This window comes from Pseudoalteromonas sp. SR44-5 (assembly GCF_014163675.1).
GTDB classification, from domain to species: Bacteria; Pseudomonadota; Gammaproteobacteria; order Enterobacterales; family Alteromonadaceae; genus Pseudoalteromonas; species Pseudoalteromonas rhizosphaerae.
The window spans coordinates 125,016-182,686 of record NZ_JACJDT010000001.1 but is presented as its reverse complement, the minus strand read 5'-3'; the positions used below and the strand labels follow the sequence as shown (position 1 = coordinate 182,686).

General features: G+C 40.0%; 42 protein-coding genes (2 of these 42 cut by a window edge). 29 read left to right on the top strand and 13 right to left on the bottom strand.

The genetic code is table 11. The features are described 5' to 3' along the window. From H5154_RS00750 to H5154_RS00740, 3 genes are all read left to right on the top strand, one after another. Nucleotides 1-572: the end of a lysophospholipid acyltransferase family protein gene (locus tag H5154_RS00750; protein ID WP_182717076.1), read on the top strand. Its footprint begins 1,141 nt before the window's first position; the window shows 572 of its 1,713 coding nt (coding positions 1,142-1,713); its start codon lies beyond the left edge, outside the window; it ends in the stop codon at nt 570-572. A gap of 163 nt (nt 573-735) precedes the next feature. Continuing rightward, nucleotides 736-2,340: an ATP-binding protein gene (locus H5154_RS00745; RefSeq protein WP_182717075.1), complete on the top strand. Its 1,605-nt coding sequence runs from the start codon at nt 736-738 to the stop codon at nt 2,338-2,340. A gap of 19 nt (nt 2,341-2,359) precedes the next feature. Beyond that, nucleotides 2,360-3,067, top strand: coding sequence for a response regulator transcription factor (locus tag H5154_RS00740; RefSeq protein ID WP_182717074.1), 708 nt, complete (start codon nt 2,360-2,362; stop codon nt 3,065-3,067). A 123-nt stretch (nt 3,068-3,190) separates the two neighbouring features. Here the strand turns inward: H5154_RS00740 and H5154_RS00735 are convergent, their stop codons facing one another. The 3 genes from H5154_RS00735 to H5154_RS00725 all read right to left on the bottom strand — a co-directional run bounded on the left by H5154_RS00735 (nt 3,191) and on the right by H5154_RS00725 (nt 6,977). Then, nucleotides 3,191-3,862: a hypothetical protein gene (locus H5154_RS00735; RefSeq protein ID WP_182717073.1), complete on the bottom strand. Its 672-nt coding sequence runs from the start codon at nt 3,860-3,862 to the stop codon at nt 3,191-3,193. A gap of 227 nt (nt 3,863-4,089) precedes the next feature. Beyond that, nucleotides 4,090-5,277 (bottom strand): succinyl-diaminopimelate desuccinylase, encoded by a 1,188-nt coding sequence (dapE, locus tag H5154_RS00730; protein ID WP_182717072.1) that lies wholly within the window; start codon nt 5,275-5,277, stop codon nt 4,090-4,092. A gap of 281 nt (nt 5,278-5,558) precedes the next feature. Next, a complete protein-coding gene (locus H5154_RS00725) occupies nt 5,559-6,977 on the bottom strand; it encodes an MATE family efflux transporter (RefSeq protein ID WP_182717071.1) in 1,419 nt (472 codons plus the stop codon). A 238-nt stretch (nt 6,978-7,215) separates the two neighbouring features. Here H5154_RS00725 and H5154_RS00720 point away from each other — a divergent pair, with 238 nt between their 5' ends. Next, a complete protein-coding gene (locus H5154_RS00720) occupies nt 7,216-7,869 on the top strand; it encodes an OmpW family protein (RefSeq protein ID WP_149980817.1) in 654 nt (217 codons plus the stop codon). A gap of 47 nt (nt 7,870-7,916) precedes the next feature. Here the strand turns inward: H5154_RS00720 and H5154_RS00715 are convergent, their stop codons facing one another. Next, nucleotides 7,917-8,453 carry a thioesterase family protein gene (locus tag H5154_RS00715; protein WP_182717070.1) on the bottom strand — a complete coding sequence of 179 codons (537 nt, stop codon included), beginning with the start codon at nt 8,451-8,453 and terminating at the stop codon, nt 7,917-7,919. 108 nt (nt 8,454-8,561) lie between these two features. On the opposite strand from H5154_RS00715, the gene H5154_RS00710 reads away from it, so the two are divergent. Further along, nucleotides 8,562-9,053: a hypothetical protein gene (locus H5154_RS00710; RefSeq protein ID WP_404674458.1), complete on the top strand. Its 492-nt coding sequence runs from the start codon at nt 8,562-8,564 to the stop codon at nt 9,051-9,053. A gap of 27 nt (nt 9,054-9,080) precedes the next feature. Here H5154_RS00710 and tyrR read toward each other — a convergent pair whose 3' ends face one another. After that, nucleotides 9,081-10,637, bottom strand: a complete 1,557-nt coding sequence (gene tyrR / locus H5154_RS00705) for a transcriptional regulator TyrR (RefSeq protein ID WP_149980819.1) — start codon at nt 10,635-10,637, stop codon at nt 9,081-9,083. Nucleotides 10,638-10,889: 252 nt separating this feature from the next. Here tyrR and H5154_RS00700 point away from each other — a divergent pair, with 252 nt between their 5' ends. From H5154_RS00700 to H5154_RS00640, 13 genes are all read left to right on the top strand, one after another. Beyond that, nucleotides 10,890-13,115 (top strand): CapA family protein, encoded by a 2,226-nt coding sequence (locus H5154_RS00700; RefSeq protein WP_220493341.1) that lies wholly within the window; start codon nt 10,890-10,892, stop codon nt 13,113-13,115. Nucleotides 13,116-13,140: 25 nt separating this feature from the next. Then, nucleotides 13,141-15,132 (top strand): hypothetical protein, encoded by a 1,992-nt coding sequence (locus tag H5154_RS00695; protein WP_182717069.1) that lies wholly within the window; start codon nt 13,141-13,143, stop codon nt 15,130-15,132. Further along, on the top strand, nt 15,125-18,241 hold the full coding sequence (locus H5154_RS00690) for a poly-gamma-glutamate biosynthesis protein PgsC/CapC (RefSeq protein WP_182717068.1): 3,117 nt from the start codon (nt 15,125-15,127) through the stop codon (nt 18,239-18,241). Before H5154_RS00695 ends, H5154_RS00690 begins: the two co-directional genes overlap by 8 nt. Then, entirely contained in the window at nt 18,228-20,501 is a 2,274-nt protein-coding gene (locus H5154_RS00685; RefSeq protein WP_182717067.1) for a hypothetical protein, read from the top strand. Before H5154_RS00690 ends, H5154_RS00685 begins: the two co-directional genes overlap by 14 nt. Beyond that, complete coding sequence (locus H5154_RS00680) at nt 20,485-21,255, top strand: hypothetical protein (RefSeq protein WP_182717066.1); 771 nt, start codon at nt 20,485-20,487, stop codon at nt 21,253-21,255. The genes H5154_RS00685 and H5154_RS00680 overlap by 17 nt, the downstream gene beginning before the upstream one ends. Before the next feature lie 77 nt (nt 21,256-21,332). Then, nucleotides 21,333-25,580, top strand: a complete 4,248-nt coding sequence (locus tag H5154_RS00675; protein ID WP_220491208.1) for an autotransporter outer membrane beta-barrel domain-containing protein — start codon at nt 21,333-21,335, stop codon at nt 25,578-25,580. A 1-nt stretch (nt 25,581) separates the two neighbouring features. Then, entirely contained in the window at nt 25,582-29,694 is a 4,113-nt protein-coding gene (locus H5154_RS00670) for a poly-gamma-glutamate synthase PgsB (protein WP_182717064.1), read from the top strand. A 313-nt stretch (nt 29,695-30,007) separates the two neighbouring features. Next, on the top strand, nt 30,008-31,222 hold the full coding sequence (locus H5154_RS00665) for a hemolysin-type calcium-binding protein (protein WP_182717063.1): 1,215 nt from the start codon (nt 30,008-30,010) through the stop codon (nt 31,220-31,222). 417 nt (nt 31,223-31,639) lie between these two features. After that, the gene (locus H5154_RS00660) at nt 31,640-33,070 is read left to right on the top strand and encodes a peptide MFS transporter (RefSeq protein WP_149980828.1); all 1,431 of its coding nucleotides are present in this window, start codon (nt 31,640-31,642) and stop codon (nt 33,068-33,070) included. A 624-nt stretch (nt 33,071-33,694) separates the two neighbouring features. Next, nucleotides 33,695-34,741, top strand: coding sequence for a 4-hydroxyphenylpyruvate dioxygenase (hppD, locus tag H5154_RS00655; protein WP_145237345.1), 1,047 nt, complete (start codon nt 33,695-33,697; stop codon nt 34,739-34,741). Between the two features lie 153 nt (nt 34,742-34,894). Beyond that, the gene (gene fahA, locus H5154_RS00650; protein ID WP_182717062.1) at nt 34,895-36,208 is read left to right on the top strand and encodes a fumarylacetoacetase; all 1,314 of its coding nucleotides are present in this window, start codon (nt 34,895-34,897) and stop codon (nt 36,206-36,208) included. Nucleotides 36,209-36,350: 142 nt separating this feature from the next. After that, the gene (locus H5154_RS00645) at nt 36,351-37,508 is read left to right on the top strand and encodes a M23 family metallopeptidase (protein WP_182717061.1); all 1,158 of its coding nucleotides are present in this window, start codon (nt 36,351-36,353) and stop codon (nt 37,506-37,508) included. After that, nucleotides 37,498-37,989 (top strand): polymer-forming cytoskeletal protein, encoded by a 492-nt coding sequence (locus tag H5154_RS00640; protein WP_145237352.1) that lies wholly within the window; start codon nt 37,498-37,500, stop codon nt 37,987-37,989. The genes H5154_RS00645 and H5154_RS00640 overlap by 11 nt, the downstream gene beginning before the upstream one ends. 10 nt (nt 37,990-37,999) lie before the next feature. Here H5154_RS00640 and H5154_RS00635 read toward each other — a convergent pair whose 3' ends face one another. Then, nucleotides 38,000-38,473, bottom strand: a complete 474-nt coding sequence (locus H5154_RS00635) for a hotdog fold domain-containing protein (protein WP_182717060.1) — start codon at nt 38,471-38,473, stop codon at nt 38,000-38,002. A 164-nt stretch (nt 38,474-38,637) separates the two neighbouring features. Here H5154_RS00635 and H5154_RS00630 point away from each other — a divergent pair, with 164 nt between their 5' ends. The 3 genes from H5154_RS00630 to H5154_RS00620 are packed head-to-tail and all read left to right on the top strand — an operon-like array spanning nt 38,638 to nt 40,952. Beyond that, complete coding sequence (locus H5154_RS00630) at nt 38,638-39,831, top strand: multidrug effflux MFS transporter (RefSeq protein ID WP_182717059.1); 1,194 nt, start codon at nt 38,638-38,640, stop codon at nt 39,829-39,831. Between the two features lie 5 nt (nt 39,832-39,836). Next, complete coding sequence (locus tag H5154_RS00625; RefSeq protein WP_182717058.1) at nt 39,837-40,472, top strand: LysE family translocator; 636 nt, start codon at nt 39,837-39,839, stop codon at nt 40,470-40,472. Between the two features lie 15 nt (nt 40,473-40,487). Next, nucleotides 40,488-40,952, top strand: a complete 465-nt coding sequence (locus H5154_RS00620) for a methylglyoxal synthase (protein ID WP_145237363.1) — start codon at nt 40,488-40,490, stop codon at nt 40,950-40,952. A gap of 7 nt (nt 40,953-40,959) precedes the next feature. Here H5154_RS00620 and yegD read toward each other — a convergent pair whose 3' ends face one another. The 5 genes from yegD to H5154_RS00595 form a co-directional block, all read right to left on the bottom strand. Then, nucleotides 40,960-42,327, bottom strand: a complete 1,368-nt coding sequence (gene yegD / locus H5154_RS00615; protein ID WP_182717057.1) for a molecular chaperone — start codon at nt 42,325-42,327, stop codon at nt 40,960-40,962. A gap of 64 nt (nt 42,328-42,391) precedes the next feature. Beyond that, nucleotides 42,392-43,240, bottom strand: a complete 849-nt coding sequence (locus tag H5154_RS00610) for a DNA ligase (protein WP_182717056.1) — start codon at nt 43,238-43,240, stop codon at nt 42,392-42,394. 34 nt (nt 43,241-43,274) lie between these two features. Next, entirely contained in the window at nt 43,275-43,931 is a 657-nt protein-coding gene (locus H5154_RS00605; RefSeq protein WP_145237371.1) for an HAD family phosphatase, read from the bottom strand. A 60-nt stretch (nt 43,932-43,991) separates the two neighbouring features. Continuing rightward, on the bottom strand, nt 43,992-44,291 hold the full coding sequence (locus H5154_RS00600) for a hypothetical protein (protein WP_145237374.1): 300 nt from the start codon (nt 44,289-44,291) through the stop codon (nt 43,992-43,994). A gap of 115 nt (nt 44,292-44,406) precedes the next feature. Further along, nucleotides 44,407-46,689, bottom strand: a complete 2,283-nt coding sequence (locus H5154_RS00595) for a TonB-dependent receptor (protein ID WP_145237377.1) — start codon at nt 46,687-46,689, stop codon at nt 44,407-44,409. A gap of 497 nt (nt 46,690-47,186) precedes the next feature. On the opposite strand from H5154_RS00595, the gene H5154_RS00590 reads away from it, so the two are divergent. After that, nucleotides 47,187-47,735 (top strand): HdeD family acid-resistance protein, encoded by a 549-nt coding sequence (locus H5154_RS00590; RefSeq protein ID WP_182717055.1) that lies wholly within the window; start codon nt 47,187-47,189, stop codon nt 47,733-47,735. Nucleotides 47,736-47,812: 77 nt separating this feature from the next. Here H5154_RS00590 and H5154_RS00585 read toward each other — a convergent pair whose 3' ends face one another. Next, nucleotides 47,813-48,685 (bottom strand): mechanosensitive ion channel family protein, encoded by an 873-nt coding sequence (locus H5154_RS00585; protein ID WP_182717054.1) that lies wholly within the window; start codon nt 48,683-48,685, stop codon nt 47,813-47,815. A 180-nt stretch (nt 48,686-48,865) separates the two neighbouring features. Between H5154_RS00585 and H5154_RS00580 the strand changes: the two genes are divergently transcribed. The 6 genes from H5154_RS00580 to H5154_RS00555 all read left to right on the top strand — a co-directional run bounded on the left by H5154_RS00580 (nt 48,866) and on the right by H5154_RS00555 (nt 56,167). Then, nucleotides 48,866-49,075 carry a hypothetical protein gene (locus tag H5154_RS00580; protein ID WP_145237750.1) on the top strand — a complete coding sequence of 70 codons (210 nt, stop codon included), beginning with the start codon at nt 48,866-48,868 and terminating at the stop codon, nt 49,073-49,075. Nucleotides 49,076-49,327: 252 nt separating this feature from the next. Continuing rightward, nucleotides 49,328-51,460: a M3 family metallopeptidase gene (locus tag H5154_RS00575; protein WP_182717053.1), complete on the top strand. Its 2,133-nt coding sequence runs from the start codon at nt 49,328-49,330 to the stop codon at nt 51,458-51,460. Nucleotides 51,461-51,603: 143 nt separating this feature from the next. After that, a complete protein-coding gene (locus H5154_RS00570; protein WP_182717052.1) occupies nt 51,604-53,031 on the top strand; it encodes an amidohydrolase family protein in 1,428 nt (475 codons plus the stop codon). 91 nt (nt 53,032-53,122) lie between these two features. After that, nucleotides 53,123-53,968 carry a carboxylate/amino acid/amine transporter gene (locus tag H5154_RS00565; protein ID WP_182717051.1) on the top strand — a complete coding sequence of 282 codons (846 nt, stop codon included), beginning with the start codon at nt 53,123-53,125 and terminating at the stop codon, nt 53,966-53,968. Between the two features lie 69 nt (nt 53,969-54,037). Then, a complete protein-coding gene (locus tag H5154_RS00560) occupies nt 54,038-55,363 on the top strand; it encodes a glycerophosphodiester phosphodiesterase family protein (protein ID WP_182717050.1) in 1,326 nt (441 codons plus the stop codon). 69 nt (nt 55,364-55,432) lie between these two features. Continuing rightward, complete coding sequence (locus H5154_RS00555) at nt 55,433-56,167, top strand: dienelactone hydrolase family protein (protein ID WP_182717049.1); 735 nt, start codon at nt 55,433-55,435, stop codon at nt 56,165-56,167. Between the two features lie 8 nt (nt 56,168-56,175). Here H5154_RS00555 and H5154_RS00550 read toward each other — a convergent pair whose 3' ends face one another. Next, entirely contained in the window at nt 56,176-57,099 is a 924-nt protein-coding gene (locus H5154_RS00550) for a LysR family transcriptional regulator (RefSeq protein ID WP_182717048.1), read from the bottom strand. A 144-nt stretch (nt 57,100-57,243) separates the two neighbouring features. Between H5154_RS00550 and H5154_RS00545 the strand changes: the two genes are divergently transcribed. Beyond that, nucleotides 57,244-57,671, top strand: partial view of a type 1 glutamine amidotransferase domain-containing protein gene (locus H5154_RS00545; protein WP_182717047.1) — the 5' portion only. 256 nt of this gene lie beyond the right edge of the window; 428 of the gene's 684 nt are visible here — the first part of the coding sequence; its start codon is at nt 57,244-57,246; its stop codon lies off the right edge, out of view.

Genomic DNA, 57,671 nt, shown 5'->3' with positions numbered 1-57,671 from the left:
AAGGTTTATATACTGATAGCTTATTTTCTTACAGTGATGCAATGACTCCTTACTTTGCTGCAGGTATTGAACTGGGTCGCAGCTTTGTACAACCTAAATACTGGGGTCGTAAAAGTCTTGATTATTTATGGTATGGGATTGGCGCGTTTGTGAAAAATTATCCTCAGTATCGCTACCTCTACGGCGCAGTCAGTGTCTCGAACGCGTTGCCAGAACCTGCCAAAGCCATGTTAGTTCATTATTATCAGCATTATTACGGCGCTAAGCAGGTCATAGCTACACCTAATAATGAGTTCAAACTCACAGAGCAGCAACTCATACAGTGCGCAAATCTATTTAGCGGTAATGATGTCAAAGAAGACTTTGTTGAGCTCAAACATGTGCTCGCAAACATGGGTGCCCAAGTACCCACTTTATTTAAACAATACACCGAACTATGTGAGCCTGGCGGCGTACAGTTTTTAAGTTTTAGTGTTGATCCTGATTTCAATAATTGTATTGATGGCTTAGTGCTTGTTGATCTTGAAAAAGTAAAAGCAGGCAAAGCAAAAAGATATTTAGGAAAGAACTAAGAACGCAAAGGTGTATAAAATAACAGCGACCAGCCATCTAGCTTATTTACTAAACCTACTTTTGATCCGTAACGTGAATTTGCGCTCGCTGTATGCTATCAAAAGTAGTTTTTATGTGCAGATATGATAAAGTGGTTGTACACAAATTGTTGACAGAACAGCTATGAAAAGGTCCCTGCTATTTTTAGCTTTTATCATTATTTTTTCGGTAGTTAGCATTCAATTATTGGTGATACCTCATTTTGAAAGTAACGTCAGATACCCTACTGAAAAATGGGCTTTAGAGTTTTTAACATCAGGATCTACGGATCTTCTTGCACAACAATTACAATCCATACCTAAACACCAGAGAATGGCATACTTACAAACCATACAAGCTAATTTTGGCTTTGAACTTACTTTACAAGACTATCAACAAAATGATTTTTCAAGTGAGCAACAATCTTGGCTCGCAGAGGATAAAATTTGGGGTGATCCGCAAGCAGATTTAGCATATCGAAAAATAGATGACGAACAGCTATTAGTAATTGTAAAACCCAATACGGTTCCTAAGCATCTGATCAACGAAGCGCAACGTTGGATGATGGGCTCTTTTTACCTACTGAATAATATGCTGATGCAACACCCACAGCAGAGCTGGCCGTCGATAATTGATTCGCTCAGTGATGATTTTACATATCCCGTTGCACTGATGACATTGAGTGAGTTAACTTACACAGAGCAACAAATAGCCCAATTAAAAACAGGAGCTATTGTGACCATATCAACTGCGGATTCTGATTTTATTGGCTATCCCGCCGACATTGCCGTACAGCGCATCAAAAATAGCGATAAAGTAATTGTACTTGGCCCTTTTAGCCCTCAACTAAAGGGCAAAGTGGTGTACATGTTAAGTATCTTTTATTTTATATTCGGCTTTTTTCTGCTTATACCAATTATAATATGGTTAATTCCTGGCTGGCGCTCTATGTTATCGCTCAATAAAGTGGCGATATTACTTGGACAAGGTAAATTTGATGCTCGCGCTAAGCTAATTCGTTTTAGCCATCTAAACCACTTGTCCAAAACGTTTAATACCATGGCCGAAAAAATACAACGCCTTATCTCTTCTCATAAAACTCTGATCAATGCTGTATCACATGAATTGCGAACTCCCATCGCACGCATTGAATTCAATGTTGAATTACTTAGAAATAGTACAACCAATGACTATCAACTAGAGCGGATTGAATTATCTTTGAATGAACTAAATTCATTAGTGTCAGAAATGCTTACACATGCTCGATTTGAGCGCGAAATACCCACTCTTACATTTGCAACCGTTGAACTTAATCATTGGATAAAACATGAGTTAATCTGTTGGCAAGAAGCCAACCCTGATACTGAGATTGTTTTACTTGAACAAGGCGCTTGCCATGCAATGATTGATAAGTTTTATATGAGCCGTGCATTAAGTAATTTAATGCGCAATGCCATAGCGTATGGAAGAAACCATATTCAAGTAAGCTATGAACAAACCGCAAAAGGCTGGCTGATTTGTGTTGCTGATAACGGTGATGGTATTCCTTTACCCTGTGCTGAGAAGGTATTTGAACCATTCTATCGAGAAGATCAAAGTCGTAATTTGCAAGTCGGTGGAACCGGACTAGGCCTTGCAATCGTTAAACAAATTTTAGGCTGGCATGAAGGAACCGCGAGTGTTGAGCCATCCAGCTTAGGTGGTGCATGTTTCATACTAAATTGGCCTGCCAAACGCACACATCGATAATCCACATAGAGAACAAGAAATGAAAACAAAGATTTTAGTGGTAGAAGATGATTTACCGCTCGCTGAGTCAATTCAAGAGTATTTAACGATTGAAGGCTATCAGGTTGAAATAGAATCAAATGGCGAGCATGCGGTCTCCCGTATTCTTCAGTGGCAGCCAGCTCTGGTGCTGCTTGACGTTATGTTACCGAACAAGGATGGCTTAACGGTATGCCGCGAAGTAAGGCAGTCATACAGCGGCTATATTTTGATGTTTACTGCACGAGAAGAAGAAATTGATCAGGTTGTAGGGCTTGAAATTGGTGCCGACGATTATTTATTAAAGCCGGTGAAACCTCGCTTACTACTGGCAAAAATTAAAGCTTTTTTAAGACGTGGACATCCCACAGATCCACTCGCCATAAAGCCACAAACGAAAGAGTCTATAACGTTTGGGCAATTAATCATTAATACGCACAACCGAACTGTCTCTTTAGCAACGCAACATATCCAGCTCACAGACGGCGAATATGACCTACTGCTACTGCTTGCTAAAAATGCAGGAGTTATTCTGTCACGTAGTGACATTGTTGAAAAAATAAAAGGTTATCACTATGATGGAATTGAACGTGGTGTTGATAATCATATTAGCCAGTTACGCAAGAAGCTCGGTGATAATGCGCGTAACCCAATAAAAATTAAGACTATCCGTTCCAAAGGCTACTTATTTGTAGTTAGTGCGTGGTAGTTCTAGGTGGATATGGCGCTATATCTCCAACATGGGAGTAGCGCCTTTGAGAGACTTGAACTGTGGATAATACATCTATCTCAGCAACTATTTCACACTAACCAGAGGAGTTTTAATCTAAAGTTATTCTTCAGCCATTACTCGTTTACCATTACTATCGACAACTAATAAATATGAAGCGCCAAAATTACCCGCACATAAATCGATAGCCTGATTGGCAACTTTTAGGCCATTAGCACAATTACTCACCGCTAAGAACGCTGTGACACTGCCCTTTTTTGTAGTTAATACTTTTTTATCATCAATTGACACATCATACTCGCCGTTGGCAAATAAACGCACATTAAATACATCTGCAGTATTGTTTTGTTTTTTATCAATGACAGACAAAGCCCGCTTACCTGAAGATTGCCAAGCAATTACCCATAAATCGTCGTTATTACTCAAAGTTGTATTTATGCGTTCCTCTTTATTCGCATTGATACTATCTTTAACTCCCAAGTTAATCATGTTATTGATTACTTTATAACTGTAGTTATAGCGACTACCCACAGCATTGGCCTCTACATCGCCCGCAGCGATGTTATCACTATCGAATAAACCACTGTAGCCGGTGCTAATACTCCTTTTTTTGACATGAAAGTCAGCCATATAATCCAATGAATTTATGAAAGACATATTTGCTTGATGGGTTAATTTATCATCTAATTCATCCGTGCTTTCACCACATCCACTTAAAGCAGCTGCCACACCAAACAACAGTGCAATACTAAATCCTTTATTACTGGTGCTCATAACAATCTCCATAATGTTTAATTTTATCAACGCTAAAAACCGCACTAAACGCTGTTATTACTTTAATAATTTTTTATTAATCAATTACTAAGTATTTTATTTCGAATAGCGAAATTTACTGAAAAAATGTTAGCATATCCTTTACGAGACATCTCTCAGCGCTTGTCGGACATTGTCAGAAATTGTCTGTTTATAATGAACAGTTTAATGATGGCCTTGCGTTATAGTCAGCTGATACGGCTAAATACCTGCTCTAAAAGCTGTGTATATATTTTCTCAATTTTTAGTAAGTCATTAATAGGCACATGCTCGTTAACTTGGTGGATGGTATTATTTCGTACCCCGCATTCAATCACTTGGGTGTAGTCATTGGCAAAAAACCGCCCATCAGAAGTTCCGCCACTGGTACTTAATAAAGGATAACTGCCTGTCACATTAAAAATAGCTTGTTCAACTTGAGTCAATAAACAGCGACGCGTTTGATGACTCGTATAAAAAGGCTCACACGGACGCTCCCATTCCACACTCAGCAAAGCTTGTAAATCGTCTAACGCGAATTGAATCTCATTTTTTATATCACTGCTTTTATAACCATGGCTATAACGAATATTAAATGTCATTTCACATCGTGCTGGCACCATATTATCGACCACATTTGCAATATTAATCCCGGTTATTTGCAAGCTCGTATGTGAACTTGGCTCGTCACGCTGCCAAGTTATGCTAGTCAAGCGCTTGATTACTTCTGCACTAAGATGAGCTGCATTGATGGTGTTTTCTGGATAAGCAACATGCCCTGCTTTGCCGTTGATCACTAACCGCGCAGAGAGTGCACCTCGACGGCCATTTTTGATTGTATCACCAACATGCAAATGACTGGTTGGCTCGCCGACAATGCAGCCGTCAAGTTGGATGCCCTGTTGCGCTAAACGCTCGGCAATCAGTAGTGAACCATATTCCGCCTCCCCTTCTTCATCAGAGGTGATCAACCAGTAAAAAGTACCTTTTTTTGCAGCTACGTTAGCTAGTAATGCACGACTGGCACATAACATGGCGGCAACGCCCCCTTTCATATCAGCAGCGCCTCGGCCATAAATCGCGCCATCAATAATATCACCTGAAAATGGTTCTGCTCGCCACGCCCCTCCAGATGCGGGGACCACATCAATATGCCCCGAAAAAGCATAGCGTGGCCCATCACCAAAGCTTACTTTAGCTATTAAGTTAGTAACATTATTAAAGGTAAACTGTTCACAGTTAAAGCCAAAGTCTGTTAACTGCTTTGCTAACCAGTCTATTGCCCCGGCTTGCTGTGGTGTAACAGATTTAAATTGGATCAGCTTTTGAAGGTAACTGACCACAGTATCAGTGTGGATTGCATCATTCGTGGTGTGAGATTGGATAGCTAAAGTCATAATTAACACCCTTATTAAGAGAGAGTGTATTCATTACAACCTGAATTTATGACCGCTTTATGAAACACGGATTATACTAATCGTTTTAAGTTACTGACCATTTATAGCGACAGAAAAATACAGTGATAACAAGGCAGAGATTTTGACATGTAGTTGTTCTCGGCAATTGCTCCTGCATTGCTCTACCTCTTGCATCCATGCAGTCTTAAATGAAAAATTACTAACGCAGTTAGCGCTTTATTTAGCGCGCTAGAATGGTTAAATATTTAAGTCGATTGGTATTAGTGTGCACCTTCTTCGATGAATGCTTCTTGGCTAACTTTAGCGATATCTTTATCATCTTTGGTCAATTTTGTTTGTTGCCAACGACCACGACAAAACCACAAATACGATAGCGATGCGACGATCACATTGGTGACAGCAAACGAGTACCAAATGCCGTGATCGCCCAGATGTGTGTGTTTTGACAAAATATACGCCACCGGAAACTGTACTACGCATTGAGAAAACAGCGCCAACAACATCGCATTAAGCATGTTCCCTGATGCTCTAAATGCAGCCACCACACATAATTGCACGCCTATTCCGCCCCAAGTTAAGCACATAACACGAATAAACTGTGCGCCTTTGGCTATCACACCTTGATCATCGGGGATAAAAAATGCCACTAAGTAAGGTGCAAATATAAATGCAATCGCCCCAATAAAAGACAAACCACATAATCCCCAAAGTACCGCCAACTTAGTAATTTGCTCTGCTCGTTGCGGGTTACCTGCGCCCATGTTTTGTCCGACCAAGGTCGACACAGCCATCGAGAGTCCCATAGCCGGGATCATCACCATCTGTAATATATTTGAACCAACACCATAAGAAGCAATGGTTTGAGTGCCAAAACTAGCCACTAAAAAAGACATGATAATCAAACCAAATGCACGCGCTGACAACTCCACAGAGCCTGGTGCACCTAAATAAAACGCTTGTTTGATATAACTGTAATCAGGAATGAAACTTGATAATTTTAGCTTAATACCATGGCGACCACGCATAAAAATAACAATGCCAGCAATGGCTGCCAAACTTTGTGTCACCAATGTAGCCAGCGCTGCCCCCATCACCCCAAGACCTGTAAAGCTGCCATAACCAAAAATAAATAATGGATCGAGTACAAAGTTTAGCAACACGGTTACGGAAACAATGATCAATGGCACCTTGGTTTGGCCAATACCCCGCATTAAGGCTTGAAACATGGCATAAATAAATACAAATACCACCCCCACAAATGACACATGCATAAATTTTAAAGCATCGTTATAAACGGCATCTTCAACACCCAGTAAATGTAAAAAGTAAGGCGATAGCAAATAACCGATAACTCCTAAAAAAATGGCTGTCACAGTCACCATTAACACTGTTTGCGCGGCCACATGGTTTACTTTATCTTGTTGGCCAGCCCCCATATATTGCGCTGACAAAATTGCCCCCGCCATCGCAAGTCCAGAGCCAATCGCAATCACTAAAAAAGTCACCGGCATACTTACTGACACCGCTGCAACTTGTGCCGCCCCTAAGCGACCAACCCAAAACGCATCGGTTAATTGATAGGCAGATTGTAAAATGTTGATAAGAATAATAGGAACTGCAAGTTTTAACAGTGCTTTGCTAATAGAGCCAGACAGAAAAAGATGGTTGGTTTCGTTCATTGTATACCCTTGCTTTAAGCAGCAATTATAACTTATTTTCCTGACCTATTGATGAATAGCAATAAAAAAGAGTGCACTGTCAATCGATTTTAAACGTCAATTAAGTAAACCTTAATCTAAATCAAACAAACGCTGCGCCGTTTTATACCCTGTTATAAAGCTTGATCTAGAACAGTTTTATATTTTTTTTTTGGCTGATAATAGCGTCAATTCAAAAAAGTAGTTCTCGGAGAACAGCATGAAAAAACAACTTAGCGCAGCGTTACTCACCTCACTTTTAATCGCGTCTCCTTTCGCCAGTGCAAACTTAAGCGTTAATGTCGGTGCTATTAATGTTAACCCTGACAATAGCAGCTCAGCGATCAATGAAGATCCAAGTTTAGGCTTAAAAGGTAGCTCGGATACACAACTAGGTATTACAGTTGACTATGCATTTAACGATCAGTGGGTTCTAGAATTGGTTGCTGCAACACCCTTTTCTCATGAAGTTAATGGCGCAGGTGGTTTAGCTGGCAATAAAATAGCAGATATTAAGCAATTACCGCCGTCACTAATCGCTCAGTATCACTTTTTAGAAAGCACTTCAGCATTTCGTCCGTTCGTTGGTGTGGGTATTAACTACACAGTGTTTTTTGATGAGCAACCTTCAGCCGCACTAAAAACAGTACTGGGTACCGATAACGTTGAAGTCAAGCTTGATAATTCATTTGGTTTTGTAGCTCAAGCAGGCTTCAATTACATGCTAGATCAAAACTGGGGCGTACACGCAATGGTATCAATCATGGATATTGAAACCGATGCAACTGTGTATGCCGGTGGCAAGCAAGCCCTCACTTCAACAGTAAAAATTGACCCTGTAGTTGCCATGTTAGGGGTTAAATACGCTTTTTAAGCATGCTCTAAAAAGGCCTGATGGCCTTTTTATCTGTGTGTGTAAAATCAGCTGGGAAGATTTGTTATTTTTTTCTGCTCTAACATTTCTTTCCAGTGTATAATTTCCGCTGGTAATATAGGCACAACACCGTCGAAGTTTACCGCCTCTAGCATTTCTTCTACGCTGACGACACCTCGCTTGCGCTTAAACACACCTCTTACATAGGCGATCGCATGCAAGCCACGCTCGGAATGAAATTTTTGCTCAATATAAAAATACTTATGATCCCAACCCACTAAGCGCGTGCTAATGGTATAGCGTTGCATTGGCTTAATATCACGAATATAAGTAATGGCCGTGGCGTTAACGATAGGAAACCAACGTTTTTTCATAATCGTTTCAAGCAAGCCAACTCGCTCAGTCATCCAAGTGCGAGCTAAATCCATCATTGCTAAATAACGAGAGTTAGTAAGATGTAAATTAATATCACAATCACTTGGCAGCGCTTTGTAATCTATATCCACAGTGTCTAACAATGATTGATAATCACGGTTACGTTTGATTTTAAAAAATAATAATAAAAGACGAAAATATAAGTTCACAATAAAGGTCTTACCAGTTAACAATTTTGTGAGTGTAGCATAGCGTATTGCATTGGAGAATATTCTGCTCTACTCTGAAATTCTCTGATTATAAATAATAGTAGAAAAATGATGAAAAAATCAGTTTCTTATTTAAGTGTGGTATTAGCATTGATGAGTACCAGCGCGATGGCCGACTTTAACTATCCAGGCGAAGGAAACGTACGTTATCCAACTGGGGTTGAAAAGCCGTTTCAATTTGGGTTTGCTTGGCAGCAACAAAATAGCAAGTTTACTATAGGTAAAAAAAGCTATGATATGCAATTACCTGAATCCTATTCCATTGCTATTACTTTAGCAAAAGACGAGCAACAAGTGTGGGTGCAAGAATTTAATAATGGCTTTATTGAAGGATTCAGCTGGGAAATTGGCGAACACACAATCAAACTTGAAAAACGTCAATATAAAGGCGCGGTAAAAGGGGATTATGTTATCAGTTTAGATAACAAAGATTACTTTTTTGCCCGTAATAACATCAGTATCTTAATTAAGTTCACCGCTGAGGGTATCGATACTGTCGCTATTGACGGTGTAACCAAAGATATGGGTACTAAGCAATAGTACCCAACACTGTTGATTTGAGTCAGTTTACACTTTTACCGTTTTACGATTAATGCCGTAATCACGTAGCTTATTTGCAACTGCGGTATGACTTAACCCTAAACGCTTAGCCAACTGTCTCGAACTTGGGTAAGCAGGGTACAACTTACGTAATAATGTAGCCTCAAAACGCTTTACAGCTTGATCGAGCGAGCCCTCAAAATCAGACTCCAAGTACCCTAAATCATGGGTAAATGTAGGTAATTGTAAATGCTCAACACGCAGCTCGTTATCATCTAATAACGAGACCGCACGGTATATCGCATTTTCTAATTGGCGGACATTGCCCGGCCAAGGATAATCTTGTAAAAACGACAAACATTCTGCAGATAGTTCCGGAATTGCATGACCATTTTGCTGCGCATATTTTTGAATAAAATGTTCTGCAAGTGGCCCTACATCAGCTTTACGATCACGTAATGGAGCAATTTCTAAAGTCAGTACATTGATCCGATAATATAAATCTTCTCTAAACGTACCCTCTTGTACCATCGCGGGTAAATCTTTTTGCGTGGCGGCGATAATGCGTACATTTACTTTTACTTCGTTCTCATCGCCAACTTTGCGAAATGTCCCATCTTGTAAAAAGCGCAGTAACTTAGTTTGAAGTTGGGTAGACATTTCACCCACTTCATCTAAAAATACCGTGCCACCATCCGCTTGCTCTAATACGCCGCGTTTTGGCGCTGCATTTTCTTCATAACCGGCATAACCAAATAATTCAGACTCAGCAACATCATCAGGCAGTGAAGCGCACGATAAAGCGATAAAAGGTTTCACAGAACGATTAGATGCATAGTGACAAGCGCGTGCCAGTAACTCTTTGCCGGTACCGGTTTCACCAGTGATAAGTATCGGAGCTTCAAGTTGCGCCATTTTACGCGCTTCACGAACCACACGACGCATCGCAGTGCTAAAGTTGTGAATAGTTGCAAAGCTTTCTTGACCATAACGACGAAACGCACTTACCTGCTGACCTAAACGGCTTTGTGATTTGATGTTGATCACCGCACCGGCTAATACATCACCTTCGTTGCCTTGTGGTACTGCGATTGGCAAGATATCCGCGATAAAATCTTCACCAGCCACCTCAACCCGGGTTGTTTGTCCCAGTACTTCTTTGCCTTCTAACCAACGGGTAAAGTTAAAGCCTTTCAATAGATTATTAATATTTGAACCAATAACTTCTTTTTCAGTTAACTGTAAGTCTTTACATGCAGCATCGTTGCAAAGCCTTACCCAACCTTTGGCATCAATTGAGATCACACCATCTGGTAGCGCACGCAACAATGTGTTGAGCTCATTATGCTCACGCTCAGAAGGTAAAAAAGCGGTGGTACGTACATCCTGCACACCATCAATTAATCGAATTGAGGGCATGATTTTTTGAAACTGCTCAAATTCAATCGGTGGAAAACTCACATACATACGACAGTTAATTGAATCAACTTCAATACCTTTTAAATCAACGCGATAGTTGACTAAAATATTGAGTATTTCTTGAGCAATACCGATGCGGTCTGCACAATGGATATCTAAACGCATTTCACCCTCAAAAAGAGAAAACCTACTATGTCGCAAATAATACGCTAACTACCCATCGCTGGGTAGTCTATTGTAAAGATTTTTGGACAAATGATACTAACCATTATTGCAAAGACTTTTTATGGCAACTGACTATAATTTAGCATGAATGATATTAGAAAAATTCAAATACTTGGCTAATATCATTTCCACAAAAAATCCGTATAATGAAAACATATTAAAAAATGTAACTACAGTGATAACGAGGCTTGTTTGAAAATTAAAAAATATAAACTCTTTTCTATTCTCTGCTTAGCCCTAATTATCGCTGGCTGTAAGGTTGAAGACCCCTATGATACAGGCGAAACACAAGCCCAAAAGAGCGATGCACAACTGCGCGATGATTATTTAAAAAAAACGTTTAATGGTGTAATCACAATAACCGATCAGCAAGCTAATAGTGTGGCTGGCATCATGGTTGAGTTTGCAGGACAGCAGTATCAAACAAATGCCAGTGGGCAAATTAATTACTCAGGTATTACAACAGGTAACCATCGGTTAATGATCGCTGATGAAAGTTACTTCCCTGCTGTCGCTACAGTCAAAATTACTGCTGATAACGCTCAGCAACAGCTGACCCTAACAGCTAAGAGTAGTAACTCGGTTAGCCTGCTATTTGCTGGCGATACTATGTTTGCACGACGCTTTTTAGATCCCTCTTTGGCAACTATGACGGCTGCGATCCCTGATGTCGCAGGGGCACTTATTCGTCCAGCAACAGCCAGTGAAAATGCTCAAGCATTAACACATTTTGTCGCACCATTTTTTCAAGCTGCTGATTTTTCATCAGTAAACTTAGAGACACCGATAACAAGTAGTCCTGAAGCAGCACATCCAACAAAAGAGTTTAGCTTTTTTTCATTACCTGAGACGCTAGATGGGATCAAAGCCATTGGTATTGATTACGTCGCACTAGGAAATAATCATGTGTATGACTTTTTAGAAGATGGCCTCAATGATACTTTGCTTGAAGTAGATAGCGCTGGCCTTGCTCACAGTGGCGCAGGGAAAAACATAGCCAGTGCTTACCAAGCAAAGTTCATGGATGTGGGAACACTCACGTTAGGACTTTTTTCAGCGACCTCCATTACAGGTAAAGAACATGCAATTACCTATGTTACCGATGCCACAAAAGGCGGTGCCGCAGATTTAACAGAAACAGAATTAGTCTCCAACTATCTTAATGATGCAGTGCAAAATAGTGATTATGTAATTGCCCAAATGCATGGTGGTGATGAATACACTTATCAACCCAGCGGTTACATTAAAGGCAGGTTTAATTCTTTATCCAAACAACAAACCAATTTATTAATTGCTCATCATCCGCATATTGCCCAAGGCTTTGCAGTTTTTAATGGCGTACCTGCCATTTTAGGCTTAGGCAATTTTGTGTTTGACCAAGACCGCTTAGAAACGCTGCTTGGTGTTGCGGTGTTAGTAAATGTAGACAAAGATGCATCTCCTATGACGAAGCGCGCTTTTGCTTACCCTATTTATGTTGAAGGGTATCAGCCTAAATTTACCAATGGTTTTTTGAGTGATTATTTATTACGACGTCTGGCTGAGTTTTCTGATAATAACATTACCTTGATCCCACGAGATGGTTATGCCGATGTATTTTTCACCGCAGATCAAGCGACTGTTTCTCAGCACACGGAAACAGTTACAGTTACCCCAAATCAAAGCATTCTAGACTTACGCAACTTTGCTCCATCAACAAAAGCATTTTTATCTAAACTTGAAATCATTGACGGATCGCCAAGTGATGTCACTTTAGGGCGCGATTTAATGATTTTCGGTGACTTTGAAGATTGGGATAACGATGATGAACAACTAGAAGTTGCTCGTTGGGATCACACCGGCGACAGCGTAACGCCTTGCTTAAGTGGTGCTCGTTCAGGCGCGCAAGGCTTATGCTCTGCTCGCACCCAGTTTGATAACACGCCATCGCTGCTCCCATTTAGACAAACCATTCGTGCAATGGAATTACCTAATGATGATGGCTCAATTGATGTCTTCAAGGAGTTTAGTTTGTTTGGTTACAGTAAAGCTGAAAACGCCGGAAAACTAGACGCAAAAATAGTTTATACCACCGCTGAGGATGGCCTTGAATTTTCTACTCAATTGGTCGATATTGAACCGGCTGGTAACCATGACTGGCAAGCCTTAAACTATGACTTTTCACTGCCTTCTGACGACTTAACACTTGGCCCAGAACAGTTACCACCGCGCGGTATTAAAGTTACCTTGCGTCACTTTGCGCCAAATAGTGGCGAAGCAAGCTTGGCGTTGGATGATATGGCAATGATTTCATGGCAACAAAAAGTAAACTTCACTGATACGATGTGGCGCACGGATAAAATCCATGGATTTGACTTTTTACGTTTAAATGCAACGTCTTCTGTTACGTTTAAACTAACGTATAGCACCTTTAATTAATCTCTATTCTATTTTGGAGCTAATCGTGGCTTTTAAACAACAGTTTTTTTTACTTAAACGCCAGCGTTCTTTTTGGCTTACTATTTGCCTGTTTATCATTGTGGTGATCTCAAATTCATTATCACTGTTTAATTCATCAAATGCCTTTTTCTATAGCCGTTTAGCAAATCTTACACAAAGCCAGCAAAGCAATGTTGTGATCATTGAAAGTGAGCATTTAAGTCGCGAACATAATGAACTAGTACAACAACTATTAAGCTATCAACCAAAAGCAGTATTGGTTTTTGCTAATGAACAACTAACAGTAAATAAAACCTTGACGGACATGGCACAAAACACTGTTTTTTACCCACACCCTAAAAATGACTACTGCCTACCACATATAAACGATTGGTCTGGCTACAATGTTGAATTAGCCGCTATGGCTGACAGCTCATGTCTGGCAATTTGGCCGACACTGTTTAACGACCTTGATAGTAGCAAAAGTGTATTGCTTAACTTCGCTTTAGCCCCTTCTGCACTGCCAAAGTTTTCAGCTGAACGGCTGATGACAATGGACATTATGGCCAGCCAGTTACAAAACAAAATCATTATTCTCGGTCAACATAATGCTGGTTTAGGGGTAAAACTTAATGCGCCTAAATTAACCCAGACATCAAACTATTTATTACTTACTGCTTATATTGCCGATACACTTGATAAGCAAAGCAGCATATCGCTACTGACACTATGGCAAAGCACCCTACTGCTGCTTAGTATTTCTTTACTACTGCTGTTCGCTTTTCAAAAATTATCAATTAGTTACAGTATCGTAATTGCAGTGCTAACAAGTATATGTTGGTTTGGCTTAGGGTATTTTATTTTAGTGTTTCAGCATTTATTTTTACCCGTTGGCCAGATGACCATTTTTACCTTTATTACACTAGTGTGGGTAATATTGGTTAGAAAACTCAACGAAGACAGGGAGCTCACTAGCCTAATTGGGAATATTCAACAGAAAATGGCTGGGCGCTATTTACCAAAGTCATTTATTTCTCAAAGCTCGCCTTGGGATGCGATTATTCGCTTGGTAACTCAACAACTTGCTTTGAATAAATCGATATTTTTAGCGCGTAAAGAAGGCGATCACCGACTAACCGAAATAAGAGCCGTCAATTGCCATCTTAGTGATATTAAAGAAATGCGCCGCGATTATAAGCGCGCGCCATATTCAGATGCTTTAAAAGAATTTGGTGTTGTGCCAATTTTGCGCCCATTTTTTAATGAGCTAAGTGACGGTGAGCTGCAATATATCGTGCCATTGATCTATGCCGGTGATGTGCGTGGTTTTTGGGCAATGACAGTAATGCCTGATGCACAATTTAACAAACAAGCATTTGAGCGCAATGTAAATGCCTTTGCCGGACAAGTGGGTGAATTACTGTTCCATTATCGAATTATTGAATCACAAAATAATGCTAATGATAGCGCCCTATCTCAACTACTCACTTTGAAATTACAAGAACCGCTCAGCCAGCAAGTGAAAACGTCGATAGCGGAAATGGAACAAAAGCTAACGACCTTAGAGCATGTGTTTAATAATGTTCGCTCTGCGACTGTATTATTTAATTTATTTGGTCAAGTGGTGCAAATAAACAAATCGTTAGAAAAACTAGCTGCGCAGCATCAATTCTCTATTTTTGATATGACAGCATTGGATTTGCTCTGCTTAGTTACTGATTTAGATACTGAAACCGCGAAAGGTAAATTACGCTTTATCACCTTACAAAAAGGCGATATTTATCTTCAAGCTAAGCTTGATGAAAATACCTATATACTCAATGTTCGAGCAATGGATGCAAGTCATCTACAAAATGCATCTGGCGAGCCATTTCAGGTTTCAGGTATTTTATTTGAGTTTATTGATATTGCGTTTTTTATTGAGCAAATGCCCAACAGCAAACAACTGTGTGATTCATTATGCAAACAACAGCAATTTTACGCTCAAAACTTGATGGAGCCATCAACTAGTGGGTGATTTTATTTTACAATTGTTTCCAGCAGGTGGTGGCTTAGGTCAATCGGTGATCACCACTGTATGGATAGGCATTACTGTTGTTTGTTTGTTAAATTTACGATTTGGTTTTCCGCTTACTGGGCTTGTTGTGCCTGGTTATTTAGTGCCACTACTTATTGTTAGCCCAACCTCAGCCGCCGTTATCTTAATTGAAGCGGTAGTAGTGTATGGCTTAATGCTCTTTAGCGCTAAGTACGTAATGCAAAGATTTGGCTACGCCGAGATGTTTGGTCGTGACCGCTTTTTTGCCATTATCTTGATCAGTATTTTAGTGCGTGTAGTCATGGATACTTTGTTTTGGCCATTGATTGCTAACGTGCTCAGCGGTTGGGATATAACCTTTGATTATTCATCACAGCTTTATTCCCTGGGGTTAGTTATTATCGCCCTCACTGCCAACGTGATGTGGAATGGTGGCTTTAAGTACGGCATGAAAGTTACCATTGTTCAGCTACTAATTACTTTCTTATTAGTTCGTTTTGCACTCATGCCAATGACTAACTTTAGCATCGCCAATTTAGCAATTATGTATGAAGCGGTTGCCGCATCAATTATAGCGGCACCAAAAGCCTATATTATTTTGGTGATCACTGCGTTTATTGCGTCGCGTGCCAATATTAAATATGGCTGGGAATTTAATGGCATTATGCTACCCGCATTATTGGCGCTGCAGCTTATGCAGCCAACTAAATTGCTCACATCCTTTGCAGAAACAGCCATTATACTGATCATTGGTGCTTCGCTATTAAACTTTACGCGGTTACGTAATGCCAATATTGAAGGTGCAAGATTATTGCTATTTTTCTTCAATATCGGTTTTATCTATAAGTTATTTTTAAATTATTTTGTGGTGCACTACTACCCTGAAATAAAAGTTACCGATACCTTTGCTTTTGGTTATATGCTGTCTACGCTTTTAGCATTAAAAATATATCAAAAAAGCGCACTAGGCTTAGTGATCCGAGCCACCTTTCAAACTTCAATCCTAGGCGGTGCGTTAGCCATTGTGATCGGCTTTATTATCATGTTTATCCCTTCTTTATTTGTTACAACTGACATTAAAGAATTGCAAAGCACAAACAAAGTCAGCGCTCTTGGTCAACAGATCAGTGAATATAAAAGCTACCTTTATACGAGCAATAAAGGACAACTAGACATCAGCAGTTATCAAGCTAGTCAGGACAAAAATAACTTTAAACAAGCGATTTATGAAATTAATAAAGCCCCTAATTCAATAGAAAACTTACTGCTGAATAAACAGCGCTTAGCTAAACTTGATTTTCAATTGCAATTTGATGATAGTTATATTTACATTCGCGATGCTAGAAAAACCTCGCAACGCGGGTTATTTGTTATTTCTCGAAAACCAAGCGCAGATTTCATAGTCACGGTACCATTTCCCACTTCAGAAAGTTTAGCGAGCGACTCTGCGGGGCTTATATTTTCACACTTTGACAGTCGTGCCTTAGTATTTGGTACCAGTGCTACACCAACGACGGAATTAACTCATAATAATAAACAAAGTCCTTATTATTTAGCATTTATTGAAGCGCTGGGGCTTGAGCAACTATTTCAAGTACGGGAAGTTAACAATCGCACAAATCGTTTGTTAATCAAAACCCCTGTCGGCGCAACAAGTCAGTATTGGATTTACAATCAGTTACCAAGCTCACTCAGCCAACGTTTGATCCAACAGCTATTAGGACATCAAGAGACTTTTTTTGGTCAAGCAACCAATAGCTCTTTACCTGCAGCAAATTTTAATGGCCAGCTGTTTGAAGTGTTTTTAAATAGTGATAACTACACTACGTTATTAGCTAACATATCTCGTGATGAAAGTAATAACTATGACAACGCAATTAGCTATGCAACGCAGAGCCTGAATGAAGTGATTGAGCTATTTGCTGACAACATTACCGCTAAAGGCAGTGGCGCTTATAAACCATTAACGGCAAATCAAGCCGCCTTGTGGGAATTTGAAATATTACACCCTCTATACCGTTTAAAAACTAAGCTGACGGATCAAGATGTAGATGAGAATATAATCAATCAACTAAATCAAATTAATGCCACAGCCAGACTAATGGGCTATCAGCTAACATTACTCAATAACGCGCAAGGTCGCTTTTTACTTATCGCCCCTTTCGTTGATGGGGCTGCAATAGCCTATGGTCAAGGTTTCTATGTCATCAATCTGACATCAAGTACCCAACTTAATATTGAAGTACCGCGACCATTATTTGAAAGTAATACCTTAAAGTTTGCCACTGAACTATTTGTAAATAGCCGGGCAGAGCATTTACTGATCGCCGGTGCCCATCCTTATGCGCATCCACAAGCGAATGTATTATTACCCAATAATGTTGATTCATTATTTAATGTGGTTCATCAAAGCTATTTACGGTTTGCACAAAATAATGCCATTTTAAACTTACAAATTCGTAGTCACAGTGCACCATCATGGATCAGACCCACCGCCCTAGCTTTTGAATATACGCAATCAAATAACGCCCACCAGCATCTTTTACAAACACTTAATCACAGTTTGCAAGATTTGGCTGTTGATTACCAAGTTGTGCAAGGCCAAACCGCGACAAGAGGTTTAGAGCTTGGTACGTCGCCGCAATCTGGCTATCAAATATTTGCTCCCCACAGCGAACTAGCAACCCTGTGGCTTGCATCTGATTTTAAACAGCAATTTTCTGTTAACCAGCAAAGTCTTTTACAACGCTTGCTCGCGATTTCAGCGCAACCAACAATTAAAGTAATGAATATAACCACATTATCGCCTGCCAATTGGCAAGCTGTAAGTTCACAGCAGCAAAGTCATTTTTTAAAAACGATTGAGCATTATGCCAGCACGCAACGCTTGACGGCACTGGCACAACTATGTAAACCATTCGCTAACTGTGAATTACAAACAATTGAATTTGAAGGCCGCCAAGAGTATGCCCTCGCGATCAGACAAAAAGGTAAGCTGTTGGCAATTTTTAATCCGATAACAAACCGTCTCACTGACCAAAACCGTTTTAACACTATGATGATTGAGGGATCGTATGCAATTTATTAAACGACTCTTAAAAATACTCATATTGCTCCTAATACTTACTGGGCTTAGTTTTGCGCTGTTTAGTTTTTATCTGTGGATACAGTCAGCTGAACCTATAACTAGCCGTTCGGATGAAGAGACACGCTCTAACGTTCAATGGCTAAGCACTGAAAAACCATTGATTTTTTCGTTTTCTAGCACTAGAACACACTCGATCCGAGTATTATCAAATGCGATATTTTCTGAACCACAGGATTTAGATAAACCGATAAACTATGCCATTGAATACGCATTCTTAAATGAAAAAAAACAAGTAATTAGTAGTCATGTCTATCACCATGCGTCAAAACTAACACCTCCCGACAATGAGCAACAAATAAAGCAAATTATTGAAAATCGGCAAGCTTTACAGGTCTCATCTGGGCAATCTTTTTATATCAGCCCAGAACAATTAAAGAACGTTACCAGCGTATCATTAAAGTTAATTAGCGAAGATAGCCAAGTTATGGGAGTTGTAGTGCGAGTCCATGCTAAAACACATAACGATAATGATGATAAATACAGCGCGTGGCTCAAGTTACCATTAGAGCGAAGAGAGCGAAGCAGCGCATATCACAGTATTGGGGTTAATGCGTTATCAACCACAGAAATAAACAATGCAGTTACCTATTCATGGCTAAAACTTGCTCCACAAGGTATTCCTGGGATCGACTTTAAAGCCGACATTTTATATGAAACGCTGCCCTACAATGTTGTTACTTATGACTTTGCGCAGCAACAACTTAATTTAAATGACTATTACACCGATGCGACACTGTGTGCGAGCATTGAACTAAAACAGCCAGATTCGCTTATTTTCAGTCTGGACAAATCAGCTGAAATCAATTTAACTTGGTATGATTTAAGTCAGTTTATTGCACCACATACTGTGCTTTATCGCGCAAATACAGCGCAGCCACTGAGCTTTATTACCGAGCCATTAGATATTGGTTTAGTAACTATATGCAGCACCGAGCCACTGTTAAGTAATTGGTCTTTTAGCTCACTACAACCGTTAACGACCGCACAAGATGGTTACTATCAAATAAGTAACTTATTAAATGCTCGCTTCACACTTGAAGGAAGTAGCGATATTAACATCGATCTCAGATCATCTAGTCGAGGTCATGCTACTGTGATTGTTTATGATCAAGATAATCAGCCAATTGATACCTTTACTATTTCTTATGACGATGAATTATCTGAATTTGATCGAGTTATTCTAGATTCCACACAACGAGAAAAAATCCCTAAAGCAAATAGCTTTTATTTACGTCTTAACGAACGTGCAGCGGCATTGGTAATTACAACTGAGCAACCGACTCTTGTACGTGTCAAATCACGTAATAGCCAGTTTAACTATCAACGTACGGTATGCCATACGAAATGTATTGAAGATCCAAACTTTCATGATATTGCCGCTTGGTATGAGCAAAAAGCTGATAACCATTACGACTTTACTGAACAAGATAGTTACGTCAATATCCGAGTTTTCCAAGAGCCACCAGAGATCCTAATTAAAGACAGTTTCTATCAATCAAGAGAGCTGTTTAAACAATTACCGATCTCTAATGTCGCATTGGTCAATAGCCCAACAAAATATTTTACCCCAGTTACTGAGCCCAGCCCTTATAACTTTGCACCATTGCAAAATAAGCATCTGCTGCAAGCGGCGACTAATGCGCCAAGTACAGATCCAGGCAGTGTGGTTTATCAACTAAACAACAAAACAGCCAGAGAAGTAAATTTAGTAGACACTGACTTTGAACAACTAGCAAGTATTGAAAAAAATGCCCAACAAATTTATCAAAACTGGCAAGGGCAACGCCCGTGGCTTAAACAACGGTTGTATAAACTTACGGCAAATACGCCACTAAAATTAGCATATCCAACGCAACGCCCGTACAGTGTGGTATTAAAAGCGTACAGCCATTATGCTGAGCAGAGCATTATCCTCGATATTGCTCAACGTGCTAAATACCAAAGTGGCTTAACCCATGATTATAGTATTGCAAACAAGCGCTATGGACTTCAGCCGAGCCGCTTAAGTGATGCCTTTTTGATCCATCCAAAAGACAGTCAACTATTTGCTTACCCGGCAATTACTCAACAGCTCAATGCTGATGTTCGTGCGCTCAACAGTTTAACCATTACAAGCAATAAAACCGTCTGGATCGCAGTATTAGAAGAGTACGCTAACGAAGAAGTAAAAATAAGGTGGTGGAATGATGATGCAAGCTAAACGCTTACTTGCGATAATATTACTGTTATTAACTAGCGCAAGTTACGCTAGTTCGTCATCACAAAATGGTGCCTATGCGGTTACAAAAGCCCAACTAGCGCAATGGCTGAGCACGCAAACAAACTTGGCGCAAGGCAACGAACTAACATCAGCGTTAACTTTAGTAACGAAAGATGAACACGTTATAGCAGGAGAAATAAAATACCAGTCGAGTGGCAGTCAGTGTATTGCCTATGCTCCGCACCGCTATTTTGACAAACACAGCTACCCTATTGCGATGGCTCTATTTACTGAATGCCAGGTTTTCTTAGCCAATACCATACATCGCAATACACTTGCAGCTGATGGACAAAAAAGTGATCTAGGTAAATACCACTACAGTGTTACCAATGCGTTTATTCAAAGCTACGCCAACACAGTCGATCAGTTCGTTATTTATCAGATACACGGCTTTGATCCAAAAAAACGACACACTAAAAAAGCACGCAATAGTGATGTAATAATCAGTCATGGTGCCAAGCCAGCTACAGCTAAATTACAGCAAATAAGCCAGTGTTTAACTGACAAATTACAACTTGCCAGTTATGTATATCCGTTAGAAGTTACAGAGCTTGGCGGCACAAAAAATATTTTAAATAAAATTCTGCCAAGCAATGGCGAATTTTTCCATATTGAATTAAGTGATATATTACGCGCGAAACTTGTTCAACAGCCTACTTTGATGAGTCAATTTAAAATATGCATTACGCTATAACTGCTATTATTTTCAGCCTATTGCTTACTTTGAGCCCACACGGCTTAGCCAGTAATGACAATATTTTGAGTTCGCCTATGTGGCTAAATGTGACACCTAACGTGCATTTAGATAAATCTCAGCAAGCGATGTATTTTGAAGCTAAACAAAGTCGTTATCTTTGGCTGGCAAAAGGTCAATGGCTGGAGCTGGATAGTACAACATTTAATTCGTTTATTTACAGCTCGGGGACCAGTCACCTTGCCCAGCAGAGACTCAATGTGAGTCGCGATTTTATCTGTGAACAAGCCAAGTGTCAGTTACCGATTGCATCATATAACCGCATTTTAAAAATCACCAATCACCTTGATGAAGGTGTAACCTTAACGGCAATGGTCGGTGAAACAAACCGTCACCGTGATAGCTTCCGTCGCGCCGTAAAGCTACCACGAGCGGTAACTCGTTTACAATATGGTCAAAATATTGAGCATTATTATCACTTTAAAGCGGGCGAAAAAGTAAAACTGTACTTTCAACACGCTAAAAAATTAAAACTAACTGTGCGCAAAGATTTACTAAATAAAGATATTAACGGCAAAGTCTATACCTATGTAAATGAGCAACCGATCAGTGTGCTCGGTGTTATTGCCAGTCGCGCCAGCGAGTATAGTGACCAACACATTGGTTTGGCCAATACCGATTACTTAGCAATAGATAAAGGTGAATACCTAACTATACGTAGTGAAACAGACGCTTATATTAAACTTGAGCAAAATCACAGAGCAATTTTTGATGATCAAGCAATGGATAAGCAACAAGAACGTTTGTTTCAACCATATTGGGTTAATAATTTAGACAACACGCTGCGTGCTATCTACTCTCAACACGACTTATCACAGCTAAACAATTCACCTTATCAAAGTGGTGAATTACTTTCGCAACGTCGTTATCAAGATTTACTTAGCACAATTTCATCTCGCGATTTTCTTGTTCCGAAGTCGCAGGATAAAGCGTACTTTAATAGTCAATTTAAGCAGTTTGATAGCTTTAGCGGACTGCGGATGGTTGATGATACTGGCTACCCTGTACTATCAGAGCACTATGCGCAAATACATCAATTAGGCCAGCAACAGCATCAATTTTCTCTAAACAATAAACAGCGCGTGAGAACGACGATAACACTGCATGCGCGCAGCAGTGTCGATAGCCAATTGTTAGTTCGCAGTGGTAACTTAAAATGGCATTTAACCTTGCTAAAAAGCGAAAATTTTGCCGCTTTTGAGTTAAACGTGCCTTTAACAACAACTCAATTAAGCATTCAGAATCTTCAGCAACAGCGCCAACCAATTGAATACGTAATGCAAAGTGATCAATTACTAGATTTACCAAATAATGAATTGCTCTATGCACAAGCAGGTACGCTAAAAGAAAAAAGTAATCTTATTCATAACTTATTGGCCCAGCAAATTAGCCAAATCGGTGATGAGTTTACTGCCGCACTGCTCCCTTATAAACCACTGAAAACAAAAACTGCGGCAATAACTTCCACTGATACTATGCATTGGCAACATCAACTCGGTGAAGCTGAGTATTTAATGGCAGAGCATCCACTTCAGGCACTGCAATTAATTAAAAAATTAGTCAACGTGCCCAATACAGATATTGCAATTAAAGCGTGGCAATTGCGTCTCACTATTTTGATGGCGCAAGGGCGCGACGCTTTAGCCAAAAGCTACCTTGAAGGGCTCTACAAAAGCAGCCAAGAAGTGGCTATCAAATCCTATGCTGGCAATCAGTTGATACAACAATATCAAACATTAGAGCAAGACTATAAACTGCAAGGTTTATGTGCCAATGCTTTAGATTTATTAGCGCCATGTAGGAACATTTTGATTGCGCTTGCAATCAAACAACAAAAAAACTTACTCGCATTGTGGTTAAGTCATGACTTACCTAATCAAGCGGCATTGCAAACAAGCTTTGCAAAATTAAATTGGCGCGATTACAGCGAAGCAGATATTCAACAGCCCAGCTACGAACTTGATTACCCAGGCACGCAAACGCTTGCCAGCCCAACGGGGTTAATACAAGCACTGGTGGTTAATAAAAGCCAAGCGGTAACATTCAAAGCGCAAAGCCAACCACTCACAATTGCCCTAAGAGCGCGCAGTACCAGTGTTCAAAATGGTCAATATAAAATGAGCTGGTTGTTTGCACAACAGACATCGCAATCATCAAAATCAGCGCAACACACTGTACTGCCAATTTTTTCTGATATTAACTCGCAAACCCTATTACGCAATGATGCTCAACCGCTGTCGATCTCCAGTGACGCGTTGATCACATTACAAGCTGGTGAGTCAGTTCGCTTATATAGTGATCAACAAACATTTATTTCCTATAAAATACTCTCGCAGCCATTGACGACAACGTATAATTATCAAAATATGGCAACCCGCTATTTTTGGCAAACACCATTTATGGCGTTGCTATATGACACCGATATCAACATGCAGACGTTATTGAATAATACCTTATTTAAGTTAGCGGATAAAACGCTAACCACCAATGAGTACACGCAAGTTTTAGCGAAAGTAAATGCCCTGAGCTTACCTCCACAACTCGCGCAGTTATTTTCACGTATACAAAGTTATGGCCAGTGGGTTCCTCTACAAGACTATACTGACTTTGCTGGCACGCAACTCATTGCTGTGGATTCTCAAGATGAGAGTAGCTATAGCGACCAATTACTGCGTACCAGTAGCCAAGGCGGTTTTACGCAAGGATTAGTCTTACGCCCACATCATGATTTACATATTGACTTGAGCCAAACCCGCTCAGAACAAATTCGTTTAAACTTTCATTTTTCGGTCGCAGAGTTATCTGCAGCGGCTGACTTATCCCAAGGGAATGTCGCGAACGTTGCAATAAAATTAGCCACATCGGAAAAAGTTTGGTCAATACAACCTGATAAACCAACTGCATTTGGTTTTAATAAAACTGAGCTAACCGATAATGTGCTCTCGTTGCAATGGCTTAATCCTTATTTATCACAAATGATGACAATCAGCGCACAAGAGTACCGTAATGGTCGCTGGTATGACTTACCGCTTAGCAATAACTTGTTATTTTACACTGTTCTGCCAGAGCGGCATTTAATCGCACAATTACCAGCCGATCGCTTAGTTAAGCTCGAGCAAATGCTCCCAAGCAGTATTGTTGGTGAATTTGAACAACGCCTTGAACGCAGCTTTTTCCACCCAGCAGGTAAAATAGAAGTCAGCACCGACAGCATCAAGCACGTTCGCTTATATACTTGGCAATTGAGTGAAAGCAATCATAAAATATCTAATTTTGAAGCCGAGCAAAACAGCTTCGCAAACACCGTAATTTACCAACTGCCCGTTGCTCAGCGTGCCCTGCAAACTGAGGTCGCACAGTTTCATCCAGACGACTTAAGCTGGCAAGCATTTATTAATTATGACCGCCGAGGTATTTTTGAATCTAGCGAAAACGTCCCTATTCGTCATAGTATGGATGTTGGCGCTAGGTTTCGATTAAGTGACGATGAGAATTGGTATCGTCTTGATCTTACTTACTCTTTGAGCGAACAAGATAGCGAACTATTTTCGATTGATGGCTATCATTCTTGGCAAGATCATGACAGTCCTTGGTACGTCGACAGCGCCTTGCAAACCACATGGCAACCAAGTCAAGCAGACACTGACAGCCAATATGCATTTAATACCTATGTGCAGATTGGTCAGATCTGGCGCATTGATGAAAGTCATCGTCATCAATGGCAAATAAGTCCATTCTACAGCTACAGCAGTGCTAATATTGAAGACTTTTTATTTGATCCTAAACTCAATTCAGACATTTATAATTTTTATCGCGAAGATCACCCGCATGGTTGGCGAGGCGAATATCAATATCGCTATCAACCGTGGGTTGATAGTTACTTTAATTTTCTCGCCGGCAGCACGTCCAATGCCGATTGGACAAGCCTAGATATTTTGCGTTTTGGCGCATCTTGGCATCAATATTATCAAGGGCAAATCTTCCAAGCCGGATTAACCAGTTACTATAAGTTTGCTGATAAACATCGCCCTAATAGCACATGGCAATACATCACCAGTGTAGGTTGGCGAAAACAGCTGCCATTAGGTAACTTTTCACAAGGGTGGATCAAAGTACGTTGGGACCAAGATTGGTTTAGAAATGACCATAACATCAGTCTCGAGTTTTCGACTGGCAATATAGCTGACACCGGTTTTGGTGTTTTCTCTCACGACGAAATTATTTTTGAGTCACTGCAACTCAATCACTTTTTAGAGCAGAATTAATATGGCAAACACCAAGAAAGTTACTCCCTCTAGCGAATTAAAAGATCGCTTAGAACATCTATTGTTTGCTGATATTGCTAATTTTTGGCTGGACCTTTATCGCCAAAAATACCGTCAACTTGTTGATGAACTAGCGCAGTGGGAATTGCTGCAAAATATGCCCGATGGCGAAGATCAGGATATTTGGCTATTGCGCCAAGCAATTGCTTTTCTACGTCATCGCGTAGAACATAAACAGCAAAGTTTACAAAAGTTGGATGCCGGTTATCTGCTTTTTATTGAAAGACTCAGTCATGCAGAAATCAGCGCCGAACGTGAATTCCATATTTTAGATTACGCTCAGCAACTAGGCGCCACGTCTGAACAATTACGCCAAGATAAACTTGCCTTTAATCGTTGGTTTGACGAAGGTGCTGTGATCAACCGTTACCAAGATATAGTCGCTGATATTGAACAAACTCTTAAATTTTTAATTGGAAAGCTTGGCGACTTAAGTAATCGCTATTTAAAAAAATCTTCAAACGATATAGCAAAAGCGTGGCAAACTCTGGACTTAGAGAGCTTCTTTTTACAATTATTAACCAAGACCGATAATGAACATGTAAGAAATGCGCTATACCGTGCCTTAGCGAATCAAGTACAACTGATGCATAACTATGATGGCGATCCAGAGCTAAGTGCAAATTTAATTGAAACCTTAGTATTAGCATTAGAAGAGGTGAATACACCGCATTTAGCCCGTTTGGATATATTAGAAATTTTGATCCATCAACGGCCAACCTACATTCGTGCATTTATGCAGCAGCTGATCCAACAAACTGATCAGTGCCAACTTAATGCTGAAGAACGGTTATTTATTTTAGCTGCGTTACCAAAAATTTTAACCAGCCAGAACACATTGAGCCACTTATGTGAAAACCTGTTAATGCAGTTAGCCGAACACAGTTATCCACGAGTAAGGCAAAGTGTTATAGAGCAAGCTGGTAATTTTTCTGTCAGTTTTTTACAAAATTTATTAACCGAACGATTAAAAATAGAAACCGTTGATGCCGTGCGCTTTACGTTAGTTAAACAACTAAGTAGCCCTCGTATAGATACCGACAACTTTGCATTCAAACTCTGGTGGCAACTATTAAGTGGTAATGAAAGCTTTGCCATTAAACGTTTAACGTTAGAGCTCACTGCTCGTATGATGCTCAATCAACAATTAGAGACAAACCAACCAAATAGCGTTTTCACAACTTATATCAATTGTTTAAATGAACGATTGCAGAGCGAGCCGGTGCTGGCTATTCGCCGTTTTATCAGCCGTACCAGAGAGCAATTAGTTGCATTTGAGCATCAAAATTTAATGGCTGAGTTAGAGCAAGTATTACCAAACTCTGCAACCCTATCTCAGCTCGATAAAGAATTAGATGAAGAGTTACTTGGTCGCTTACTCAGTCGTAAAGCTCAGCAAAGCGAAGGCTACAATGTTAGTAAAAATAAATTAACATGGCAGATCCGCAGTGGTTATCGTTATGCGTTTAGGTTGTGGCGTTTTATACATGAATGGCGCAACCCAAGCACAGACAAACGCCAAAGCTTTAATCATAGCAAAGCCCGAAAACCATCTGCCTTTATGCATGTGCCTAGTTGCTCTGTAGCGGAGATAAGCACTACCAATGTTCCTGGCGAACCGTTATTTGATACTGATGAATACTCAGCGCGGCCACATTTACCGTTACCTGATTTCTTACTCTCGGTACTGAGCCAAGACAATTTAAAACAGCCAGCAAAGACCTATACGCCAGATGGTATTTTATTAGTTACCCCGCCAAAGTCATTATTTCAGCGAATTAGCAGTTATATTTGGCTAAGTATTAATATTGATAGTTTAGATACGCAACGTAAAGGTAACGAAATAGAGCAAAACAATTACCTGACAGCACTCAATAAGCATGGTTTTAGTTTTGAATTTAAAGCCTATGGTGAACAACTCGGTTGTACGTTTGATGTAGAGCCAAATATTAGTAAGCTTTATAATAAGCTAAGTTTTTCTCCACTACTGGTAAATATTTGGCTGAATTTTAAAGAGTATCTTTACTCAATCTATCAAAACAGTATTGGTCAGCTTATCTTTTTTGTAGTTGGTTTTATGGTTTATTTTTGGGGACGTCATATTCGCATAAGCCGACGTATAAAAACCGACCGTCAAGCAATTCCAGTCAGTATTGGTGGTTGGGGCACCCGAGGTAAATCTGGCACTGAACGCTTAAAAGCCGCGCTGTTCAGCAGTCTTGCGTTAAAAGTAATAACGAAAACAACGGGCTGCGAAGCAACCCTTATTTATGCTCGCTCCAATGGTGAACAATTTGAAGTGCCTTTATTCCGCCCATTTGATAAAGCCAGTATTTGGGAACAAAGTGATGTTTTACATTTTGCTAAAAATGTCAAAGCAGATGTCTTTTTATGGGAGTGCATGGGCTTAACACCTCGCTACGTCAAAATACTCAGGCAGTGGATGCAAGATAACTTTTCAACTATTACCAATGCCTATCCTGATCATGAAGATATATTAGGACCAACAGGTATTGATGTGGCTAAAGAAATGGCAAACTTTATCGCCCCCAAAAGTCAGGTTTTTACTAGCGAACAAACCATGTTCCCTATTTTAGATAAAGACGCTACACAAAAAAGCAGTACCTTAATTCAGGCACATTGGGGCGATGGTTATCAAATCACACCCGACATTAGAGCACTTTACCCATATGAAGAGCACCCGGATAATATTGCTTTAGTATGTAAGATGGCAGCCTACATTGGCCTGGAAAAAGACTTTGTATTTAAAGAAACAGCACAGCGTATAGTACCTGACATTGGTGTTTTACAACACTTTAGCCCTGTACCTTTTACACATTTTAGCATGTCATTCGTTAATAGTATGTCAGCCAATGAACGCTTAGCGACCATAGAGAACTGGCGACGCTTAGATTTATTTGGCCTAAGCAAGGATCCAAGTAAACAAACCATCGCCTTGATTAACAACCGAAATGACCGTGTAGCACGTTCAAAAGTGTTTGCCCAGATGCTCGTCGAAGATTTACCGTTTGATAAAATGGTTGTCATTGGTACCAATGTTGATGGCTTTTATAGCTATTACTTGCACGCTTTTGCTGAGCGCTTTGAACGAATAATTAGTAATAATGATTTACAGGAATTAGAATTGTTGTGCTCTCAGCTACACTGCATTAAAGAAGCAGATACAGTTGCCGAAATAATGAATAAAGCACTTGAAGGTAGCTACCAGGCAAAAGAATTTACCGCCTTGAATAATGCAGAGCAATTTACTGATTGGCTCAATGGACAGGCACAAACATTAAGTGAACAGCAGCGGATAAGTTTGCAAGATGTTTTTAATCACTATTTAAGCTATCAACAGATGCGGCCTTTGTTGAGTGATTTAAAAAAGAATCAACATAATTTACAAACAATATTATTGGAATTAGTCAAAAGTAAATGCATATTAATTACTAACTCCAAGGTCACCCCCGATCAATTAACGATCATGCTAACGGCACTTGCGAGGCCTCACTGTCACCAAGTCATCATTGGTATGCAAAACATTAAAGGAGCTGGCTTAGGCTATGTTTATGGCTGGCAACAATGGCAAAAGATTTACGATAGCATAAGTATGCTTTTAGATAACAATTGCTCAGCTGAACAGTTTAAAAAAACCTTAACGCGCTTATCACTGATCAGTACATTTAGTCAGCTTGAGCATGCTTATTTAAGCAGTGCGTTATTAGAGATAAAAAAAATGCATCATGCGCAAAATGAATACAGCCAAGCAGAGCTTGTGCATATTAATGAACGTTTGAATAAACATCAGCAACAGCTAGACAATAAAACCGACAGCCAGCAACAAGGCCCATTAAAAAGATTTGCCAGACAAGTGGCTGAATCATTTTTAGATGCTGGGGCTGCTGTTAAACGCAAAAAAATTGCCAACCAAGTTTATAAAGATATCGCAACCCAGCGTATTACTCTTGAAAAAGCTATTACGGTCTTAGGAAAGCTAAATCGCAATCAAAAGCCCGGCTGGTTAACATTTTCAAATAAAGATAATAGCTAAGTTAATCATACCGTAAAAACCTACAAAGCCTTAATTACTAATTAAGGCATACCGACCTAAACAAATGTATTAACTTAATTTTCAGCTAAAATTTTAGTTATAAAATAAGTAAAATATTTTCAAAGTAATTACATTCAGCAAGTCACTGTTTGCAAATGAATTATTTAAAAAAGACAAATAAAGCAGTGAATTATTGCGAAAACGCTCATGTTCAACATTTGACCGAACCCAATATTTATAGCAAAATAGTACCATGAATTGTTAATAAAAATGTTAACAAAAACAAAATGAATTACTTGGTAGGAAAAGTACTATGAAAAACTCATTGTTTAAGCTTGCAACATTACCTTTATTGATCGCTTCAGGCTTTGCAGCAGCATCAACGAACCTAGTAGCAAATGGTTCTTTTGAAAACACTGCAACAATTTCTGGAACATGGGGATTATTAAATCAAGTCTCAGGTTGGCAACGTTCAAACAATGCTAAGTTTGAAATCCAAACCAATAAGCTTGGCCTTATCAAACCTCAAGATGGCAGCCAGTATTTAGAGTTAGATTCGACAGCTAATTATAGCGTTTCGCAAACATTGAATACTGATGTTGATCATAACTATGAAGTAAGCTTTTATTATTCAGCACGTGTAAGTGGTGATGCAAATACTAATAAAGCAGAAGTATATTGGGATGGTGAGTTACTCGATACGTTAAATTCAACCACCAAAGACTGGCAAAAGTTTACGTACACTGTAAAAGCAAGTTCAGCAGCAACCGAACTTAAATTTATCGGCGCAGGTAAATCTGATTCATTAGGTGCGTTTATTGATGATGTTAAAGTAACTAGCCAATGTGCATCTGGCTTATACGGTATTAATAACTTCGGTACGAATGAAGAAGGATTTGTTTACTTTTTCAATACTGACACAAACACATACTCTAAAGTAACGGGTTTAAGTAACACGGCATCAAATATTGCATCACATAATGGTGTTTTATATTTCATGGAGCAATTAGATAGCTCGACTAAAATCTCGCAAATTTTATCACTTGACCTTGCTACGAATGAGCAGGCATTGGTTACATCTGCAACTTCGTACCCGATTTACCGCTCTGCAATGAACGCTGATGGCACAACATTACGTACCACAAGCAAAACATACATGTACGATTTTGACCTAGCTACAGGTGATAAAACAGTACTTGGTAAATTAACTTTCCCTGGTGATTCGTTCGCTGATGGTGATATTGCTTATTCAGCTGATAATAATGTTCTTTACGTTCTTACCGGTAAAGCACTTTATACTATTGACCAAGGTTCAATGGAGTTGTCTTTAATTGGTGAGCATGGTGTTGATCAAGCATCTGGTATCGCAATTGCTGCAGATGGCACAATTTATGTTTCAGGACGTGTAAAAGGCGAGAACGCTAAAATTTACCGATTAGATCAAAATACTGCGGCGGCAACATTCATTATGGATGGCCCTTCACATGTTAATGATTTAACGTTTGTTGATAGTAACTACTGTAACTAATTTACACTGTTAATAAGTCTTTATTTAAAGGCCGAGTAATTTATTACTCGGCCTTTAGTATTTGTTACACAATGCCACCTTATTTACCCGCTATACAAAAAATGAGCAAGTGTCATTTCATTACGCTTATTACCGCAAAGCCCCTTAGTGCCTTACGCTGACGCTTTAAAGCCATCAGTAATCTAACTATCGCAAGCACTTCCCCTGCACTGCCCGTGTATGTATACTTAGGCGCAATTGTAGCTAGGATAAGGGTGTGACTCTTACCCACTAAGCAATCTTAGTGAGCAAACCATTACCTTAGCTGCATTAAAAATAATATTCATGGCCACCCGTTCTATTTGTGTTGAAAGCACATGAACGACCAAAGCAAAAAATATAAGGCCGCAATAATTAACGTTGAGTTAGGAAGTAAATATGAGTTCATTACCTAAAGCAGGTGATTTTTTAGGGCATCCTAAAGGATTATTTCTGTTGTTCGGCACAGAAATGTGGGAGCGATTTGGTTATTACGGCATGCGTGCCATTTTAGTACTTTATCTTGTTGCTATTGTCCAAGACGGTGGTTTTGGTTGGAGTAATGCAGACGCACTAAGCCTTTATGGTACGTTCACAATGGCGGTTTATATCACTCCATTATTTGGTGGTTGGTTAGCTGATAACGTACTTGGTCAACGAAAAGCTATTATCATCGGCGGTCTACTAATGGCTGCTGGCCATTTTACTATGGGTATCCCCCACGATATGTTAGCCGGCCAACAAGAAAACGTATTTTATATCGGTCTTGCTTTATTATGTATGGGTAACGGTTTATTTAAACCTAACATCTCAACTATGGTTGGCGACTTGTATAAAGAGGGTGATCAACGTCGTGATGGCGCCTTCACAATCTTCTATATGGGTATCAACTTAGGTGGTGCGCTTGGTCCACTTGTTGCGGGTTTCGCAGCTGCATCTATGGGTTGGCAATATGGCTTCATTGTAGCAGGTGTTGGTATGCTTGTATCTGTGGCGATGCAAGTGGTTTTAAGTAATAAATACTTAGGTGATATTGGTGTTGTTCCTGCAGCTAAATTAGCGCAATCACAATCAACTTCAGATACCAAAGAGCCGCTAACTAAAGTAGAAACTGACCGTATCAAAGTTATTTTCACTATGAGTGTATTTAGTATCATATTTTGGATGGGTTTTGAGCAAGCCGGTGGCTTGATGAATTTATTCGCAAATGATTACACAGACCGTATGTTGTTCAACTTTGAAATTCCAGCCTCTTGGTTTCAATCATTAAACTCTATTTTCATTATCATTTGTGCTCCTATCGTTGCCATCGTTTGGCTAAAACTTGATAAACGTGAACCTAATTCACCCGTTAAGTTTGCCATTGCGTTGATATTTTTAGCGCTTGGTTTCATCACTATGATTTTAGCACTTATGACTCAAGGTCACGGTGAGCCGTTACAGATCAGCATGATGTGGTTAGTGTTATTTTACTTATTCCATACTCTGGGTGAATTATGTTTATCACCTATCGGCTTATCAATGGTGAGTAAACTAGCACCACTGCGTTTAGCATCAATGCTAATGGGTATTTGGTTCCTATGTACTGCGGTTGCAAATAAGATTGCAGGTTTCGTTGGTTCATTCTTAGGTGAAGGCGAAGAAGCGCTTGATAACGCATTAGGCATTTTTATTGGTTTAGGTGCCACTGCTGTTCTCTCTGCTGTGATCATGTACTTACTAAGCGATAAGCTTGTTAAGTGGATGCACGGTGCAGAAGGTCAACACGAGCCACAAACACAAGAACACATTTTAGCTGAAGAGCTTGAAGTAGTTGCTGAAAAACCGTAACTCTGTGTTTATTATCTCCCCACAAGCTATGACGCTTGTGGGGATTTTTGTTGCTCTATTTATATCACCATGATTAATTCCTGCCAACCAAACGTCGATTTAAGTTACGATATTAATAAGGCTGACTTCAAAGCGCGTAACAAAAGATTATAAATTACTTTTCAACAGCTTCATTAAACACATCTGATAGGCCACCACGCACGTTCAACGAAACGCTGTAGCACTGCTAGCAAAATGCCCCAGCCATTACTAGTGACCTTAGCTTAGCGCAGAAGAGTTAGTTTTTTAACAAATACGGCTCTAGCGTAAACAATTTATTACACCACGTATATTTAATAAGGGGTGAATAGTTCCTTTATTTGATTATTTACCCCCTTAAATAAGAATAAATTAATTCTATTTATCAATAAGTTAACAAAAGTTTAAGTTACTTAATACAAGACCTTTCAATACAAATCTCAAAACCAAGCATTAATGCTTATGCATTTTAAAATGATCGTCCCATTTAATTTACAAATAGCCTGCTAGCTAAATAGATGCGAACTCTTCCCCTTTGTCTAGTTATAGTTAATTATCTGCGCATCAGACACAACAAGACGCAGTGTTTATTGCGGGAGAATTATTATGAGTGAAGTAACTAACCCTTTAGGTTTGGTAGGTATCGAGTTTACTGAATACGCTACACCTGATGCAGATTATATGGATAAAGTATTTACCGATTTTGGTTTTTCAAAGCTCAAAACATTTAAAGGTAAAGACATTGTTTATTACAACCAAAACGATATTCACTTTTTACTAAATAATGAACGTGATGGTTTCTCTGCAGAGTTTGCAAAAAGTCATGGTCCTGCAATTTGTTCTATGGGTTGGCGTGTAGAGAATGCTCAACAGGCATTTGACACCGCAGTAGCCCGTGGTGCAAAACCCGCGACTGATTCAACTCATAAAGACCTACCATACCCGGCAATTTACGGTATTGGTGACAGCTTAATTTATTTTATTGAGCAATTTGGTGACAAAGGTTCAATCTATGAGCAAGACTTTGAAGACTTAAGCGAACAAAACATTGTTGATGATAAAGGCTTTATTCGCATCGACCATTTAACTAATAACGTTTATAAAGGCACTATGGAAACATGGGCTAACTTTTATAAAGACGTCTTTGGTTTTACTGAGGTTCGTTACTTTGATATCAAAGGCCAAAAAACAGCCTTGATCTCTTATGCTCTTAAATCACCGTGCGGCACCTTCTCGATTCCAATCAATGAAGGTAAAGGCAACGATAACAACCAAATCGATGAATACCTTGGTGAATACAATGGCCCAGGCGTGCAGCATTTAGCATTCTTAACAGATGACCTAGTAAGCTCACTAGATAAGCTTGATAAATCAACCATTGCCACGCTTGATATTATCCCTGAATACTACGATACAATTTTCGATCGTGTACCTTGGGTTGCAGAAGATAAAGAAAAGATCCGTGAACATCAGATCTTAGTCGATAGCCAAAGTGAAAATTGCTACTTGTTGCAAATTTTCTCGAAAAACTTATTTGGCCCAATCTTTATCGAGATGATCCAACGTGTTGATGACGGCGGTTTTGGTGAAGGTAACTTCCAAGCACTGTTTGAATCAATCGAGCGCGACCAAGAGCGCCGCGGCGTTTTATAAGCACCGTATTGTAAATTTAAAAAGCAGCGTACTTCGCTGCTTTTTGTCGTTTCATCAATATTATAAATGACAATCTGAATTTCACTGTTTAAATCGCGCTATTCATCACCATATCCACTGTAAAGCGCGACTGACTAAACCAAAGGAAATGTAATGAGTTTAATTAACGAAACCCATGATATAAATTTAACTAGCTGGGTTGCCTCAGCGAACGTTGCAAATTGTGACTTCCCAATTCAAAACCTACCATTTGCAGAAGTACGTCGTAAGAACTCTGACGAAGCTTTTCGTGGTGCCGTTGCCATTGGCGACCAAGTTATCGACCTTGCCAAAGTAAACGAGTTAGCTATTTTCTCAGGCGATGCACAAACAGCCATAGCAGCAGCAAGCCAAGCAACATTAAATGAATTTATGGGTCTTGGTCAGCAATATTGGTCAGCGCTACGTTTAGCATTATCTAAAGCATTACGCGAAGGCGCCGCTGAACAAGCTAAGTTAAGCGACGCATTAATTGCCCAAGCAGACATTGAGTTTGCATTGCCATGTCGTATTGGCGATTACACTGACTTTTACACATCTATCTATCATGCAACAGCAGTCGGTAGCTTATTCCGTCCTGACAACCCGTTACTGCCTAACTATAAATGGGTCCCCATTGGTTACCATGGCCGTTCTTCATCAATTGATGTGTCAGGTCAAACCTTTCATCGCCCAAATGGTCAAACTAAGGCGCCAGACGCTGAAGTACCATCGCTTGGTCCGTGTAAACGTTTAGATTATGAGTTAGAGCTAGGCATTTATTTAGGTAAAGGTAATGAATTAGGTGATGCCATTGCTATCGAAAACGCTGAAAACCATGTATTTGGTTTTTGTGTATTCAATGACTGGTCAGCACGTGACTTACAGGCATGGGAATACCAACCATTAGGTCCATTCCTTGCGAAAAACTTTGCTTCAACTGTATCACCGTGGATTGTAACCACCGAAGCATTAGCACCTTATAGAACATCATGGACTCGTGATGAAAATGACCCACAACCATTAGATTATTTAGAATCAAGCCAAAACCGTGAGCTTGGCGCCTTTGATATAAAAATGGACGTACAAATTGAGACCGCTAAAATGCGTGAACAAGGTGCTGCACCTTCATTAGTATCTAAATCAAGTTTCAAACATTCATACTGGACAGTGGCACAAATGGTGACTCATCACACAGTAAATGGTTGTAACTTTATGCCAGGTGATATGCTGGGCTCAGGTACGCAATCAGGTCCGACTCATGAAGAAGCCGGTTCATTACTTGAACTGTCTCGTGGTGGTAAAGAAAAAATCACCCTTAATAACGGTGAACAACGCAGCTTTTTAGAAGATGGCGACAACGTTATTATGCGTGGTTGGTGTGAAAAAGCCGGTTTTGCTCGTATCGGTTTTGGCTGCGTAGAAGGAACGGTTCTTCCTGCTAAGTAACTAAGTTGTAAACATTTATTAAATGTATTTATTATAAGGAGGCGACCAACGCCTCCTTTTTTAAGATTAATTACAATTTTTTACTGGCTTTTTCAGCTCAGATTGCTATCTTAATTCGGTTAATAGCCAGTGTTTATAAGCCATGTCAGCATTTATTAAGTCTTTTTATCACAAATTATTCCCAGCTAGACAGCTGTTGATCCGCCAAAATGGTGAGGTTAAACATGTGATATTAGCACCTTGGTTACAAATATCAGCCGTAGCTATTATTTTAATTGCTTTAATTTGGTTGGCTGTTTCGACCCTGCGAATATACTCTCAAACCAACAAGATTTCCGATATCGAACAAAGCCAATTATCAAAACAACAACAGTGGCAGCAACAAAGTAAAGAACAACAAGCACAATACGATAAACAGTTAGCCCAGCTTGCGGTGCTAGAGCAAAAGCATGCTTTATTGCAGAGCATGATCGATTCTTTACCTGAGTCGATGAGTAATCCCACACTGCCAGCAGCGCCGCCAGAAGGTGAACTCGGCGAACAACAAGAAGAGTTCCACGAACCATTAGTTGATGAAAACCCTAACAGCGCACACACTCTTTCACTCTCTGACTCTGTTAATATCGAGCAACGTTTTGCACTACTCGATAGCCAATACCAACACAGCTTTTTACAAATAGAGCAACAAATAGAACGCCGCCAGCACGATATTTTAGCGATGCTCAAAGGTGCAGGACTTGATACCGCCTTGGCGCGTCGTCTAGATGGTGATATGACAGAAACCGCGCAAGGTGGTCCGCTGGATTTATTTGATGAATCAAAGATCCCAGCTGAATTTTTAGTCATCGCAGATAAACTATTGGCGTTGAATAAGCTTGAAAATTTACTCAGTGAGTTACCGCAAACTCTGCCTGCAGCAAATTACTATATTTCGAGTAGTTTTGGCCTGCGTAAAGATCCAGTGAATAACCGTCATGCTTATCATAAAGGTGTTGATTTAGCAGGTTGGCATAAAACCGAAATATTCGCCCCCGCTGATGGCACTGTATTACGCGCAGGACGCAACGGTGGTTATGGTAATTTTATCGAACTGCAACATAAAAACGGCTTTGTAACTCGGTTTGGTCACTTAAATAAAATCAACGTTAAAAAAGGCCAAACGGTAACCAAAAATGATGTTATCGGATTAATGGGCAGCACTGGCAGAAGTACTGGCACTCACCTACACTATGAAGTATTACTTAACGACAAACATGTCAATCCAGTCAAAATAACAAAGGCGCTTTCTCGTGTTCGGTAAAAAAAAATCAACAGTAAGTAGTTCTGCAAATTCTCAACTAAAAAGAACTAGCCACACTCCTTCGATCATTTCTGAAGATGTTCGCTTAACGGGCAGCTTAGTGAGTCAAGGTGAAGTACAGCTTGATGGTCGCATAGATGGTGATGTTCGTGTTAACCATTTAGTTATTGGTAATACCGGTTGTGTTGAAGGCTCAGTGGTCGCTGAAAGCGTGATTGTAAAAGGTAAAGTAATCGGCTCGCTCAACGCCAGCAAAGTAGTTATTGAACGTTCAGCGCAAGTGCACGGGGATGTTTATCAAGATACTTTAAGTATTGATGCTGGTGCAATTATTGAAGGTAACTTAAAACAACGCCATGAAGCTGAAACGGTTGAATTAATTACCAATAACGCAGAATCAAAGCCGGAGCTTACATCTGCGCTCAGTGAAGGTGATAATGACTTGTCGTTTTTCAACAAACAAGCCGCAGAGAAAAAATAATCGCTTTATTTTACTTTTTCTTAGTAACGTACATCGTAATATCAGCAGTGAAGACCAATTCACTGCGAGTATTGTAAAGCTTCACTGGCACCACTAAATCCTCTTTATCTAGCCATTGTCTTGGCATTGCAATTTCTGCCACAGCTGTGACATCAGTATCAACCTTCGCTAAGTACTGCACCGTCATTCCTTTAGGGATCCAGCGATGAGTTTTATATGGCACGGTAGCATCAACCATCACACCGGCACATAACTCAGCTAAATTACATTGCGCAATAGCATGGATAGTCCCAATATGATTGTGCACACTCCGTCGGTTTTTAACCATTGCGCTGCAATGTCCGTCACGTAAATCTAAAACAGTGGGTTTCATGGAGCCAAAATAAGGGGCTTTAAAACACACGACTTTAGTAAATAACCAATTGCCAAATGGTAGACGCTTAAAACTATGCCATGCAGTTAAAACTGTAGATTTATTACTCATTATTATTTTCCATTGAATGTCGCTATTGCAAAATTAGCACATCAGACCAGTTAGCAAAAGTGCATTTATACTTATAATCTTACTAGCTATATTCTTATAGATGGGTCATATGCCCTTTCTTTTTTATCTTTGCAGACCTAAAATACGCGGCAAAAGGAGCACTCATGCCAACAACCGATCGCCGCAATCATCTTAGTGTTATTTTAATTCTCGCTCTTCTGGTTATATTCTGCCCATTAGCGATTGATATTTACTTACCCGCATTTCCTGATATAGCGCAAGCATTGGCTATTGATGAGCAGCAAGTGCAACTTACCGTCGCTATTTTTATGCTGACGGTTGGCTTAGGTCAGCTTATAGCAGGTCCTTTAGCCGACAAGTTTGGCCGCCGTCCAGTCGCACTATTTGGCATCACACTGTATGGATTTGCCGGGATGTTGGCTTTTTTAGCACCTAGTTTTAGCATTCTGATGCTTGCACGTGCACTGCAAGGTTTTGGGGCTTGTGCCACTTTTGTAGTTGCATTTGCGATTGTTCGTGATACCTACGGCAGTGCTAAAAGCGGCCAAATGATCACTTACCTAAATGGTATTGTGTGTTTTATTCCGGCGTTAGCACCTATTTTAGGCGCTTGGCTGACTGTGCAATTTGGCTGGCGGATAAACTTTTTATTTTTGGCGGGGTTTGCTTGTGTTGGACTAATGATCACTGCCATATATTTTAAAGAAACACGCCCTGCGGATAGCCACTATGAGGGCCACATACTCGATTTACGTCGTTTTATACCAATCATTAGCACGCCTATTTTTCTTTTTAATAGCCTAATTTGTATGGTGGCAATGTCGGCTATTTTAGCTTTTGTAACATTAGCACCGGGATGGATCATGACCGAGTTAGGTGGATCGGTCAGCGATTTTACTTTTTGGTTTACTCTCAATGCCATTGTTAGCATTGTAGCTAGCTTTATTGCACCATTGTATATCAAACGCCATAGTCAAAAAGCGTTACGCATAGGTATGAGTTTATTAATTTTCTCTGGTGTACTGATTTTAATTCTCGGCCAGTTTAAAAGTGCCTTTGCTTTTATGCTGCCAGTGTTGATTGCTGCGCTAGGCTTTGCACTTAGCTTAGGCTCAGCGGCTGGAATGGCATTGTCACATTTTGCTAAACAAGCAGGTACTGCATCTGCGTTAATCGGTTTAATGCAAATGAGCGGCGCTGGAGCATTGGTTATGCTCACCCAAGTGCTCCCTTTCAATGCGCCCGAGTTTATTGCTTTTCACTTATTATTATTGCTGCCACTGTGGGTTATACTGCTCAGTAATAAAGCACACGCTTATCACCCTAAAAACACATAAAAACAATGATCAATTTTGAATTTTTACTGTCATTTTTAGCCGCGAGTTTTTTAATCGCTGTTGCACCAGGTCCTTCCAATGCTTTTTTAATGGCGCAAACTTTTGCCAATGGCCGCGCAGCAGGCTTACAAAGCGCATTTGGTTTTGCTTTAGGCGGAGTGGCGCATACTTTATTTGCCGTTGTCGGTCTTACGGCTATCCTAAAAGCCTCAGAAGTGGCTTATACCAGCGTACAATACGCTGGTGCTGCCTACTTATGTTATTTAGGTGTTATGATGTTTAAAAGCACATTTATCCAGTCAGAGTGCAGTAGCGAAGATAAACCCCATGTAAGCACCAAGAAAAAAACTAATGTTATGTTTCAGGCTATGATGACTGAAGTGCTCAACCCTAAAGTAGCGTTATTTTTTATTGCGTTTATTCCGCAGTTTGTTGATCCAACCCTGTCATCATCAACTACATTTCAATTAGCTTTCTTTGGCTTACTGTATCCACTTTTTGCGTTTCCGATTGACTGCACGTATATTTACTTTGGCGATAAAATTGCAGGCTACTTTCGAGAGCACCCGCAAAGCCAAATTTGGATTGATCGTATAACAGGTGTAGTATTTGTAGTTCTTGCGGTTAATCTACTCATCTAAAAAAAAAGAGTCAACATGGAACAAAAACAGCAAACCCTTCCAGCGCAAAAAAATATTGCTTTAGTTGCACACGATGGTAAAAAAGCAGCCTTGCTAGCCTGGTGTAATAAACATCGCGATAACCTCAGTAAGCACACTTTATATGGCACAGGCACCACAGGTCATTTAATTGAGCGAAATACTGGACTTGAAGTTATCAAACTACTTAGTGGCCCTATGGGGGGCGATCAGCAGTTAGGCGCTAAAATTGCGGAGCATGAAATTCATGTGTTGATTTTCTTTTGGGACCCCCTTGCATCTCAACCTCATGATCCGGATGTTAAAGCGTTATTACGCTTAGCTGCGGTATGGAATATTCCAGTGGCGTGTAATGAAGTCAGCGCAGATATGATTTTAAGCTCGCCTTTGATGCATAACGAGCTTGAACGGTCATTGCCAGATTACGAGAAATACCTCGCAACCCGACAAGTCATACTATAAGCACCCTTTAACGATAAAGCATACTTGCCCATTTAGTGAGTCCGGCGGTTACACTACCAAAGTGATCGCCGTTTACCATTTTAATATCACCTAAGTGCTCAACTAATGCAGCTTTTATTAGTGGCGATTGCGCGCTGCCACCGGTAAGGTAAATCACATCAGGAACGGTCCCTGCATCTTTAATCGCTTGTTTTGCTAAACTTACTATTTGCATAATTGAATCATCAACCGCCACAGCTAAATCAGCTCGTGATAGCACTTTATGTAATTGCGGTGCTAAAAACCCTAATTCACAGTCATACTCAGTCACTGAAGAAAGCGCAATTTTTGCCGCCTCCCCTTGCTGTACCAGCTGATGACCTTGCTTATTTTGCTGCAAATCGATCAGTCGTTGAAATAACTCAGGTGCTTGTACTTCACGTAACTGCGTAAGTAATTCTCGGTGATGGCTTTGACTATAAAACTGGCTTTGTAAGTTCACATCGTTAATTTTACATGCTTGCCAAAATGCTTGATTAGGCAATGGTAAACCTGATTTAAACTGACTGCCTAAACCAAGCAATGGCATTAATGCGTGATAGCTTAAAGCAATGTCTAAATCATTACCGCCAACACGTTTACCTGTATGTGCTAAAAAGTCATGATCACGGTCACTACTATCACGAAAGCTAGGTCCCATTTGCACAAATGAGCAGTCACTGGTACCACCACCAATATCAATAACCAATACTTTTTGATCGTTATTTAAGTCACTTTCATAATCAATTCCCGCTGCGAGTGGTTCATATAAAAAAGCCACATCTTTAAAGCCAGCTCGTTTTGCTGCACGCTCTAAAATACCAATTGCTTGTTGGTTTGATTGCTCTCCACCCACGGCTTGGAAATTTACCGGGCGGCCAATAACCGTTTGTGTTAACTCTTTTTGTAGTGATTTTTCAGCACGCTGTTTGATTTTTAAAATCATTGCGGTGGCAATATCTTCAAAGAAGTTGATTTGTCCTTGCTTTAAGCCTATTGCCCCAAAAAACGATTTAGGGGATTTAACAAAATAGCCTTCTTCCGGAAATTGCACATATTCGTTAATTGCTTCACGGCCAATAAAAAGACTTTCATCACCGGGGGCTAGATCTAAGTCAGACTTGATCCGCACCATACTATTGAGCAGGGCTTGGCGCTGGGTTTTAAAATCAGTTTCATAACTTGTACCTGTTAGATGCTGAGCAACAAAATCGACAACTAAAGCACTGTGATGTGTGTATAAGGTTGAAGGGAGGTAAAACTTACCTTGCTCTAGGGGCACCAGCTCAACAGTATTTTGAGTATTCATTACACCCATTGCGCAATTAGAACTACCATAATCAAAACCAACTACCATTACTTCACCACAACTAACATCAAAAGGCCGCGCAATTTAGCATACTTACGGCTTTTTTTAAATGTTAATCAGGATCGCGTTGACGTAAAAAACTGGCAAACCGTGGTAAACCGTTTTTAGTAAAACCATGGTATCGGTATGTCACCGTCGCTCCTATTGCGGGTGGATTTTGGCGCTGTGCGTTACTAAAGCCTGTACCAATTGAAAACTCTTTTCCTTGTGGTGTAACTACTTTTAACGCCCCTAGCATGCCAGTAAATTTGCCTTTTCCTGGAAGATGAGCAATGACGACCGCTTCACTATCAAAATAAGGTTTTAACTTTAACAGCGCATCAGAACGGCCACTTTTATGCATTGCCGAGGCTAAATGCAGCATTACACCTTCACCACCTTGCTGAGTTACTTTATCAAAGTACGCAGATAATGCCTGCTCTGTAGTAAATTGATACTGCTGTACTGCTTGGATGTGAGGCTTATTTAATGTTTTTACTAAACGTAGATAATTTTCATAGCGTACTGCAAAGGAATTATGTTGATCTGGCATGTCAAATATCTGATAGGTGACTTTTTGCCAGTCACTATCCAACGGCTGTAAAGTGCGCACAATACCACTGAGGTCTGCAAAATCACCGCGCTTGGTCCACAACTCACCGTCTAACCTCAAATTAGGTAAATCAGCAATAAACCAGCCTGGCGCATGAATGACATTGCCATTACGGGTTATCAACTGTGTTCCTGTCCAAATCGCACGGACCCCATCAAACTTCTCACTAACGAGATAGTTTTCAATGGCAAGCGCTTGGTCTTGTTGGTAAACCTTGGCCAGTTGGGCATCTGCGGTGATCTGTGTATCAGTTGCTGAGCAAGTAAAAGTACTGATCAGCAACCATAATACTGTTAGTCCTTTAAGCATATCGGTCTCCTTGTTTATCACCAAGCAGACTAAACTATAGCTTAGTTTGTACCCATTGCCATAGCTGCTGTAAATTATCCATGCGAGAAACAGCTAAACTTAAATCGTGGCCTAGAGTATGTTTATTCGGTATTGCAACCACAGGTACGTTTGCATTAGTTGCTGCTGTAACGCCGGTGTGTGTATCTTCAACAGCAATTGCTTGCTCTGCTGAAATCCCTAATGTTGTCAGTGCAAGTAAATAAGGGTCTCCCGCCGGTTTTGGATTTTGCACGTCGTCTTTAGTCACTACGCAGTCAAACCATTCATAAAAGCCATAGCCTTTTAAGATAGGTAACGCCTCATGGCGTGAACTACCCGTCACTAATGCCATTTTAAGATCGCTTTGCTTCACTGCCTCTAATACCTCTTCGGCAAAAGGCATTAAAGGAGGTAAATTAGTGGTAACAAATTGCTCGAATGCATCATATTTAGCCTGCGCTAACCACTGCGGTGAAACCGATAAGTTATATTGCTCAACCACTTCAATTGCCGCATCTAAGGTCGGTTGACCTGAAAAACGTTGGCAAAAATCATCTTCTTCATAGCGCACGCCAAACGGTGCTAAAACATCATTCCAACAGTTAAAGTGGACACTTTCTGAATCAACTAAAGTGCCATCCATATCAAATAATACTGCTTTTAATGTCATCCTCATTCCTTTATTTTCAGCAACAAAAAAGGCGCTCATAGCACCTTTTTGGTTTAATACTTATGCTGTTAAACCTGCTGGCGGCTCTGCAAATGCTTCTTCACCCGTTTCAACATCTACCAACTCGTAGCCACGTTCTTTTCTAACAACTTTTAGTACAGGTTTTTCAAATGCTGTTTTTAAACGCTCTGCGTCATCTCGTAACGCATCTAAGGTGTTGCCAAAAGGCGCTGCGCCCGTTTCTGACCAATTCGTTACTTTACCATTTAGGTTATATTCAACCTCATGTATTTGATATTGCGCCGCTTCATCTTTAGTTGCTTCACAAAAAATCACTCGGTAGTTCCAAAATCCAGCCATTGTTCTTCTCTTGTTAAATTTAATTGTCGCTACTTTAGCAGTTATAAATCAGGTTTTACAATACAAAAGCCCGCAACATGTGCGGGCTTTTAATATTAGCAATTATAAAGTCTACTTAGAAAAAGTTAACTTTAAATTCAGCGCCAATAAAGCGAGGCTCATTAACAATTGCAGAGTTATTGCTAAAATCTACACCACCGATGAATACTTGCTCATTGGTTATATTACGTGCAAATGCCGCAACTTCGTATTCGTAGTTATTATCAAACCACTTATAACCCGCGCGTAAGCCACCTTCTAATAATGCTTCACCAGTAAACTCCACTGATTCATATAAAAAGAAATCAATTTCACTACGGTATGACCAATCTGTAAACGCATAAAACTCACCATCGCCAAGCTCTTTAGTATAGCGTAGAGTAAAGTTAGCAATCCACTCCGGCGCATGTGGCAGGCTATTACCGTCTAAACTATAACCTTGGTTTGTTAGCGGATCAGTAATCGTACAAGCAAAACAGCCTTGCGAATATAAATCATCATCTTGCAGCTCAGTATTGTTATAACTGAAGTTAAAAGTTGCATCAAATTCATCAGTCAATACCCATTGAGTATCAACTTCAAAACCGTAGCCAACAGTTTTATCAGCATTCAACAAACGAGCTGAATTTCCCGAGTCACCACCAACAGCTGTTAACTGTTGATCATCCATTTGATAATAGAAAACAGTAGCATTGACACGTCCACGACCGTCAAGCACGTCTGATTTAATACCCGTTTCAATTGAGTTAATTGTTTCAGAATCAGCAACCGTTACATCATCACTAAATAAGATACGACCTTGAACGCTCGGTGCACGAAAACCATTTGCAGCACGAACGAATAAGTTTATATCATCAGAATATTTATACGCAGCAGCTAAATCCCATGATACATGGCTATCTTCTGGTGCAACTGACTTAGTTAAATTAGCAACTGCCGACTCTGGAGATGCGTAACGTGACGCTGTAAAGTCACGTTTATCATCTGAGTAACGTAAACCAGCAGTGATTTCTAACTTCTCAGTTAATTGATATTCACTCGATGCAAATACAGCCCATGCTGTTGTGTCTTGATCTTGGCGAACATAGCCAGTTAAGAAGTTTGCACCTAACCCATCGTAACCGTAAGTCTCAATCACTTGCTCTTCATTATAATAAAAAGCACCAACTTGGTAATTAAAGTCACCAGCAAAATCACTTGCTAAACGTAGCTCTTGTGTATATTGATTGTGATCTGGAAGGGCATCAGCGGTTTCAGACGCTAAGAAAATAAAACCAGGTCCCATTTCTGGTGTTGGGCAACCAGGAACAAAAGTATTCCCACAACCAAAACCACCATCTACATCAGCACGAGAGAAAATTTCTGCACTTTCCCAGCCACTGATCGATGTCAACGTGTAATCAGCAAAACTGTACTCTAGCTTTAAGCTAGCACCTTGGCTATTTACATTCTGTGTAGCAAATTGCACAGTATCTTGATATATCACTTCAGGATCAAAGCCCGGGCGCGGGTTATTTGTGCCTGTTTCAATTGCATTTGCATGAAATACAATTGGCTTACCATTTAAGTCACGAGTGTGGTAATTCAATAATGCACTGAAATCATCTTTCTCATATAAGAATTGGATACGCGCGGCAGTTTCTTGATAACCTCCTGTTACGTCATCAATCTCATTGCCTGCTAAGCGATTATCAATATAATCATCGCGCTCTTGACGTAATAGAGAAACACGTGCTGATAAGTTATCAGTTAAGCCACCACTTACAGCCCCTTCGAAGTCAATTGAATTGAACGAACCATATGATAAGGCTGCATAACCTTCAAAATCTTGACTTGGGCGAGCTGAATCAATTTTAACTAAACCAGCTGGGGTATTACGACCGAATAAGGTGCCTTGTGGTCCACGGAGAACTTCTACGCGGCCCGTGTCAAATATAGGAAAACCTTTTAAAATAGGGCTTTCTTGAACAATTTCATCAACCACTAGGGATACTGGTTGTGATGAATTCAAATCGAAATCTGAATTACCAAGACCACGAACATAAAAACGTGGGAATGAGCGACCAAATGAAGATTCTACAGTTAAGCTTGGAATTTTTGCATTTAAAAAACGAATATCCATGCCGGCAGAACTGGCAGCATCAAGGCTATCACCTTGTAAAGCAGAAGCAGCGACAGGTACTTCCTGTGCGTTTTCTACACGCTTGCGCGCAGTGATTTGAATAACTTCTAATTGCTTGCTTTGCGCAGTTGGAGCTTGTTCATCAGCAGCAAGAGTTGTAAATGAAGTACCTGCTACGGCAGAGAACAACGTTGCATTGATTAGGGTTGCTAACGTAGATCTTTTCATTGCTTTCATGTCGGGGTTTAACCTTTTTAGTGCACTCTTATTCAACGGTTGATGTGTTGCGCCAAATTCACTCGGCGGGCTCGGCCAATTTTTCGCGCCTTAAGTTAAGCTGCGCGGACCTCTTTGTCGAGAGTGCAAAACGAAGTAAAGAGGCTGAACGAACGCTGAAGATTATAGCATTGTGTGACACTTTTGCTGCATTAATATGTACAATAATATAAACTTTTTACAACAAATAACGGCACAATAAGCGAACTTGAGAGATTTTATGCAATTATATTTATTTTATACGGACATTTGTCCTGTCAATAAAGTGGTTGTAAATGTAACAGGTATCACAAGTGGGAGCCGCTAAGTGACTATAATGATCATTGAGTAAACCTAGCATAGCCAAATTTAATTCTGCTATACAATGCTTCTGCTAAGTTAATAGATATATTTTATTGATAAATCATACCTTATGCTAATGTATATAAACACGACAGAGCTAATCATTAAGGATTAAGATGGATCTAACCACCACACTTTCAAAAAACTGGTCAGTACTGTTAGTACGCGGCCTCATTGCAATTATTTTTGGCGTTATTACTTGGTTTGCACCCAATGCATCTCTGAGTATTATGTTGTTATTTTTTGCGGGCTATTTTTTATTTGATGGCATGCTAAGAACATGGGTTGCTTGGAACTCTAAGCAACACAATCCCTATTGGCGCTGGTTATTGGCCGGTGGGGTGTTATCAATCATCGCAGGACTAGTTACCCTATTTGCACCAAACGTTACCGCGATACTATTACTTTATTATGTCGCTGCGTGGGCCATAGCGATTGGCGCTGTTGAAATTTTAATTGCGCTTAAATTAAGAGCGGAGATATCTAATGAGTGGATATTAATTATTACTGGGGCAATATCAGTATTATTTGGTTTATATTTAATCTTTAATCCTAGCGCAGGGATCCATACTTTACTTTGGTTAGTCGCCACTTACGCCGTACTATTTGGTGCTTTAATTGTATTATTTTCATTAAAGCTAAGAAAGATGGCACAACAGCAATAACTCATCAATAAAAACGAAGTAATTTGCTACTCGTTGCAGCAAATTACTTCTGCAAGACGATACCGGTACCGCTGGATTTATTTCGTTGCTCGTCCCCGCCTTAATGCAATTTCACCATCAATATGTATATCGCGTTGTGGGAAAGAAATAACGACATTATGCTCAGCAAATATTTTATATACGCTAAAACGAATATCACTGCGGACTTGGCGCAACATGGTTTCTGATTCAGCACAAACCCAAAAAATAGCATTGAACACTAAAGAGCTTTCAGCAAAATCATCAAATAACACTGAAGATGCCGGCGTCGGGAGTATTGCAGGATGTTCGCTCAACACTTTTTTGATCAGTTTTTCAACTAACAATACATCTGATCCATATGCCACACCAACACTGACAGACGAACGAGCATTGCGGTCAATCAAGGTCCAATTCGTCACTGTGTTTTCGAGTAGTTGACTTTTTGGTATAAGCATGTGCACACCATCGTTGCGACGAATGCGCGTGGAGCGAGTATTAATCGTTTCAACCACCCCTTTGGCGTTGCCCACTTCTAAGAAATCTCCAATACGAATTGGCCGCTCCCACATTAAAATCCAGCCACTAATAAAGTTATTAATGATATTTTGTGCCCCGAATCCTACACCAATAGCTATAGCGCCAGAAACAAAGGCAAATGCTGTTAACGGAATATTTAACACTTCAAGGGAGGTAAATATTAAAATTGCGATACTTAACACTAAATAAATACGGGTAAATAAATGCACCGCATCAGGGTTCATTTTACGTGCGAGAAGAGTTTTTCGTATTAATCGACCAATCCATGTAACCACAAACCACATGGCAAAGAGTATCAAAGGCACTTGAATAACTTTAGCTACAGTAATTTCGATATTGTTATAATTAAAAATTACATACGATAAATAATGAGAGATTGACTCTAACGTCATACTTTTTCCAAAATTAATAAAACAAATAGCTATTCAGGGTTAAGTAAGTTTAGCACGCCATAATGGCATTTACGGAGAAGTTAAAGTTCAATATGTTTTTTATGAACAAATCATTAACATTTTCTTACAGGTAATGCTATATAAGTACTGTAAGCTTAAATAAAGCACGAGGAACGAATGATGTCACAACTGACCTTAAATCAAAAATTAGCCACGCTACAACCTTTAGTTGATTTGCAACTGTTTGAATCAAGTATTGAATACCGCAATAAAATTTTGTCTGTGCTTGCAGAGCAAGAACATACTCTTAATTGCATTAACAAAGAGTTTGGTCACCAGCAACCGGCAAGTTTTGGTAGCGAAAAAAAGTTTGTTTTAGGTTACAACTAATTTTGCTACTTCGCGCATGCAATATAAACCAAAATTCTCAATTAAGTACCAACCTGTAGTAGCTTTAATACGTCCTACTGTTTAAGGCTACTATTTCTCGATTTGCACTATTTTTACCTAAAAACACGCTTTTTGCGCTCAATCCCCACCTTAAACCGATAAACTTAGTTGTATATACATGAAAATTTGCTAAGTTATGGGTGTTTTATGTCTCGCCTGTTTTTCAAGGCTCACCTATTTTATGGAGTTCTCATGCGTAAGACCCTTATAGCAACTACAATTGCTAGTGCATTATTATTATCTGCTTGTAGTTCGCAAAACGATGCAGATACAAAAGAGCAAACGACTCAAGTACAAACAGCCAATGTAGACAACGTATTAATGAAACCAAGTCCATTACAATATATGGCACCAGAATTTGATAAATTTGGTACCAGTGATTATGAACCGGCATTTGATGCAGGTATTGCGCAGCAAAAAGCGCAAATCACGGCTATCGCTAACAACCCAGCTCCAGCTACATTTAAAAACACCTTAGTTGAATTAGAACTATCTGGCGAATTGCTTGATCGCGTTTCAACCGCTTTCTATAACTTATCTGGTTTGATCTCTAATGATGAGTATCAACGTATTGCAGCAAAAATGGCCCCAGTGTTATCTGCGCATTCTGATGACATTTATCTTAACAAAGCATTATTTTCACGTGTTGAAACCATTAATGGCAATAAAGCGAAGTTAAATGCCGAAGATCAGCGTTTAGTTGAGTTTTACTACACTAAGTTTGTTAACGCTGGTGCAAAATTAGATGAAGCACAAAAAGCCAAAATGCGTGAAATCAACGCAGAGCTTGCTAAGTTATCAACAGCCTTCTCGCAAAACGTATTAAAATCGTTTAAAGAGGACGTTGTATTAGTAACCGATAAAAGCGAACTTGCTGGCCTTTCTGACGCTGAAATAGCAAGCCTTGCCGCTGCCGCTAAAAAAGCAGGTAAAGAAGGCTACATGATCACGTTGGTGAACACCACGCAACAGCCGATTCTCAGCAGCCTAGAAAACCGTAAGTTACGTGAACGTATTTTTAAAGCATCAACGACTCGTGCGCAAAATACCAATGGCCCTATCATTATCAAAGAAACCAATTTGCGCGCTCAAAAAGCAGCACTACTTGGCTATAAAGATTGGGCTTCATATGTAATGACCACACGTATGGCTAAAACCACTGAAAACGTTTATGGCATATTAGATGACTTAGCACCTAAAGCCGTAAATAAAGCAAAAGCTGAAGCTGCTGAAATTCAAAAAGTAATTGATGCATCAGGCGAAACGTTTGCTGTACAACCATGGGACTGGGCATTCTATTCTGAAAAAGTGCGCCAAGCTAAGTACGACCTAGATCCTGCTTTAGTTAAGCCATACTTTGAAATGCAATCAGTGATCCACAACGGTTTATTCTTTGCGATGGAAAAACTATACGGCATTACTTTCAAAGAGCGTAAAGATTTACCACTTTATCACGAAGATGTAATGGCGTTTGAAGTGTTCAACGCCGATGGTAGTTCTATTGGTTTATTCTACATGGACCCTTATGCCCGTGAGGGTAAACGTGGCGGTGCTTGGATGAGTGCATATGTTAGCCAAAGTGGCTTAAAAGGCACAAAACCTGTAATTTATAACGCGCAAAACATTCCTAAACCTGCAGATGGTCAGCCAACACTGATGACTTTTGACGAAGTTACGACTATGTTCCATGAATTTGGTCATGCGGCACACGGTTTGTTCTCAGACGTAAAATACCCAAGCCTTGCAGGCACTGCAACAGCTCGTGACTTTGTTGAATTCCCGTCACAAGCGAACGAAGATTGGAACATCGAACCAACTGTACTTGCTAACTACGCGAAGCATTACAAGACGGGTGAACCAATTCCTAAAGAATTACTCGACAAAGTACTTGAGTCACAAAACTTCAACCAAGGTTTTGGTACCACTGAGTATTTAGCTGCAGCATTACTTGATATGGAATGGCATTCATTTGGTGTTGATAAGAAAATAACTGATGTACAAAAATTTGAGCATGACGCGTTAGAGAAACACGGCATTGCTTACTACCCAGTACCACCGCGTTATAAGTCTTGCTACTTTAGCCACACCTTTGCTGGTGGCTATTCAGCAGGTTACTATGCATACCTTTGGACTGAAGTATTTGCAGCTGATGCCTTTGCGCATATGACAAAGCAAGGCGGCTTAACTCGTGACAACGGTGATAGCTTCCGCAAAGAGATTTTATCAAAAGGTAACAGTCGCGACTTAATGCAAAGCTATATTGAGTTCCGTGGTCAAAAGCCAACTACCGACGCCCTACTTAAGCGCCGTGGTTTAGTTAAGTAAGCCAAACTAATTATAATGGGAGTCCGTAATGGACTCTCATTTTTTATCGCCATTATTCATCCTAACCTTGTTACCTTCTAACTCAAATCAACACCTTACAGAAGATATATATGCTAATCTAAATAAAAAATTTAGGTTACACAATGCAAAATATACTTTTATTTTCAACTTGCTTACTACTGAGTGCATGTGCCACAGAGCCAACTGAGCACGCCGATATAGTGATCGCTAATGCGACGATCATCGACGTAACAACCGGACAACTCAGCGTTGAACAATCCCTTGCTATTCGCTATGGTGTGATCATAAAGCGCGCTAACAACTCACTAAAAAATAACTACATTACTGAGAATTACATTGATGCTAATGATCAATTTTTAATGCCAGGCCTTTGGGATATGCATGTCCATTTTGGCGGCGGTGAAGCGCTTATAGCCGAAAACAAAGCCCTGTTACCACTTTACCTCGCGTATGGCATTACTACAGTACGTGATGCTGCTTCTGATTTAAGTGAGTCAGTTTTAAGCTGGCGAGAGCAAATTAATAATAACCAATTAGTTGGCCCGACCATTTATACATCAGGGCCCAAACTCGAAGGTAAAGACTCTATTTGGCCTGGCGACTTAGAAGTTGAAACTGTCGAGGAAATGAATGCTGCTATTGATACGCTTGATGCTATGAATGTGGATTTTGTGAAAATCACCGATAGTGCATTAACACCTGAACTTTATTTAAAAGCGGTTAAAGAAGTGAAAAAACGTGGCTACCAAATATCTGGTCATATTCCGTTTTCGCTATCAGTTACAGATGTATCAAATGCAGGGTTAGATGCCATTGAGCATATGACCTATTTGTTAAAAGCCGCAGCAATTAATGAACCTGAAATATCAGCAAAAGTGGCTTCAGGTGAACTGAGTTACCGCAGTGCTTTGCCAATTATTACAGCAAATATTGATAACCAAACAGCTTTAAATAAATACGCCGTGTTAGCTCAAAATAACACGGCCGTAGTACCTACTTTAATTGGTGGTCAAATCACCGCTTATATTGATGAAGATAACCATCAAGATGATGAGTTTTTAAATTATTTAGGTAAAGGTCTTAAAGCCACTTACCAATGGCGTGTAGACAGAGCCAATAAAGATACCCAAGATCAAATCAAACAACGTAAAGAACGCTTTGTTAAAACAGCTCAATTACTACCTTTAGCACAACAGGCTGGCGTATCAATTATTGCTGGGACCGACGCTGGATTTTTAAATTCGTATATTTACCCAGGTTTATCTCTTCATCAAGAGCTGGCTATTTTTAGTGATTATGGATTAACGCCATTACAAACATTGCAATCAGCAACACTTGCTGGACCACAGTTTTTAGGTAAAACGGCGCAGTTTGGAGAACTTACAGAAGGCAAAACCGCCGATATCATTTTCTTAACTGATAACCCATTAATTGATGTACGTAACACGCAAAAGCTCACTGGGGTTATTTCTCATAGTCGTTATTACAATCAAGCAGCACTTGAACAGCTAAAAGTAGATGCCAAGCAATTCGTTAGTTCACAACAGTAAATTAATCACCGGGCTCAGGTTACTTCACTGAGCCACTCCCTTTAATACTCTTTGTAGTATACACTCGCGCTTTTAGTTTGGAGTAAGCACTATGGGCTACTTATTTGCCGTCACTCTATTATGGGCGTTTTCATTTAGTTTAATTGGCGTATATTTAGCAGGTCAAGTTGATGCTTGGTTTAGTGTATTAATTCGCGTAGCCCTAGCCACACTGCTATTTTTACCGTTTTTAAAACGAACACCTCCCCAACTTGCTTGCAAACTCATGCTGATAGGCGCAGTACAACTCGGTATTATGTATAGCTTTTATTACCACTCATTTTTGTTCTTAAGTGTGCCTGAAGTACTGCTATTTACCGTAATGACCCCGCTTTACATCACGTTATTAAACGATGCGTGCAACAAGTATTTTAACCCACAGTTTTTTATAGTCGCTTTTATTGCCGTGCTGGGTGCAATTACTATTCGCTATGAAAACTTAGACAGTAACTTCTTAGTCGGATTATTACTGGTACAAGGCGCTAATATTAGTTTCGCTGTAGGACAAGTAACCTACAAACGCTTAATGCTGGGTAAGCAGCTTGATGATAAAACTGTATTTGGCTGGTTTTTTATTGGCGCACTGATTGTTGCAAGTAGCTGTTATGTCTTATTTGGTAACTCAAACAAATTACCAAGCACCTCAACACAATGGGGCATATTGATTTATTTAGGAGTTGTGGCATCTGGTGTTGGCTATTTTATGTGGAATAAAGGCGCCACACTTGTCAATGTGGGCGCACTGGCGGTGATGAACAACTTGCTTATTCCTGCAGGCATTGTTGTTAATGTACTTATTTGGAATAGAGACGCGGACATACTCAGATTAAGTATTGGCGCGGGGGTTATGCTATTTGCCTTAGTGATAAACCAAATAATGGCTAAAAGAGTAAATTAGTTACCCTGTAGTTAAACTGTCACTAATAATTAGTAAGGTAGCGTCCACTTTGATTTTTAAGGAAAAATAATGAAGCACACACCTTTACTGACTAGTTGTTTATTATTAATTACACTCGCTGGCTGCGATGACGATGTAGAAATAGTCGAAAAAGAAGTGGTTGTTACCAACACTGAGGTTGAAATTGTTAAAGTTCCTACCCCGGTTATTGTTGAAGTCGCGCAAGGTACGAATATTCAACTCGGTGCTCGCCCCGACTACTTAATTGACGATATGGCCACCAGCGCACTAAAAACAAAATTAGAATCGTGCAAAGACGGCCCTTTTTATCGTACTGATTTTTCAATTGGTCACCGCGGTGCACCTATGCAATACCCAGAGCACACTAAAGAATCTTACATTGCAGCAGCTCGTATGGGCGCTGGCATTGTCGAGTGCGATGTGACGTTTACAAATGATAAAGAGCTTGTATGCCGCCATTCACAATGCGATTTACATACCACCACTAATATTTTAGCGATCCCAGAACTTGCCGCTAAATGCAGTGTGCCATTTACGCCAGCGGATCCTAACAGTGGCACACCCGCTGCAGCTAAATGTTGCACCAGCGATATTAGCCTGGCGGAATTTTTAACCCTTGAGGGTAAAATGGATGGCGCGAACACCAATGCCACCAATGTTAACGATTATATGAATGGAACACCGAGTTGGCGCACTGATTTATACGCCACCTCAGGTACACTCATGACCCATAAACAAAGTATTGCGCTATTTAAAGAGCTGGGTGTAAAAATGACCCCGGAGCTGAAATCGCCTCAAGTGAGCATGCCTTTTAATGGTATGACCCAAGCGCAATATGCACAAAAAATGCTGGATGAATACACGCAAATGGACGTACCCGCAAACCATGTTTATCCGCAATCATTTAACCTAGCCGACGTAGAATATTGGATTAACACTAATCCTGAATTTGCAGCGCAAAGTGTGTATTTGGATGGTCGCGACAGCAATGCAGGGTTTGATCCTAATAACGCAGCAACATGGCAGCCAAGCATGGCAGAGCTAGCTACTGATGGCGTTAAAATTATAGCGCCCCCTATTTGGATGCTGCTAACCATAGATAACGACAGTAATATTGTACCCTCACAGTACGCTATAGATGCTAAGGCCGCAGGGCTTAATATTATTGCATGGAGCCTTGAACGCTCTGGCCCTCTAAATGAAGGCGGCGGTTATTATTATCAATCTATTAGTGATGTTATAGATAACGATGGCGACATGTTAACTGTGGTTGATGTTTTAGCACAAGAAGTGGGGGTCATGGGGATATTTTCCGATTGGCCAGCAACCGTAAGTTACTATGCTAGCTGTAATAAAATGCCTGCAAGTATTTAAACTTTAAGGCGTGTTTATTTTATCGCGCTCAGTTACCATATATTTTATATTATTTAACTGAGTGCTTTTATGATCATCCAACACCACCATGCTGACTTGCCTACCCCAACAGGTTTAATGCGCACCACGGTTTACCGCCCCGAAATATCAGGGCAATTTCCCGCGATTATTTTTTATTCTGAAATATTTCAGCAAACCGCGCCTATTGCTCGCAGCGCTGCACTTTTAGCAAGCCATGGTTTTGTAGTACTTGTGCCAGAAGTGTTTCATGAGCTAAACCCTATCGGGACAGTGCTTGCCTATGATGATGCGGGTAAAGATAAAGGCAATAACGATAAATGGGCAAAACCGCTTGAATCCCACGACAGCGATACCCAAGCGTTAATCGACTTTGTACAAACACAAGACTATTGCACCGGCTCTGTAGGTACTATGGGTGTCTGTATTGGCGGTCACTTAGCTTATAGAGCCGCATTAAACCCACACATAAAAGCCGCATTTTGCTTATATGCCACCGACATTCATAGCGATACACTCCCCGCACAAGCCGGTAATAACTCGTTTGAACGCATGGCTGATATACAAGGTGAGATTCACTTTATTTGGGGAAAGCAAGACCCCCATGTGCCACAACAAGGTCGCGACAAAATTTATCAACAAGCTGTTAGTACGGGTATTAATTACCAATGGCAAGAAGTTAACGCCCAACATGCCTTTATGCGTGATGAGGGGGAGCGATACGACGGCGCACTAGCAATCACCATGTACCAGCAAGCCGTTGCATTATTTAACCGTACTTTGTAAGCCATAAATTAGACATTTTTAAGCATACCCAATGCGGTATGCCTTTTTATAAAATAATCTTTTAAATAATCGATAAATAAGCGCAACTTCTTAGAATCGGCGCCGCCGGGTGGAAATACGCCGTAAAGTTCTATATCTTTACTTTTATAGTCATCGAGTACAATTTCCAATAGCCCAGCTTGAACTTTTGGCCATGCATCGTAAAGTGGAATACGCCCGATACCATGGCCTGCTTCAACAAAAGCAGTTCGCGCCGCAGCGTTATTAGTCCTTAAACCACCTTGCATAGTTAAGTTATGCTTTTTACCATCTTTTTGTAGCGTTAATGTTTTACTGCCGAGCTGATACACCACCCATTTATGTTCGCTTAATTGCGCTGAAGTTTTAGGTTTACCGTAATGGGCAAAATAATCTGGCGAGCCACAAATACAGGTACTCATCGTAGTGAGTTTAGTCGCTTGTAAATTGGAGTCACTAAGCGCCACACCGCGAATCGCAAAATCAAAGCCATTTTTAATAATATCAATCACTTCATCACTTAACTGTAAATCAATATCGATTTTGGGATACTGACGTTTAAAATCATTGATTGCAGGCACAACCAACTGCATACCGACATTCACCGGGCAGCTAATTTTAAGTAAGCCTTGTGGTTCGCTTTTTATATTTTCTATTTGCTGTTTAGCCGCATTAGCTTGCTCAGTAATAATTCTGCAGCGCTCATAATAAGCAATCCCCGCTTCGGTCAGTGCCATAGTTCGCGTTGAACGATTAAGCAGCGTCACTTCCAGTTGGGTTTCTAATTTTTTTAAGTGATAACTTGCCACTGCACGAGTAAACCCCAATTGTTTGGCGGCCGCCGTTAAACTGCCCTGCTCTACAATTTGTGCAAATACCACCATACTTTTGAGTTGCTCAAACGATACCTTCATAAGATCTCCTATACTGACTTACTTTATTGTATCAACTATTAAACCAATAAAGTTGAATTTATCATCGTTGTTTAAAGTGACCTTAGTGCTTATAGTAGTTAGTAAGATAAATTAAAAATTTAAATCATCAGAAGGAATATGGTTATGGCTAAAAAAATACTTATGGTTCTTACCTCTCATGCAGAGCTTGGCAATACCGGTCATAAAACGGGCTTTTGGGTTGAAGAATTTGCGGCTCCTTATTATGCATTTATTGATGCCGGTGCTGAGGTTACACTCGCATCAGTAAAAGGCGGGCAACCACCGATTGATCCAAATAGCGCCGCACCTGATGCCGCAACAGATGCTACAAAACGTTTTGATAACGACAGTGCAGCACAAACATTGATGGCCAATACAAAAGCGCTTGGTGATGTAAATGCCAGCGACTTTGACGCCGTATTTTACCCAGGCGGTCATGGCCCATTATGGGACTTAGTTGACAATACAGACTCAATTTCATTGATTGAAGACTTTATCAAAACAGAAAAACCTGTTGCAGCTGTTTGCCACGCAAGTGCCGTGTTTTTAAA

Excerpts from the sequence above, each read along its gene's own strand:
- H5154_RS00720 (WP_149980817.1), top strand. The coding sequence starts at position 7,216 with ATGAAAAAACAACTTAGCGCAGCGTTACTCACCTCACTTTTAATCGCG.
- H5154_RS00555 (WP_182717049.1), top strand. The coding sequence starts at position 55,433 with ATGATCATCCAACACCACCATGCTGACTTGCCTACCCCAACAGGTTTA.
- H5154_RS00710 (WP_404674458.1), top strand. The coding sequence starts at position 8,562 with ATGATGAAAAAATCAGTTTCTTATTTAAGTGTGGTATTAGCATTGATG.
- H5154_RS00745 (WP_182717075.1), top strand. The coding sequence starts at position 736 with ATGAAAAGGTCCCTGCTATTTTTAGCTTTTATCATTATTTTTTCGGTA.
- H5154_RS00625 (WP_182717058.1), top strand. The coding sequence starts at position 39,837 with ATGATCAATTTTGAATTTTTACTGTCATTTTTAGCCGCGAGTTTTTTA.
- H5154_RS00660 (WP_149980828.1), top strand. The coding sequence starts at position 31,640 with ATGAGTTCATTACCTAAAGCAGGTGATTTTTTAGGGCATCCTAAAGGA.
- H5154_RS00685 (WP_182717067.1), top strand. The coding sequence starts at position 18,228 with ATGCAATTTATTAAACGACTCTTAAAAATACTCATATTGCTCCTAATA.
- H5154_RS00580 (WP_145237750.1), top strand. The coding sequence starts at position 48,866 with ATGTCACAACTGACCTTAAATCAAAAATTAGCCACGCTACAACCTTTA.
- H5154_RS00610 (WP_182717056.1), bottom strand. The coding sequence starts at position 43,240 with ATGCTTAAAGGACTAACAGTATTATGGTTGCTGATCAGTACTTTTACT.
- H5154_RS00665 (WP_182717063.1), top strand. The coding sequence starts at position 30,008 with ATGAAAAACTCATTGTTTAAGCTTGCAACATTACCTTTATTGATCGCT.
- H5154_RS00635 (WP_182717060.1), bottom strand. The coding sequence starts at position 38,473 with ATGAGTAATAAATCTACAGTTTTAACTGCATGGCATAGTTTTAAGCGT.
- H5154_RS00620 (WP_145237363.1), top strand. The coding sequence starts at position 40,488 with ATGGAACAAAAACAGCAAACCCTTCCAGCGCAAAAAAATATTGCTTTA.
- H5154_RS00680 (WP_182717066.1), top strand. The coding sequence starts at position 20,485 with ATGATGATGCAAGCTAAACGCTTACTTGCGATAATATTACTGTTATTA.
- H5154_RS00575 (WP_182717053.1), top strand. The coding sequence starts at position 49,328 with ATGCGTAAGACCCTTATAGCAACTACAATTGCTAGTGCATTATTATTA.
- H5154_RS00595 (WP_145237377.1), bottom strand. The coding sequence starts at position 46,689 with ATGAAAGCAATGAAAAGATCTACGTTAGCAACCCTAATCAATGCAACG.
- H5154_RS00550 (WP_182717048.1), bottom strand. The coding sequence starts at position 57,099 with ATGAAGGTATCGTTTGAGCAACTCAAAAGTATGGTGGTATTTGCACAA.
- H5154_RS00590 (WP_182717055.1), top strand. The coding sequence starts at position 47,187 with ATGGATCTAACCACCACACTTTCAAAAAACTGGTCAGTACTGTTAGTA.
- H5154_RS00645 (WP_182717061.1), top strand. The coding sequence starts at position 36,351 with ATGTCAGCATTTATTAAGTCTTTTTATCACAAATTATTCCCAGCTAGA.
- tyrR (WP_149980819.1), bottom strand. The coding sequence starts at position 10,637 with ATGCGTTTAGATATCCATTGTGCAGACCGCATCGGTATTGCTCAAGAA.
- hppD (WP_145237345.1), top strand. The coding sequence starts at position 33,695 with ATGAGTGAAGTAACTAACCCTTTAGGTTTGGTAGGTATCGAGTTTACT.
- H5154_RS00725 (WP_182717071.1), bottom strand. The coding sequence starts at position 6,977 with ATGAACGAAACCAACCATCTTTTTCTGTCTGGCTCTATTAGCAAAGCA.
- H5154_RS00740 (WP_182717074.1), top strand. The coding sequence starts at position 2,360 with ATGAAAACAAAGATTTTAGTGGTAGAAGATGATTTACCGCTCGCTGAG.
- H5154_RS00565 (WP_182717051.1), top strand. The coding sequence starts at position 53,123 with ATGGGCTACTTATTTGCCGTCACTCTATTATGGGCGTTTTCATTTAGT.
- H5154_RS00630 (WP_182717059.1), top strand. The coding sequence starts at position 38,638 with ATGCCAACAACCGATCGCCGCAATCATCTTAGTGTTATTTTAATTCTC.
- H5154_RS00560 (WP_182717050.1), top strand. The coding sequence starts at position 54,038 with ATGAAGCACACACCTTTACTGACTAGTTGTTTATTATTAATTACACTC.
- H5154_RS00605 (WP_145237371.1), bottom strand. The coding sequence starts at position 43,931 with ATGACATTAAAAGCAGTATTATTTGATATGGATGGCACTTTAGTTGAT.
- H5154_RS00670 (WP_182717064.1), top strand. The coding sequence starts at position 25,582 with ATGGCAAACACCAAGAAAGTTACTCCCTCTAGCGAATTAAAAGATCGC.
- H5154_RS00570 (WP_182717052.1), top strand. The coding sequence starts at position 51,604 with ATGCAAAATATACTTTTATTTTCAACTTGCTTACTACTGAGTGCATGT.
- fahA (WP_182717062.1), top strand. The coding sequence starts at position 34,895 with ATGAGTTTAATTAACGAAACCCATGATATAAATTTAACTAGCTGGGTT.
- yegD (WP_182717057.1), bottom strand. The coding sequence starts at position 42,327 with ATGGTAGTTGGTTTTGATTATGGTAGTTCTAATTGCGCAATGGGTGTA.
- H5154_RS00675 (WP_220491208.1), top strand. The coding sequence starts at position 21,333 with ATGTGGCTAAATGTGACACCTAACGTGCATTTAGATAAATCTCAGCAA.
- H5154_RS00585 (WP_182717054.1), bottom strand. The coding sequence starts at position 48,685 with ATGACGTTAGAGTCAATCTCTCATTATTTATCGTATGTAATTTTTAAT.
- dapE (WP_182717072.1), bottom strand. The coding sequence starts at position 5,277 with ATGACTTTAGCTATCCAATCTCACACCACGAATGATGCAATCCACACT.
- H5154_RS00600 (WP_145237374.1), bottom strand. The coding sequence starts at position 44,291 with ATGGCTGGATTTTGGAACTACCGAGTGATTTTTTGTGAAGCAACTAAA.
- H5154_RS00735 (WP_182717073.1), bottom strand. The coding sequence starts at position 3,862 with ATGAGCACCAGTAATAAAGGATTTAGTATTGCACTGTTGTTTGGTGTG.